Genomic DNA, 57,671 nt, shown 5'->3' on the forward strand with positions numbered 1-57,671 from the left:
ACTGATCGGCATTAGAGCACGGCGCTCCTCTTTTTTATTGTGCTTAAGCTATCTTGCGAATGTCTTTGCCGATGACCACTACCTCGTTAGTAATAGAGCTTAATGGTTTCGAGTTTGTATGGTGGATGAAGGTAAGGTTCGAGTTCGCTACGACGATTGTTGAGTCTCTCTAGCAGCTTGTAGGCAATAAAGTAATGGTTAATGTTGCTGACATAGCGTATCGGTTCTAGTCCGATGTATTGCCGCGTCACCACTTCCACATTGCCGAACCAAACATTGGGATCATACCCTTTTTCTTTGGCGATTCTTCTCATCTTCCTCATGTTACCCGGCCCTGCATTGTAGGCTGCGAGGCAGAAGTAAATGATGTCGTTTTCGCTGATGTTTTCATCGTTGAAGAAGTACTTCCGAAGATAATGCATGTACTTCAAACCAGCGTGAATATTGGGTTCTTTCTCGTAGATGTTGGAAATGTTGATGGCTCTATCTCTCGCCGTAGTCGGCAAGATCTGCATGATGCCCACCGCCCCTTTGTGAGAAATGACGTTTTGGTTCAATCCGGATTCTTGAAAGCCTTGAGCCAGCATCAGTAAATGGTTGAATTGATACTCCTGAGAATACGCGTAGAAGATATCTAACAATTCTTTAGAACGAACTGCATTGTCTCGGTTAAGGAACTTTCTCAACCATTTGTCGTTTTCGAGATACCTTTCATTGACCACATTGCCGAACAAAGTTCCTATCCGAACTTCCTTGATAAATTTGTTCACCGCCTCTTCTAACTGTGGCGAATCTTGTCGTATTCCCCATCCAATTTGTGCATTTTCCCTGACGGTGATTTGATTATGAAACGCCACGCCAGGAAAGATATTCCCCCACATCCCCGTCTTGTGTCGGTCGAGCACGGTGATATCGATAATGCCCGCACTGACCATTTCGAGAACCTCATAGTCTTGCATGATTTCATCAAGAAACAAGATATTAATCAGCGGTTTGTTTTGTATCGTGAAGTAGTTATTTACCTTGGTTAGGCTCTTATGGTAACTCGAGCTTTCTCTCACCCAAACATCCAATCCACTCAAATCATCCACGGTTTTAATGTCCGAGTATCTGGTGTTGGTCACAATGATTTCTGAGACGTTTTCTCTCACCGGATCGCTAAACGCAATCAGCTCTTTACGCTCATTGGTAATGGTTAGATTCGCAACTATGACGTCACCATAACCAGCAATCAATTTGGGGATGAGTTCGTTTCTTGCGACCGGAATAACCTGAATATTGATCGCCTTTTTGTTCTTCCTTAAATAGCGTTCAAATTCGTAAATAAGCTCAGAGATAATGCCTTTCGGCTTACCATTTTGGATGTAGTAAAAACCCAGATCAGCAGACACCAAAATACGAACGGCTTTCTTTTCCTTCAGGGTATCTAAATCCCCCACGTAGGGGTCAGACTTTAAAGGAGAGAGTTCCAATGCGACACTGGTATGAGAGAAAGACCAAAGACACAGGACGATGCAAAGTATTTTACCCACCATGAGCTTATCCGTTCGCCAAATCATTAATGATAATTTTAGCAATAAAAGCTCATGGGCATGTCTTAGGTCTGAGCCTGACCTTGTTCAAGAAATAAAAATAGCCCGCTTCGGGGGCGGGCTATTGGAAAGAATCTTAATTTATTTGTAGCTTGGATTAGAAGCTGTACGTCACACCAACACGGCTACGTAGCTGACGTGATGAGCTGTCATCACAAGAGCTGTTACATTGAACGTTACCGAATTCTACGTATGGACGCCAATCCCAACCTTTCTCTTTGTAGCCTAGTTTAAAGTTGTAGTCCCATTCGTACTTACCATCGCGGTTACCTAGCTTCCACTCATCGCTGAAGAAATCTTCTTTGTAGTTTGCTTCAAAACCAAATTGCCAAGCGTTCCAGTTGTAATCGATGTTACCCGTGATTTTACTCGCGTTCAGTGAATCGTGTTGTTTGCCGTCTAGACCTGTTGATGTTTTACCAGATGCGTAGTTGCGGAACTCGTGACGGTAGCGAAGCTTGGTTGTGATACCAGAATCGAATTTGTATTGAACACGAACCTGAGGTTTGTACGTTACGGCTTCGTCACCAAAGGTAATTGGCATCGATGTGGTTACACGCCAGTTGTTATCAAATTTGAAGTGGTAACCGTATTCGAATTCGCTATCACCACGTTGAAGCTCGCTTAAGTTGCCAGTGTGCTTCATCTCTACGCCGTAGTAGTGGTTACCTGTGCTGCCACCAATTTTGATACGACCTGCCCACTGCTCTGAATCGTGTTTGTATTCTTCACGGAAGTCTAGAGACGCGGCTGAAATGCTACCTGCAAAAAGGGTTGTCGCGATCGCTAAAGCAATTTGTTTTTTAGAAGTCATAGTAATGTTCCACTGTAAATAAATTGTATTTCAAAGTGGCGACGCGCATACACGCCGCCCTTTTTAGGGTTTTATTGTTTTGGGTAAAGCAATTCGATATCGCGCTGAGCCCAAACTTCTGCCAAGTTCTTCTTCACTGTGAAGCGGCTAAAGTCAGTTTCGATTGCCAGTTTCACCCACTCAGGTTTCTCCATCGCCACACCTGCTTTTAGGTAAATCGGTGTCATGCGCTCTACGCGGCGTGGATTGTCTTTCGCGGTGTATGGCCAGTCAGACGCAGGATCTTGATAAGTCGCCATTAGCTGAATACCTTGCGCTAATGAGCCACCTTTCTTGTTTTGGTAGTGCCATAGGTCGATGCCCACTTTGTCACCGATTTGAGCGATGCCGACCAATGGATCTAAGCTGAAGTAGTGGTAGTGGTATGCGCGAGTACGTTCGATTTCATGAGGCTGAGAGCCGTCTTTTTCAAACTGAGTGTCTACGCGCATCTTGCCTTTTTGAACCATCTGTTTTGCGAGAGGCTCATTACCTAAGAAGTAAGCAATACTGGCGACTTGGAAGTCATACCAAGTGCCGTGGTTGTTTGCCGCAGCAGCTTCGCCTTTCGGGCCACCTGATAGGTCGTCAACAATCAACCAATCTAGGTATTCGCCGTACCACTGTGTAATTTGCTGTTCGTCTTTATCCGTCCAAGCAGGAGAAAGCGATAGGATGGCGATTGAGTCCAGCATGCGATCGGCCAGAGTACGTGTATCAATAATGCCGCCACGACGACCTTCTGCACGACCAGGTACGCCCTGACCGTAATTCACGTTCGGGTTCATCTTAGTTTCATCATTCATGAACCAAGTACGAACGTATTCGATACCTTGTTTTGCGTATTTCTCGTCTTGGCTGAAGTAATAAGCTAATGCCAATGCGCGAACAGAACGAGTGAAGTGACCGATACGTTTAGAATCTGTTTCAGCTGTTTTCGATGCTGGGTTAGTTTTGCCATCGTGACGAACCCAAGGAAGGCCATCTTCTTTCGATTCATCCGGCCACCAGTACGGGCTGATGCTCATGTAATCGTTTTTGCTACCGCTTGGTGGCGTCATACCTTTCGCCGTTACCGTAAACGGGCCATCTTTCATCGCCAGTTCTGCTTCTTCAATAAGACGGTCGTACGCGTCTTTCATTGAATCGCTCGCTTTATCTGACTGTAAAACAGCGCGGTTTTGTTCAAGCGTTGCTTCATCAAGGAACACAAAGTCTGCAGCAAGAGTGTTAGCACTGAAAAGAATGGCGCTGAGGCAGGTTGCTAGATGTAGAGGTCGTAGGGGTTTCATTATTATCGGCCTTATATCTTGAGTTAAAATACTACAAATATAGTACCCAGCCGATGTTGAGCGTTCTGTGAATTAGATCTAATTGTATGATTTATCCACGCTATCAAACTTTGTTACAACCACCAAATTTAACATTAACTTATTGATATTAAATATATTACCGATATTTACAGCTCATTAATTGTCTTAATATTTAGGCTAAAAATGTGCTCTACCGCATATTTTTGCACCAAATGAGTTCATTTTTATTTGTCATACAATATAATCATTTCAAGTTTTTGAGACACAGAACATCAAATTGCTATTGACGCACACTTTTTCGCTCTGTCCTTTTCTACATAAAGTCCAATAACAGGTTAAGCATCGCTTGGTTATAGAGATGAAATGAGAAAGGCCGAGGCTATATAAGCAGAGGTCACTTATGTCAGGCTGAGACATAAGTGGGTAGAAGAATTAAGTAAGTAGAAGAAATAGCGAATAGAGGCAAAGTACAGCGAACAAGATGGATGCGACCAGTGAAACTTTCAACATTGAAGAATACTGTTTTGTCATCCCTACTCGCTGTTGCTCAAGTCTTGATGGTTCTAAGCAGCTTATTGTTACTTCCAACGGTTGTGGTTCTCATTGGGCTTAAATGGCTGTAGCGGTTTGTCTTTTGTAACAGACACTTATAGAGACAAATCAACAGCCTGGTTTCGCTATCAATAGGTAGCAAGCCAAGGAAAACGCTTAATTGGTTATGACTAATTGCGCTTTTAGGAGTAGTGACTTAAGTGGGAAATGTTTAATACCAATCGGCATAAGTAAAGCGCCGAGATCGATCAGACGAGGATGATGACTTGTGTCGATTGGTATAGTTGCTCCCATATCATAACAACACTTTACAGAGCCTAGCTTTGTTGAACTTTGCAATGATTGTCGAAGATCTTACAGCGTAACGTGCTTAGCAGCGATGAGAGATATACCCCTCGAGTATCTTTCAGCTACATCCAGAACCTCGTTTCACTGTTCTATTGCAATCCAACAGAGCCCTTGGCTCAGACGGTATCAATACCGTTTTTCGCCCACGCATTACAGGCATGTCGTGGGCGTTTTTTTATCTGCAATAGTCATACAAATCTGACAATACTTCACACCTTCTTACGCCGTTATAACCCTTATTAACTAAGGCTATAAACGCTATTGAACCAATCGAGTGCACGCCAAAGTCATTGATAAGTTTTCGTGATATTGACTTGGTACACCCTTCCCCTTTTGAGTGCAATGTCAATATCCGATCATGATCACTTGTATGATTATTGAAATGACCCATTCCGGATCATTCGTCACGCTTTTGAGTTATTGTACTACAAATAAGCAAACTGATAGTTAGTATTGCCTCAAGACATTAAATAACGATCAAAAGGTCTAAAGATGGAACTCAATACCCTTATTGTAGGCATCTACTTTCTATTCTTAATTGCAATAGGTTGGATGTTCAGAACGTTTACCAATACGACTAGTGACTATTTCCGAGGCGGCGGCAACATGCTTTGGTGGATGGTTGGTGCAACGGCCTTCATGACGCAGTTCTCTGCATGGACGTTTACTGGTGCTGCTGGTAAAGCTTATAACGATGGTTTCGCGGTTGCGGTTATCTTCCTAGCAAACGCATTCGGTTACTTTATGAACTTTGCGTATTTCGCACCAAAGTTCCGCCAGCTACGTGTAGTGACGGTAATTGAAGCGATTCGTATGCGTTTCGGCACCACGAACGAACAAGTCTTTACTTGGTCTTCAATGCCAAACAGTGTGGTATCTGCTGGTGTTTGGTTGAATGCACTGGCGATCATCGCTTCTGGTATTTTCGGCTTTGATATGACAGCAACCATCTGGATTACTGGTTTGGTGGTACTGATGATGTCAGTAACGGGTGGCTCTTGGGCAGTTATCGCGTCTGACTTCATGCAGATGGTGATCATCATGGCGGTAACAGTAACTTGTGCAGTTGTTGCGATTGTTCAAGGCGGCGGCATTACTGAAGTCATCAGTAACTTCCCTGTCGCAGAAGGCGGTTCTTTCGTCTCTGGTAACAACCTGAACTACCTAAGCATCTTTAGCATTTGGGCGTTCTTCATCTTTGTTAAGCAGTTCTCTATTACCAACAACATGTTGAACTCTTACCGCTACCTTGCAGCAAAAGACTCGAAAAACGCGAAGAAAGCAGCATTGCTAGCGTGTGTTCTAATGCTAGGCGGTGTATTCATTTGGTTCATGCCTTCTTGGTACATCGCGGGTCAAGGCGTAGACCTATCAGCCGCTTACCCAGATGCAGGCAGCAAAGCAGGCGACTTCGCTTACCTTTACTTCGTACAAGAGTACATGCCAGCGGGTATGGTTGGCCTTCTCGTAGCAGCAATGTTTGCCGCGACCATGTCTTCAATGGACTCAGGTCTAAACCGCAACTCTGGTATCTTCGTTAAGAACTTCTACGAACCAGTGATTCGCCGTGGCCAAGCATCAGAGAAAGAGTTGGTAACGGTATCAAAAATTACCTCAACGGTATTTGGTATTGCCATCATCCTGGTTGCGCAGTTCATCAACTCACTAAAAGGCCTGAGCCTGTTCGACACCATGATGTACGTTGGTGCCTTGATCGGCTTCCCAATGACCATCCCTGCATTCCTAGGCTTCTTTATTAAGAAAACGCCAGACTGGGCTGGTTGGGGCACGCTGATTGTCGGTGGTCTTGTCTCTTACGTTGTTGGTTTCGTTATCACTGCTGACATGGTTTCTTCAGCATTTGGTCTTGAACAGCTTACTGGCCGTGAATGGTCAGACGTTAAAGTCGCGATTGGTCTAGTTGGCCACATTACGCTAACGGGTGGCTTCTTCGTTCTATCAACGCTGTTCTACAAGCCTCTAAGTGAGAAACGTCAGGCAGACGTAGATAAGTTCTTCGACAACCTATCAACACCACTTGTTGCTGAATCTACAGAGCAGAAAATTCTAGATAACAAGCAACGTCAAATGCTTGGCAAGCTCATCGCAGTCGCTGGTGTAGGCGTAATGCTGATGGCGCTACTGCCAAACCCAATGTGGGGACGCTTAGTCTTCATCTTGTGTGGTGCCATTGTTGGTGGCGTTGGTCTACTACTTGTTAAAGCGGTTGACGACAACGGTACTCAAACCCAACAAGCGGTAACCGAAAGCTAAATCTACCTTATGAAGCGGTTGTACACAGCCGCTTCATTCTTCCCTTATCACTCAGGTCTATTTGTTTACTTTTTTGTTAAGTCCGTTGCGGTTGAGACATTAAATAACCAGCGAATTTAACAAAGAAATAATCATACAAAATAAGCAAAATGTATAACCAAAGTTTCTTGTTGAAACGATAATCGGATGTAATTAACGGGGTTCCATACTGACAAAACTCATCATAAGTTATTGAATAATCGATTTTAAGTTCACAACCATCAGTTCATGTAGATAGAAGTAGAAGAATGTACTGGGTCAAGCAGATTTCCAGTATTAATCACTCCATCACACAATTGAATTATTGTAGTACAAATAAATAATCGAACGGATAATATATCTAGCAGAAATCAATGACTATGAGAAGGTCGAAAAATGGAACTCAATACCCTGATTGTTGGCATCTATTTCCTATTCCTCATTGCAATAGGCTGGATGTTTAGAACATTTACAAGCACCACCAGTGACTACTTCCGCGGGGGCGGCAACATGCTGTGGTGGATGGTAGGCGCAACGGCGTTTATGACCCAGTTCAGTGCTTGGACATTTACTGGTGCGGCCGGTAAAGCGTACACCGATGGCTTCGCTGTAGCGACTATCTTCTTAGCGAATGCGTTCGGTTACTTGATGAACTACCTGTACTTCGCACCGAAATTCCGCCAGCTGCGCGTTATCACGCCGATTGATGCGATTCGCATGCGCTTTGGTCGCTTTAACGAGCAAGTGTTCACTTGGTCTGGCATGCCAAGCAGCGTGATTTCTGCGGGTATCTGGTTGAATGGTTTGGCGATCATCGCATCGGGCATTTTCGGCTTCGATATGACAACCACCATTTGGATCACGGGTTTAGTGGTACTGATGATGTCCGTAACGGGCGGCTCTTGGGCGGTTATCGCATCTGACTTTATGCAGATGGTCATCATCATGGCAGTAACAGTGACGTGTGCTGTGGTTGCGGTAGTAAAAGGCGGCGGTATTACAGAAATCATTGCGAACTTCCCTGTTCAAGAAAACGGGTCCTTCGTAACCGGTAACAACCTGAACTACCTCAGTATTTTTGGTATCTGGGCAGTGTTCATTTTCTTAAAGCAGTTCTCTATCAACAACAACATGTTGAACTGTCACCGTTACCTAGCGGCGAAAGACTCTAAGAACGCGAAGAAAGCTGCACTACTTGCGTGTGTACTAATGACAGTGGGCGTATTGATTTGGTTTACCCCTTCTTGGTTCATTGCAAGCCAAGGTGTTGACCTATCAGCGCATTACCCAGAAGCAGGCTCAAAAGCGGGTGATTTTGCTTACTTGTACTTTGTTGAGCAATACATGCCAGCGGGCATGGTTGGTCTGCTGATTTCAGCGATGTTTGCAGCGACGATGTCATCAATGGACTCAGGTTTGAACCGTAACTCAGGCATCTTCGTGATGAACTTCTACTTGCCGATTCTGCGCCCGAACGCGACAGAAAAAGAGTTGATGATCGTATCGAAAATCACCTCTACCTTCTTCGGCATCGCGATCATCTTGATTGCTCTGTTCATCAACTCGCTAAAAGGTCTGAGCCTGTTCGACACCATGATGTACGTTGGCGCGTTGATTGGTTTCCCAATGACGATTCCTGCGTTCTGTGGCTTCTTCATCAAGAGAACACCGGACTGGGCTGGCTGGGGCACATTGGTGGTAGGTGGCATCGTGTCTTACACGGTTGGTTTTGTCATCACACCGGAAATGATTCAAAACTGGTTTGATCTTCAGCCTCTAACAGGCCGTGAATGGTCAGATCTAAAAGTTGCGGTTGGTTTGATTGGTCACTTGGTGTTTACCGCAGGCTTCTTTGCTCTGTCGACACTGTTCTACAAACCGCTTGAAGAGAAACGCCAACAAGACGTTGACCGCTTCTTCAATAACTTAGCAACACCGTTGGTTTCTGACTCAACGGAACAGAAAAAACTGGATAACAAACAACGCCAAATGTTGGGTTCGTTGATTGCCGTGTCTGGTGTGGGTGTGATGGCGATGCTCTTACTGCCTAACCCATTCTGGGGACGCATGATTTTCGTGTTCTGTGGTGTGATTGTTCTTGGCGTCGGCGTGGCGCTGATGAGAGCAGTCGATGGCAACGCAGAGCGCGCTTCTGAGGGGGCTCCGATAACGGAGAACTCATAACGAGAAACAAGCGGTTGAGTATTCAACCGCTTTTTGTGCTTCTACAAAGAGATACATTATGAAAAAAACAATGCTTGCTGGCGTGGTTGCCGCGTCCATTTCTGCCCTAACCCTAGTAGGTTGTAACACTTCACCTTCTCAAACGACGGAAGCTGCGGCTCCCGCTGTTGTTGAAACCGCAGTGAATGACATCACTCGCGATTACTTGCTTGCTACGGATCGCTTAAACGCAGTGGATGGCAGCGCACTTGAAGCGCAATCAGCAGACGCTGTGCAAGCATTGAAACAACAAATGGAGAATGCCGGAGACGGTACAACAATTACGATTCCTGCGGGTAAATACGCAGATCTTGATATCGTCACGGTAAAAGCCAACGACATTACCATCAAGGCGGAGCAACCTGGCAGCGTTTGGCTAACGGGTTTGGCTCAGCTTCGCCTTGAAGGTAACAACATCACTGTCGACGGTTTGGTGTTTACCGAAGGCGGCCCTGCTGAACGTTTCGGCGGCGTGCGTATGATGGGTAACAACAACACTTTGCAAAACTCTACGTTCTACTACTTCAACCACGCTTACGAATACCAACCGGACGAACGTCGCTCGGAATACCCGAAATACTTGTGGGTTTCGCTTTGGGGTAAAGATGGCAAAGTGATCAATAACCGTTTTGAAGGTAAGCAAAAGCGCGGCACGTTAATTGGCGTACAAAAAGACGACACCCCAGATAACCACCTTATTGCTAACAACATTTTCTTGGACCAGAAACCAAACCAGTTCAATGAATTCGATATCAAAGAAGCGATTCGCTACAACGGCAACAGCTGGGAAGCGATTCGAATTGGTGACTCTAAATCTTCTCAATGGGCATCAAACTCTAAGTTCACCAACAACCTGATGATTGATATGGATGGTGAGCGTGAGCTGATTTCGATTAAGTCAGGCGGCAATGAAATCTCTGGCAATACTATCTTTGAAAGTGCCTCTCTGATTTCTCTTCGTCACGGTAAAGCGAACGTGGTGAAAGACAACGTGATTCTAGGTAACGAAAAACTGCTGACTGGCGGTATGCGTATTTACGATGAAGACCACGTGATTGAGAACAACTACATCACTGGCACGCGCGGCCGTGATGGCAAAATTGAAGGTAATGCGGATCTGCGCGGCGGCATCGTGATCAATACCGGCATCATTGATGTAGCAAACGGCGAGCAACTAGACCAAGCAGTGAAAGGCAAAGAGCTCAACAAACAATGGACACCAAAGAACATCACCATTCGTAACAACACCCTTGTGGATACGGAATGGGGCATTGTCTACGGCAACCAAACGCACCGTGTGAGCCTGTTCAACAACAGTGAAGTGAAGAACATTTTCGCTGGCGTGGACGTTCACTTCGACAGCAACGTGGTTGATAACCACCAGCAAGAGCAATTCGTCAGCGTACGCGCAACAGAAGAGTTGCCGCTGGTGAATCCTACCTACAACAACGAAGTTTACGTCGGCACGGTGACTAACGCAGAACAAATCGCTTCTTACTCGGTAGAACTACCAAAAAGCGAACAAATGAAAGGCTTTACTCAATACCAAGGCGTTGGTGCAGATACGAGCAAGCTGTCTGTCGTAACGGCGGAAACAGCGGGGCCTGATTATCTCCTTTCAAACGCTCAAAAGTAATTCTGCTTTAGAGTTTGCTTCCAGTCTGGTGATACAAGCCAGACTGGTTTTCCTCTCCTTTCACCAGTAACCCCACAATAACAGAAGAAAATTTCACCACCCTACTGTCTCCCAAGATTGAGTTGTGGTTTAATTGTATGACAATTATAAAACTCTTTTCTTTTGCTGCGGATACACTCATGGATGCTGTTTTACATCAGTTGCAATTCTCGTTGTCGATCACTGGCCCCATCTGCTTAATGCTTGTCTTGGGCGTTATCTTCAAACGCATTGGGCTTATCAACGACAACTTTATCGAAGTCGGTTCTAAACTGGTGTTTCAGGTCACGCTACCTGCGATGTTGTTCTTGAGTATCGTCGTCTCCGAGCATGATTTCTCTGCGGCTAGCGGCTTCGTCAATTACGGCATTGTTGCCAGCATCGCGTTTTTCATCTTCACTTTTATCTCCGTCAAACTGTTCTTCAAATCTTCACCCGACCAAGGCGTTTTAATCCAAGGTGGCTTTCGTGCCAATACGGGCATCATCGGCATTGCGTATGTGGCGAATGCTTACGGTTCACAAGGTGTCGCTCTGGCCGCCCTTTATGTTGCGGTGACCACCTTTATCTATAACGTGCAAGCGGTGATTTGTTTGTCTCCAAAAGGGGCAACGTCTGGATCTCAAGCGGCCAAAATGATGGTAAGAACCTTAACGCGCAACCCTCTGATCATCGCAATTGTCTCTGGCATGGTGTTCTACCTTCTGTCGATTCCGGTTCCGGATGTGGCGATTGATGCCGGTAACTATCTATCGAAGATGACGCTTCCCCTCGCCCTTTTGTGTACCGGAGGCTCACTCGATTTAAGTTTGATGAAGAAAGAGAAAGGACCGTCTTGGTTTGCCAGCAGCTACAAACTGATCGTTGCCCCTATCGTGATTACCACAGGTGCGTATTTAGTCGGCTTTAGAGGGATTGAGCTTGGCATTCTGTTCTTTATGAACGCCTCTCCTGTGGCGGCAGCAAGTTATGTGATGGCACGCTCGATGGGAGGAAACTCCGTCTTAGCAGCGAACATCATTGCTTTGACAACTGTGCTTTCAACAGTGACTTGTACCGTGGGGATTGTGATTTTAAAAGCGTATGGCTTGATTTAGAACGGCGATTCTCAATTGGAAAATCGCCGATGAGGGAAAGGATATCAACAAGCGATGCAGGCAAAGCTATGCGATGGCACTGAGCAGTTTGTTACGCATGATGTTTTCTTGGATTTCTGAATCGTGCAAGTTGCAGGTTGAGCACTTCTCTTTGCCTTCAATTTTGTATTTCAGACAGCACGTTTCTCGTCTCACGTAGAGCTTTTGAAAACCATTAAAGGTCACCTTTTTCACCGCGTTTAACTCACCGCCTTTTGGTGTTACCGCGTTAAATAGGTTTTGCTGCCACTTTGATGCTGCTTGCACGTCTAAATCTAACCTGTCATTGGCCAATGGTTGATGCGCAAGTTTAGAGAACGCCAAATCACATGCGTACAAGGCATTCCCCCAAAACACTTTCGGGCTAACTTTCTGTTTTTTGTACAACGACACCAATGGCTCCGAGAGCGTCGTAATGACTTGCGCGAGTTTCTCATCTAAGGCCAGTTCCGATTCCACTTGCATCGCATATTCATTGCCAGCCTCGAGAGCAAAGAAAGGCGTTGCACTCGACACTTCAATGCTTGCTACGCGATGGTCTTCACCAATCGTCAGATACAGATCATCGAGTGTTAACTGCAACACACGATCAAACACTACACGGTGACCTACAAGCGACGTGAGCAAAATAGCGTTGAACACTTTCTGCCAGATAGGCACGGCAAATGGCAGCTTTGCCTCAATAGAATCCGCGTAATCTTGCACAACAACAGGAAAATCACGCTCAAACCATTCACTGGCTTTAATGCCTGTCGGCTGTTCAACAAAACGTAAGCGGAAGAAAGGTTCGTGTCGATTCAAGATGGCTTGCTGCTCGGTGATACTCAGCGCTTTAACATTCTCAGGCAAAGCCACCAAAGTACGAAACTGATTAAACAGGTTTTCCATTAACGCACTTCCTCACGAACATAAGCTTTTGGTAAACAGTAAACGTAGCCATCAATGACTTCCATTTTTCCTTCGACTTTAAAAACCGATTCAAGGGTCGATTCAGTGAGCACATCCAAAGGCGCTCCCTGTTTTAAGATCTGACCTTTTTTCATTAGTACCAGTTCATCGCAGAACTGTGCAGCTTGGCTCAGCTCATGGAGAACATAAATGATGGTTAAGTTGCGTTCCTTGTTCAACTTATCGAGCACTTCAAGCAACTCGAGTTGGTGACCTAAATCGAGATAACTGGTTGGTTCATCCAGCAATAACCACTGCGCTTCTTGCGCCAAACACATCGCCAGCCAAACGCGCTGACGCTCACCCCCCGACAACGTACTCACTACACGCTTTTCGTAACCAGCCAACCCGACAGAAGCAAGCGATTCAGTAATCACTTCTTGGTCACGCTCACTGTTGCCCTGATACCACTTGCGATGAGCAACACGACCAAGCGCAACAAGCTGCTCGACCAATACACCTTCTGGCGCCGTAGGATGTTGAGGCAGAATCGCAATGTGCTTAGCGAGATCTTTAAGCCTCCATTGATTAAGCGCTTTGCCTTTAAAAGTCACGTCGCCTTTTTTCGCTTTTATCGCACCGGTTAAGGTCTTCATCAACGTACTTTTACCGCACCCATTTGGGCCAATGAACGCCGTCACCTTACCTTCTTGAAGACGGATGTTCACATCGTTCAAGATCATCGTATCGTTGTAGCCTGAAGTGAGCGATTGCCCTTCAAGCCCTTTTGAAGATAGGGTCATTATGAGTGTTTCCTTAACAAGAAGAGGAAAAATGGCACACCAAGCAGTGCGGTAATCACGCCCGCTGGAATTTCGGTTGGGAACAGTAAGTGTTTGGCTAAAACATCTGAAAGTGCGAGGAAGCCAGCGCCAAAAATCAAAGTCGTGAACATGGTTCGCAAAGGATCATTCGCACTGAGCAAACGTGCAATGTGCGGAATCACCAATCCCACAAAACCAATCGGCCCAACCGCTGAAACGGCAGGCGCAGTAATAAATACCGTACCTAACAGAATCCCCAAGCGCAGCAAAGCACCGTTGATACCAATCCCACGCAAAATCGCGTCATCGTAGCGTACCCATTTTAGTGGTAAATACACCAAAGCAATGAACGCTAAACAGGCCAAGAACCAAGGCAGAAGATAACTTACTTGCTCCCAACCTCGTCCATACATACCCCCCGCCATCCATTGCAATGCGATATCGGTTTTACCCTGACCAATAGTGAAGATCAGCGCCGAACTCAACGCACCAAGAATCGCCGTGATCGCTACACCTGTGAGTAGAGTGAGACTGGTATTTCCGATTCGGCTAACGATCAAAACAGGAATCGCACTGAGCAAACCACCCGCCATTGAAAACAGCAGCAACGCGCTTTCTGTGGTGATATTCCAATTAAACCAAGCGGGCAACAAAATCGCACAAACAGCACCAAGAGAAGCTCCAGCGTTCACACCTAAAATACCGCTGTCTGCCAACGGGTTTTTAAGGGTGGTTTGCAGCAATAAGCCTGATACTGCCAGCATCATACCCGCCATTATCGCCAGCAAAAATCTTGGTAACGTTAGCGACCAAAATGGGTGGTAAGTACCGCGAGTAATAAACAGCTCGCCTGCTTGTCTAAGCTCTGGGTTAGAAGCGATAAACAGTGCAGGAGCGAACACCAGCAATGCCAAGCAAGGGAATAAGAAACGCGTTTTCATTAATTCCCTCTCAGCTTACGAACAATCAACATAAGAAACCAAGGCGCACCTAAAGTCGCAGTAATGACGCCAATAGGAATTTCCAACGGCATAAGCAGGGTTCGAGAAAGGAGGTCCGCTGCGGTGACAAGTGCCGCACCAATCACAGCTGCACCGCCAAGCCCCAATCCCATCATGCGTGCGAGATGAGGGGCAACAAGGCCAACAAAACCAACAGGACCAAATGCACCAACCGCAACCGCAGTAAGCACGACAGAGATAAAACCAAACGCCAATCTATAACGGTTGATCGCGATACCTAGACCACGAGCAACCGTGTCATCCAGCAGTAAGTAACCACGCTGTCTATGCGTCACCGCAAGCAAGATAAACGCAGGAATGACGGTATAAACAAGCGGCGTAAACACCGACCAATTCGCGCCTGCGTTACTGCCCGTTAACCAGAAAAACAGTGACTCACTGTCTACGCGATCCGACAACAGAATGTAGGTCACCGCTGCTTGGCAAAACGCACTTACAGAAATGCCAGCTAACGCCAAACGCGCTGGTGTGACGCCCTGTTTCCAACTAATGGATAAGGTAATGGCACCGCCAAGCAATCCACCCACAATCCCCCAAAACAAAGTTGGCAATGGCAGCAAAAACATGGTCGCCGTTAACACGCTAAGTGCTGCACCAGACATAACACCGGTCAGATTTGGAGATGCCAATGGGTTACGAACGATGTCTTGCATGAGTGAGCCAGATACCGCCAACGCAGCCCCGCCAAAGAGTGCGATCAAGGTACGAGGTAAACGCAGTTCCCAAAACACCAACGCTGCTTGGCTGCTTGAATCAGAAATCAAAAACGCCATGATTTGCTGTGCATCGAAATGGTAAATACCACTCGACAAAGACGCATAAACCACTGTTAGCAGCAAAGCCGTCGCCAAACTGCGAACCATCACCGCACTTGGTTTGGTTATCCTAAGAGCATGAGCCATTGATCACCTCACAAACTCGTTCAACAGAAGGCGCAGGGAAAAGATCGGGATACACTTTGTGGGCGATATCCATCGCCACCCAAATTCGTGAAAGTGGCCCTTCTGGCTCTCGCCATGTCATATCAACCAAGTAAACTCGATTGTTCTTCACCGCTTTTAGGCTTTGCCAAATTTTCGATTCGGTAAATTGTGGCTCGGCGTTCTGGTACATAAAAATCACATCGGGATCGAGTTTTACCAACCACTCAAGACCCACTTGCCCAGAAAAAGGCGTTTTCGTCGCGTACGGCGAGTCACCATTCGCACTTCGGATATTCAATTTTTCCATAAGAGCAACGGACATAAAGTGTGAGTAGTATGCTCGCGGAGTGACGCCTGCACTTGTCAGAAATAAACCAGAAAACTGCCTATTACCGAGCTTTGATTGCATTTCATCAAGAAAAGTCTGAAAACACATATTTAGTGATTTCCCTTGCTCTTCTCGACCCATTGCCATGCTTGCACGCTCTACCGCAGAAAAACTGTCTTCTAAAGTAATCAAATCAAAACCGAGAGGCGGTGCGATTTCAACAAAGCGCTGATAGTAAGGCTCTAACATTCGCCCCAAACCAACGACCAAATCTGGCTTCACATCGTACAAAGCTTCAAAGCTAGTTCTTGAACGATTACCAAGACTTGGCACGTCATTTAAAGCAGAAAGATAAGGGGGAAATCCACCAGGATAATCGGACACACCAACAGGCTTCTCACCCATTGCTATTACTAGCTCTGCACCAAAAGTAGATACGCTTGCAACACGCGGGAAATGGGTCACATCCGACGTCGAAATAGTATGGTCTAGATCATCGACAACGGATGCGTTTAATCCACTTGCATAAGCAAGCTGAATAGACAGCATTTGGCTAATTATTGAAATGATAACGACTGCAGTAAAATTGCTCATTAAATGACAAATGATAATTATTGATATTTACATTACTTCTTTGCGTGCTAGACTACCACGCAATTACAAAGTGCTCAATAATCGCTAGCTAAATCGATTTATTAACAAGTTTATAAAAGACAACTTTTAGTTGCAGGAAGTTATGAAACTCAAACTATCTAAGCTAAATATTGCAGTGGTAAGTGCAATTACTCTTTCATCTTTCGGCGTTTCAGCAGAAAGTAACGACGAAGTCCAAGCAATGGAAACAATGGTTGTTACCGCAAGCCGTTCTCAACAGCTGCTTAACGACGTTCCTCGCTCTGTGACCGTTATCGATCAAGAACAACTTCAGTCTCAGTTAAACCAAAGCCGCAGCATCAACGATGTGCTTTCAACGTTGGTTCCGGGTATGGGCACTTCTGTTCACGGTAACCTGAGCAGCAAAGGTCAAAACCAAATCCGTGGTCGTCGCGTTCTACTATTGATTGACGGCGTTGCACAAAACAACAGCTTCCTAGACTTCGGCCAAGAGTTGTCGGCCATTGATCCGCAAAACGTTGAGCGTATCGAAGTTATCCGTGGTGGTTCTGCGGTTTACGGCCTTGGCGCACAGGGCGGTATCATCAACGTGATCACCAAAATGCCAGAAGAAGGCGCAGTAGAATATCGCACTAAAGTTGGCACAAGCTTCCAAGAGTTTGGTAGCGATGCGTTCACTTGGAACGTTTACCAAGAAGCGACAGGCGGTGATGAGAAAGATCAATGGCGTTTAGGCCTTGGTTACGAGCAACGTGGCGGCAGCTACGATGCTAACGGTGACCGCCTACCTTCGGTAAACAACGAAGATGACATGGACAACCTAAACGTAAACGGCGTTTGGAACCGTAACATCGACGAAGATCGTTCACTGACTTTGACTGTTGGCGTTCGTAACATTACTGACAACGACGGCTGGTGTGCAGCAAATGGCGATGCAGCTAACGGCAAACGTGCAGAAGCGGTTCACTGTGGCCCAGGTTACAACAACGGCGTTGCAGGCAAAGATGGCGCGAAACCAAATGACGTGACACGTACGTTCGCTAACTACCAAGCACGTTACCAAGATCTGGGCTTTAGCTTAGGTATGCTCGATGTAACGGGTTACTGGATGGCTCAAGATACTGAGACGTTCACGCTTGCGATGAAAGACAAGAACCCAAATTCTCCAACCTTTGGTCAAACGCTATATGGCCACAACGAGACAGATTTTGATCGTTTCGGCGTGAAAGCCAACATCTCTAGCCAAATTGATTGGGCTTTCGTGACTTGGGGTATGGACGTTGAACAACAGTCGTTCAAACAGCCAAACAGCGTCGGTTTCTACAACAACACACCGGATGTAGAGCAGTTTGCTATCGCACCATTCGCACAGTTCATCACTGACGTAAGCGATAACACGGTTCTTTCTTACGGTATCCGTTACGAGTACGTACGTCTAAGCGTGGATGATTTCACGGTAGGTAACACGCACAACAATGCAGGTGATCAAGTTCAAGGCGGTGATCCGTACTTTGACGAGTTCCTATTCAACATTGGTGTGACACACGATCTGACCGACAACCACCAGCTGTTTGCATCTTTCGCGCAAGGTATGTCAACGAACGAAGCACTACGTGACATTCGTTCTGGTAACAGCTCAACAGTTGAAGGTGCTATCAAGCCAATTACTACTGACAACTACGAAGTGGGTGTGCGCGGCTTCCTTGGTGAAGCGGACTACTCTCTTGCAGCGTTCTACAGCGAATCTGACCTAGGTTCGACGCTGAACGTAAACGAAGCAGGCGATGCGCTAGAAAGTACTCGTGCACCAGAGAAAGTTTGGGGTGCGGAAGCAACGCTTGGTTACAGCATTCTTGCTAACCTTCGTACAGACAGCACGATCTCTTGGCAAGAAGGTGAGCGTAAACTTAACGAAGACAGCGGCTGGGAACCACTAGACGGCACGCGTATCGCACCATTGAAAGTAACGTCTGTTATCAGTTACGACGCTTACGAATTCGGTCGCTACAACATGACGCTGGTTTACTCAGGCAACCGTGATAAAGAAGATGAAATCACTTCTGGCGCGAAATACGCAGTAGACAGCTACTTCGTTGCAAACGCTGGTGTGGACTACGATCTTCCGTTCGGTACGTTAAGCTTCGCTGTAGAAAACCTATTCAACGAAGACTACATGACGGCGTACGCGCAATCAGAGCGTAACAACTCACGTTACTACAACGCACCGGGTCGCCGCTTCCACTTGAACTACGAAGTGAAGTACTAATCCCTCACCTCGTTAAGATATGAAAAAGCCGAACAGTGATACGCTGTTCGGCTTTTTTGTTTTTGTCTCTGAACAAATCTCAGAAAAACTATTGATTTATTGATTCGGCAATCCGTTGAGAAACTCTTGGAAGCTCGGCGCTTGTACGCGGCTCAGTACCTTTCTCATGTCTTCAATCAAACTATCGTCAGACCAATCAACGCGAATATCAATCGGCGCTTGCGTGTAGCTTTCAATACGAAGCGAAGCGGAATACGTACCGCGCTTATCGCCACCCGCTTCCAACGCGGCTTCCAGTGCAGTTATGAGCACTTCCGCTAACCTTGCTTCGTAGTTATCACGATATTGAGGTTTGTCCCCTGCTCTCACTTGATCGGCATTCAGCATTGTCTGAGCCATAAATGAATCCGCAAATGCTTCAATAACCGCATCACTTTCTAACATGTTGCCAGCAACGGCGAGATCTTGAAAAGCAAGAGAGCCCACGTGCGCGATGTTCTCTTCACCATTGATAAACGCCGCGTGGCCATGTTTATCCATTACCATGCATTGGCGCTTAGCAAATTCAGCATCGCCCTCTTTCAAACGCTCAACCACATCATGGCAACAAAGCCCTTGCGATAACCATCGCTTGGCGTTGTCGGCATACCAAGGGTTGGTAAACAGCCCCTGAGTGGCACACGCGCCAATCCCACGCCAACTGTGGTTTACGTAGCCACCGACGGCAACGCCGCCAGTCGCTGTAATGGAAGCCGATAACCCTGTTTCTGGGTTAACGTGTATAAGTGAAATCGTCATAGATTCTCAATATAAAAGGCGTTAGTAACCAACCATTTGTCCAACAAACAGAGCTACCCAACATAGAACATAAACGAACGCCATGAATGGCATGATGGCTTTGAGCCACTGCTCGTAAGACACGCGACCAAGTGCCAACATTGCTAGCGTACCACCAGAAGTCGGTACGATAAGGTTGGTCAGACCGTCACCCACTTGGAATGCGGTGATCATCAGCTGACGGCTCATGCCAGTGAGATCTGCCACAGGAATTAGGATTGGCATAGTAACCATTGCCTGACCAGAGCCCGATGGTACGAATAGGTTGATCACACCTTGCACCACACTCGCAACAATCGCAGAGATAGCAATCGGCATATCTTGAATAAGTGAGCTTAGCGCGTTAACGATGGTATCGATGATTTGCGCTTGGTCGAGGATGATTTGAATCGATGCCGCAACACCAATGACCAATGCGCCTGCGGTTACACCCGACGCACCTTCCATCATCTGCTTCACAATGCCATTGGCGCTTAAACCGTTGACTGCGCCGATCACAATCGCCATCAATAAGAACAGGCCTGCGATCTCGTTGATGTACCAACCATTGGCAAATACGCCGTAAAGCATCACACCAAGACCGGCTAGGAATACGCCCAGCGTCAGTTTGTCTTTCTTCTCTAGGTGGTATTCCGATAAATCTTTACTTAAGCCTTCTGCTGAATCTGGCTCTTTAAACTCCATCTTCGCTACACGAGTACAGATGTAGTAAGACAGCAGTGCAAGAGAGGAAATCACCATCGCCGCACGCAGCCAAGCGCCCGAGAAAGTTGGCAGTTCAGCAATACCTTGAGCCACACCGACGGTATAAGGGTTGATTGGTGACAGTGCAAAGCCCACACCGATACCGCCCACCGCCATTACCGTACCGACAAGGCTGGAGTAACCAACCGCTGCAGAAATCAGAACTGCAACCGGAACAAGCGCGATGTTGTTCTCAAAGCCTACCGCCACGCCAAAGAAGCCGTAGATAAAGGTGCCGATGGTGATGATCAGATTACGGTTCTTCACACCCGCTTTGTTTACCGCCACACCAATTGCGTTCTCTAATGCTCCGGTGCGTTGCAAGATGTGGAACAAACCACCTGCAATAAATACGATGAACAAGTAAGGCACCGCACTGATCAAACCTTTCGGAATCGCGACAAAAATATCAAAGAAATGCACCGCTGGAACGTCATTCAGATAGGCAAATGAGTTCGGCACAACCGTGGTTCGGCCATCGACAACAACGCGTGAGAATTCCCCCGCAGGCACAACAAAGGTCAGTAAGTAAGTCGCCACTAAAATCATAAAGATCAGGACCATTGGGTCCGGCATGCTTTTGTACCAAGCCTTTTTCTCTGTCGTCTCCATCTTCTTTGTCATATCCATAACAAAATCTCTCCTTAGTATAGGAATGAAAGCTCACTCGTTTGAACAATCACGTTTGCAAGCAAAAACCAACGCTTGGTTTTAAAAGTAAAAAAGAGGATGAATCCCCACCCTCTCTTGTTTTATTCGCGTGTTATTGATGCTTCATCAGCATGCAGAAATGGTTCAGCACTTCGACTGCGGCCATCAGATCTTTTTGTAGAATCGCTTCATCTGGATGATGGCTAACCCCATCCGTACAGCGCATAAATAGCATCGCAATGTCCGTTAATTCACACACCGCAAGGCCATCATGCCCTGCACCACTGAATAGGTGCTTAGCTTCAATATTGGATAGCGAGATCGCCTGAGTCAGTGCCGAAGAAAGCGAATCAGAACAAGTGACCGCCGCTTGCTCGTAAGTCTGTTCGTGGCGATACGCAAGATTGTACTGCGTCATTAAGGTTTCGATGTTTGCCAACATTTCTTGTCGTGCGGCAATACGGGAAGCATCATTTGGTGAGCGCAGTTCGATAGTGATGTCCGTTTGCTGAGGAATCACATTCACACCGTTCGGGAAGTTAGCTATTTTGCCAACCACACCCACAAGGTCGTCTTCACGCTTACACAGTTGGTCAAACATATGGATGACCTGCGCAGCCCCAACTAACGCATCTTGACGCATGTCCATTGGCACTGTACCCGCGTGGCCTGCTTTCCCTAGAACCGACAAAGTATGGCGCTCAATACCGGTGATGGCCGTAACCACACCCACAGGCAAGTTCGCTTGCTCAAGTTGCGGGCCTTGCTCAATGTGCAGCTCTACAAAGCCCAACACCCTGTCTTTGTCGTAAGCATCTTGCGCAATAAGTTCTGGATGGCAACCGAATGAAGTCAGAGCTTCACGCATCGTAATACCGTAAGCGTCGCGTGCATCCAAAACGCTCGGGTCAAACGTTCCGGCAATGGCTTTTGAACCGAGTAATGTCGATTGGAATCGCGTGCCTTCTTCATCACTGAAGGCAATCACATCGATATGGAAAGGAAATTCGAATTTCTTCTGATGGAAATAATGAACCAAAGCGATAGGTAGGATGACACCTAAAATACCATCGTATTTGCCACCATTTGGCACGGTATCTTGATGAGAACCAAAGATCAGCGTCTGCGCATTTGGGTTCGGGCTGTGGTAACGACCAATAAGGTTAGCCGCGTTATCCATGCGCACTTCCATGCCAGACAACAACATCCACTCACGTAGTTTTTCATTCGCTCTCGCGTGCTCTTCACTGGCACACAAACGCGTCACGCCTTCGCTATCTGGGTCATTGGTTTGGCTGCATTGAGCAATATCTTCCAACCATTCCCACGCTAGACTGGCCGTTTCTACAAATTTTTCCATCTTGAATCGCTCTATTTCTAACCATGTTCATTTTTAATTTATCATGATAAATATCAAATGAAAGACATTTATCATGATAAATAGACTTTTTTGTGAGTGCGATTCGATCGATAATCGGATGGTTTCATAACTAAAACCGTGTTCGTTTTTCAGAAAATGAAAGACAGAAAACAGGTGACATCCTTTGAATTTCCTTCAAAATTCAATAGATACCGCGAAATAACCCAGCGAGGAAAATGTGGCAAGCAGCGCGAAAGGACGTAGAACTCAACAACTGGCCGAATCGATCAAAACTTGGATCGTCGATCAAGCTTTGCAGCCCGGCGATCGTCTGCCGAGTGAAATCGAAGTCATGGAAACCTTTGATGCTTCCAAAAGCACGGTGCGAGAAAGCATGCGAATCCTTGAAGCACAAGGCATTCTCTCGACCAAGACGGGGCCAAAAGGTGGTGTATTTGTTAGCGAAATGAGCGAGAACAAAGCTCAGGCACTGCTAAGCAACTACCTGTTCTTCAAAGATGTTTCGATTTCTGACCTGTACCAAATCCGCTTGTCACTTGAACCAGAAATCGCTGCCTCTTTGGCAGGCACATTAACAGAGGCACAGCTTGTCACGCTCGATAAGCAAATCGATAAGTACCAAACACCACCAGAAGACGTGTATCAAGAGCGCGAACACCACATTGCATCGATTGAGTTTCACAGCCTCTTAGCCAGTTACTCTGGCAATGAGCTGCTGAAGTTTGTGGTTCGCTTTACTGCGCAGATGCTTACCGAGCTAACGATTTACCGTAAACTGTATGAACCGGGGAACCACAAGCTGTGGCAAACGGGCATGCAAAGCCAACGTTCACTGGTGGAAGCATTGCGTAAAGGTGACGCGCCAAAAGCCAAGCAAGTAATGGAACAACACATGCTGACCGCGCATCAATTGATGAAGAAGCAAGAAGCTGAAGTGGCGAACCGTTTCCTCACAGAAAGCTAATTGGCTCGCCATCGTTTGAAATGCAGAATTAAGCGTGATTGGCTAAGGTCATTTTACGCACCAAACGGAAGAATTCGTCGGATTCCTCTTCCGTCAAACAAGAAAAGAAATCTTGCTTGAGGTTGGTCATGATGCGGTGCACTTTGCGTACCGCTTCTACACCCTCTTTGGTGAGTGTCAGAATCTTTAATCTCTGATTGGTTTCGCTCTTGGAAACTTTAACAAAACCTCGTTTCTCTAGGTTATCCACCATGCGTTTTGCTACGCTTCGCTCCGTTAGAACCGCATCCGCCAATTCTTGCTGACTCATAGGTTGAAACTCTTCCAACGCCGCCAACGCACTCGCCATTTCCAACGTCATTAAGTCCTGACGCGATAGCTCTGCTTGGGCACGATTGCGGAAGGTTCGGTTCATCACGCTGCACACAAACATCGGGCTTTGATCCAACACGGATATCGGAGAAATCTTCTGATCTTTCATACTTGCCTATTCTACTTTCGGCTTTGTTTTCATTTGGATAGTACTGCGTTTACAAGAGATTCCCGACTGCGCTCCTTCGTCGCTTTCGGGAATGACGCGTTGTTGAGTGACATGCTCAATTCAATATTCCGAGCATTCTGATGAGCCTCAGAGACCCTACATCCGTCATCCTCAAGAGCGAGGGACGAGCGAGTTGGGGATCTCTTTCAACACTCAAATCTCGGTCATTCCGACGAGCCTAAGCGAGATCAGGAATCTAACTGCCACACGCTCTTACTCAATATTTCACATCAAGTCACAGCACTCGGTGAGCAGATTCTGAATCATGCTCGTCCCTCGCTGTTCAGAATGGCGTAAAAATTAAACATCAAATCCAAACTATCCAATTGAATCCAAAAATAAAGGACGCCGAAGCGCCCTTTTCTTGTACTTATTAGCAATAGTATAACTTAGTCTTTAGCGCTAAGTCTTACTCTTGGCTTGCCGTTGGTTGTGAAGTAGATTCCACTTGCTCTTTTTGTGCTTCTTTTCTTGCGCGGCGGTCGAACAAACGCTCAACCACAACGAAGAACACAGGCACGAAAAAGATACCAAGCAAGGTCGCACTTACCATACCACCAAGTACGCCCGTACCTACCGCGTTCTGACCCGCAGAGCCTACGCCCGCACTGATCGCTAGCGGCACTACACCAAGACCAAACGCAAGCGAAGTCATGATGATAGGACGAAGACGAACACGTACCGCGTGCAGCGTTGCTTCAATCAAGCCCGCGCCTTTCTCGTAGTATTCTTTCGCAAACTCCACGATAAGGATCGCGTTCTTCGTTGCCAGACCAACGGTGGTCAACAAGCTAACTTGGAAGAATACGTCGTTATCCATACCGCGAGTCATAACCGCAAGTACCGCACCTAACACACCTAGAGGCACAACAAGTACAACCGCGAATGGTACTGACCAACTCTCATAAAGTGCTGCTAGTACAAGGAAGACAACCAGAATCGACAGTGCATAAAGCATTGGAGCTTGGTTACCAGACAGACGTTCCTCGTAAGAGATACCGTTCCAGTTCACCGTAAAGCCAGGAGGTAGTTTTTCTACCATGGCTTCGATTTCTGCCATCGCTTCACCAGTACTTACGCCCGGAGCCGCACCACCTTGGATGTTCATAGCAGGTAGACCGTTAAAGCGTTGCAGTAGCGGAGAACCGTAAGTCCACTCACCTGTTGCAAATGCCGAGAATGGTACCATTTCACCTTGTGAGTTACGCACGTACCATGAGTCGAAATCTTTGGGCTGCATGCGGTGTTCTGCGTCACTCTGCACCATTACTTTCTTCACACGTCCGCGATCGATGTAATCGTTGATGTACGCACCACCCCATGCCGAAGCTAGGATTTGGTTTACATCGTTAATGCTCACATCAAGCGCACGCAATTTCACGTGGTCGATATGCACTTGGTACATCGGCGCATCTGCCTGACCATTTGGACGCACACCCACCAGTTTCGGGTTTTGTGCTGCCATACCTAGGATTTGGTATTGAGCCGCCACAAGCGCTTCATGACCGTTACCGGTTGAGTCTTGTAGATAGAAGTCGAAACCAGTCGCGTTACCCAACTCTTGAATCGCCGGTGGCGCAAACGCAAACACCATTGCTTCTTTAATCGTTGAGAAGTAACCCATCGCACGACCTGTCAGCGAAGCCGCATCCGAACCTGGAGCTTCACGTTCTGACCAATCTTTCAGACCGATAAACGCCATACCCATGTTCTGACCTTGACCCGCGAAGCTGAAGCCCGCAACCGAGAACACTGACGCGACGTTGTCCTTCTCTTCTTCTAGGAAGTAGTTACGGACTTTTTCTAATGTCTTTTCGGTCTGCTCTTGAGTCGAGTTCGGTGGCAAGATTGCCATTGAGAACACAGTACCTTGGTCTTCATCCGGTAGGAAAGACGTCGGTAGGTTCATGAACAACCAACCTGCGCCGGCACTCATTGCCGCGAATACCAACAGCATACGACCGGTGCGTTTTAGCATTTTCGCTACGCCCGCTTCGTAACCCGCTGTTGCTGCATCAAACTTACGGTTGAACCAGCCAAAGAAGCCTTTCTTATCCGAAAATTCTGCATCGCCTTTCTTCAGTAAACTCGCACAAAGTGCCGGAGTAAGAATGATCGCCACCAATACCGAGAGCGTCATCGCCGCTACGATGGTGATAGAGAACTGACGATAGATAACACCGGTTGAGCCAGACATGAACGCCATCGGTACGAATACCGCAGACAGCGTCAGACCAACACCCACTAGCGCGCCAGTGATCTGCCCCATTGACTTCTTCGTCGCTTCTTTTGGATCGAGACCGTCTTCGTGCATTACACGTTCCACGTTCTCAACTACTACGATCGCATCGTCCACCAGCAAGCCGATGGCCAGAACCATCGCAAACATGGTTAAGGTGTTAACACTAAAGCCTGTCGCGTAAAGGATCGCAAACGTACCCAGCAATACCACCGGAACTGCAATCGTTGGGATGATCGTCGCACGGAAGTTCTGCAAGAACAGGTACATGATCAAGAATACCAACACGATCGCTTCAAGCAGTGTCTTGATTACTTCTTTAATCGACGCATCAACGAATGGCGTTGTCTCAAACGGGTAAGCGATCTTCAAGCCATCTGGGAAAGTCGCACTTAGCTGACCAAGGCGTTCTTTTACTGCTTCTGCGGTTTCTAGCGCGTTCGCTCCAGTACCGAGAGAGATACCCAGACCTGCCGCTGGGAAGCCGTTGTACTGACCTTTGATGTCGTAGCTTTCTGCACCGCGCTCAACACGCGCGACGTCTTTCAGGTAAACATTCGAACCGTTCGCTTCTGATTTCAGAATGATGTTTCTGAATTCAGCCACACTGGTTAGACGGCTTGCTGAAGAAATCGTCGCGTTAAGCAACTGACCAGACTGAGCAGGCGCTGCGCCTAACTGACCAGAAGAAACCTGTGCGTTCTGCTCACGAATCGCGTTCGCAACGTCGATTGCCGTTAGGTTGAACTGAGTCAGTTTGAATGGGTCTAGCCAAACGCGCATTGCGTATTGAGAACCAAACGCTTGCACTTGACCTACACCCGTTACACGGCTGATCGGGTCTTGAATATTGGTAACAACAAAGTCACCGATGTCGTTTTCTGTGAATTCAGGGTCTTCAGAGTAAACCGCCACAACCATCAAGAATGAAGTGTTGGATTTGTTTACGATGATACCTTGGCTTTGTACTTCCATCGGAAGTGATGTCATCGCCAATTGCAGTTTGTTCTGCACCTGAACTTGCGCGATATCTGGATCCGCTTCGCTATCAAACGTCAGCGTAATGGTCGCGTTACCAAACGCATCGCTGCTTGAGTTTAGGTAGCGTAGGTAGTCCAGACCCGTCATGTTTTGCTCGATAACCTGAGTCACTGAGTCTTCTACGGTTTTCGCAGAAGCACCAGGGTAACGGGCATTGATTGAGATCGTGGTCGGTGAAATCGTCGGGTATTGAGAAACCGGCAAGTTGAACAGGGACATTACGCCCGCCAACATGGTCAGAATCGCAAGTACCCAAGCAAATACCGGACGATCGATAAAGAATCGTGCCATGATTATGCCTGCTCACCTGATTGAATGGTCACTGGGTTACCCGGTTGCACCATCTGCAGACCAGTTGTGATGACTTTATCACCCACTTTCAAGCCTTCTGTGATGCGCCATTGGTTACCAATAGACTCAGCAGTCGTCACTGGAGTGATAGACACTTTGTTGTCCGCACCCACAGTCATGACTGAAGCTTTGCCTGTTGCGTCACGCGTGACTGTGTTTTGTGGGATAAGAATCGCCACAGGGTCCACACCTACCGTTACCGTTGCGCGCACGAACATGCCTGGTAGCAATAAGCCATCTGGGTTCGCGAATTCTGCACGTAGCGTTACGCTGCCCGTGCTTTCGTCTACGTTCACTTCGGTAAACTTCATGGTGCCTTTGTGCGCGTAAGTCGAACCATCTTCAAGCGTTAGCGTCACTTGAGCGGATTCGTCTTTTTGCAAGTGACCTTGTGACATCGCTGCTTTCAAACGGAGTAACTGAGCAGAAGATTGCACGATATCAACATTGATTGGGTCTAGCTGTTGGATAGTCGTTAACGTCGCCGCTTGGTTTGCCGTTACCAGCGCACCCGCCGTTACGTTAGACTTGCTGATCACACCGCTGATTGGCGCTTTCACTTGTGCGTAAGACAGATTGATCTTCGCCGTGTTGATTCTCGCTTTCGCTACCAACACTTGCGCTTTCGCTTCTTTGTAAGCCGCTTCTGCTTCATCGAGATCTTGTTGGCTGATCGATTTCTTGGTGATCAACGCACGGTAACGGCGAACCGTTGAGTACGTTGACTCTTCAGATGCTTGAGCACGGATCAGTTCAGCTTCTGCGCTTAATAGGTCTGCTTGGAACGTAGAATCGTCGATCTGGTAAAGCGATTGACCTTTCTCAACCACACCACCCTCTTCAAAATTACGCTCAGAAATAATACCCGTTACCTGTGGGCGAACTTCTGCTTCTTTAAACGCTCGGCTGCGGCCTGGCAGTTCTACTGTTAGCGCTTGGCGAACAGGTTCTACCGTCAATACCGTCACTTCTGGTGTCGGCGCTGGACCACCTTGCGCTTGTCCTTCTTGGCTCTGTTCACACCCGACCAATAATAGGCTCGACGCAATCAAGAGCGATAGCGTGGTTCTACGTGTCATGAAAATTCTCTCTTCCTAACTAAAAAACGTGACTCAATAAAAAGTCAGCAAATATTAGTCGGGATGATAATTACTCAATGTTGTACATACAACAAAATTTACCGCTCTTTACGATAGACAAAAATGTTTGTTCTAAAGCTGTTATTGATCTCTCAATTTGAGCGCTTTTCTATTGGAAAAATAAATTTTCTGTGAGCAATTGAAATTGGATTTTTCTTAAGAAAAACAGGAGAAAAGAGTAGACAAAACCAGAGAATTCGTGACAAAGAAAGTCAACGAAAAATCATATTGGAGAGAAATTAATATAAGCAGAGCATAAACTGAAATGATAACAAAGTGGCATTAAATTTCATTTACAACTGATTAACATTAAATCATAAGCTGAACATTTACGCTTCGCTTTGTGTAATTATCTTTCAAATATAACCATTGATTTCCTTTTTTATATCCCTATAATTCGCTCCCCCTACACACCCTAACATACGAAACACGTTGGTTATGAGTAACAATAGCTCTTTAGTATTAGGGAATTACCTTTGGGACAGGACGACTCACTATTTACAGCCATCTCCTTTGAATGGCAAAGCAGAAGAACAAGAGACGGTTAAGCTAACTAATAAGCAAAAAGCGTTATTAAATTGCCTTGTTGATGCGTATCCAAACACGATTAGTAATAAAGAGATTATTCAGCAGGTTTGGGGGTATGAGCACATCTCACAAGAGAGTTTGCCTCAACTGATTAATCGCACTCGACGAACACTTGAAGACAACGACAAAACTATTCTGGTTAATACCCCTGGGGTTGGTTATTCCCTCAGTTTTGAATTTGCTCCAGAAGAGCCAGTTTCACAGCCAATTACCAAGCCAGAAGAGTGCGATCTCAAACCCGTCGGCAAGCAAAACGAAAAACTATGGAAAGCGCTTTTTATAGTAATGCTGTTAGTCACCCTCTTTAACCTTTGGGAAACCGGGAATGCTCTTTATTACAAGCACGACTTTGAACAGGTACTAAAAGCCAAAGCTTACCCAGAAATAAAACGTTCCGATGACGGAAAAACGATAGTGACAATTAACAACCATGAATGCATTTATCACAAAGATCAGCTTTTACTTCAATGCCCATAAAATCAAAGTATTGATAGCGTTGGTCGTGTTCAACGGCATTCTCTTGCTCACGGCACACCAGTCAAAAGTACAACTGTTTGGCAAAGTAGAAGCAATGCAATACAGGTGGACGACCTATACTCTACTCTATAAGGACTACCTTGAGAGCCGTCTTCATTACTCTGCTATTGATGCCGCGGAAACAAAGTTTCAGGCAATGGATTATAAGTACGAATATTCAAAGTCTAAGGGAAACGAGTACATCGTATTGGGCTATGAAGAGCCGGTGACCATACGCCACAATCGTGTTTTCTATCTGGATGATCAGTGCAGTCTGGTTTTCTTTGGTAAGGCAAAACGAACCTTAAAAAATATGACATTCCGCTGCTTATACTGAGAAGATTGCAATCGCTGTTAGAGCATAAAAACCGAGCTGAATAATTTCAGCTCGGTTTTCTTTTATTTCGAAATAACGGGAAAGTGTTTATTAAGAAACGCCATCACGTGCGGAACATACTTCTGAGAATCAAATGTCGGCGCACTATGCCCCACTCCTTCTTCAATCCACAACTGGTTCTCAATGTTATTCTCATCCAATTTAGCTTTGAGTAGTTCGCTTTGTGACAAAGGAACACGCTTATCTATCGTTCCATGTAACTGGATAAACGGCGGCGTTTTGTCGTTAACATAGGTCGTTGATGATGCCTGCTTGGCGATTTCAGGAATGGCACTTGGCGTGTCACCTAAAAAGCGAGACACCGATGATTTCTTACTCGCACTCTTTCCCCCCTTACTGCCTAGCGCTAACAAATCAGTGGGACCAAAAAAACTCACAACCGCTTTCACCTGATATTTGGGCTTCACATAAAATGAGATGTCGCCGTGCGCATTCGTAGTTCCAATCAAGCCCGCTAAGTGTCCACCCGCAGAGCGCCCCATCATCACTACGTTATCTGCCGCAATATGGTATTGCTTCGCATGATCATGAAGGAAGTTAATAGCATCATCGATGTCTTGTACTGGCGCCGGAAATATAGCCTCGCCGCTCAAACGGTAATCGACTGAAGCAAGCGCATAACCTTTCTCGATGACTGATTGCAATAACCGTGGGTTCTTAGTAGGTATCGCATCCTTACTCCCGCGCTTCCAAGCACCACCATGAACCCAAACCAAAAGTGGATAAGGTTGCTCACTGTGCACTTTCGGTTTGTAGAGATCGAGCTTAATCTCTCGACCTTTAACGGTTTTAAACACAATATCCTTGTCAACGACAGCACTTTCTAAGGTGTTTGCCTGTACATTTACCGTCAATATGCTGAGTGAAATTGCACTAAGCAAAGTCATGATTTTCTTCATTGATTTTAAGTCCACCATTAGAACGATGCTTCTGCAGCAACCCAGTATCGACGACCATCTTCAACATAGCCATATTCATCGTATGTTGTTTCCGCATCGAATAGGTTGTAGATACCTGCCATCAGTTTAAATTGGCGATTGATTTGCCAGTTACCACCAAAGTCAACATAAGTAATTGACGGAGCAGAGGCATTTCTTGAATCCACAGTAATTGGGTCGGATTCTTCGCTGCGATAAGACACACGAACCCACGAGTTAATATTGTCACGAATCGCCCAATCTGCGTTCAGCGCAACCAAATGCTCTGGAGCTTGTGTTAACGGCTGACCTTTATCTTCACCTGACTTTTTCTCACTATAGGTATAAGTGTAAGTGGCACCGACATTGATCGTTTCAGTCACTCCTTTGTTAATCGAGCCTTCCGCACCATACGTGATAGCATCTTCAATATTTACATACGTTGCATCGCATGCACGTCCAGTACAGCTTGGATCGAGGTTAATCGTGTCGATCTTGTCTTTAAAATCGTTGTAAAACACAGTCAAACTGGAGTTCAAATCATTCACTCCGGAGTAATACATGCCTAACTCAGTGTTGACGGAAGATTCAGGTTTCAAGTCTGCATTGCCATAAACTTCACATTTACCGTTACAGCTTTCTTGCACCCAATCTTCCTCCATTTCCGTCAAACTTGGTGCGCGATACCCCGTTGAAACACCACCTTTCATTGTCCATTCTGGATTAAGAGTCCAAACACCGTACACACGCGGACTAAAGTGTGAGTTAAACTGCTCGTTGTCGTCGTATCGTAGACCCAATGTGAGCGCAAAGTTGTCTGTCAGGTACCATTCATCTTCGGCAAATACCGACCATTGCGAGTTCTTGAAAACAAAATCACCGTTATCCAGTTCTTCACTTTCAAATGCAGCACCGATTGAAATGTAATGCATACCAAATGCCTTGGACCATTGAGTATTGGCATTGATGTTTTGCACTTCTAAACCACGCCCTACATTTTCAACCGTTTCAGTGCTGATGTATGAAGAACCAGCTACAGATTCATAGTTAGCATCATGTGCAATACCAACCGATTGACGGTTATTGTTGGTCGCAGAGGTCTTAGTCCGTGACTTCCCTTGCGTGTTCACTCGCTCTTGATCGTGATGAGTGTAATCAAGGGTGAATGTATCTTCTTCCGTTGGAGTGAAATAAACAGACGCACGATAGTTCTCAAGCGTTTTACCGCCGTTTGCATAAAGTATTTCGTCTTCAATACGCTCTTGATACATCCCTGAAATCGCAGTGCTCACCAAGCCATCAATCAAAGGACCTGCGAGGTACATTTCGCCTTGATAGAAATTGCCTGACTTACTGTTTTCTTGTAGCGTTGCTTCCGCGCGGAGACTACCTGTCCATTCTGGAAAATCTTTGCGTGTAATAATGTTGATCACACCACCGATGGCATCTGAGCCATACAAAGTCGACATTGGACCACGCACTACCTCAATACGCTCAATCGAATTTAGCGGTGGTAACCAATCCTGCTCAAAGCCTCCCCCGCTACTAACCTGCGTTTCACGACCAGATTGCTTACGTCCGTCAACGAGAATTGCGGTGTAATCTGAAGGCATGCCACGCAAGGAGATCTCTTGGCGAGAACCGCCACCAGTGATAACAACACCCGGTATGTCTTTCAGAGCATCGGTTAGATCTTTATAAGAACGGTTTTCGATTTGCGCGCGGTCAATCACACTAATCGACGCAGGAGCTTCCAACGTAGATTGCTCATACCCAGAAGCCGTCACCACCATGGTTTCCATAATGGTGTGATCTTCAGTTATTTGAGAATCAGCAAAAGAAACAAGAGGGAGTGCCGCTGAAATACCTGCGGTAACGTTTACCGCAGTGCGACAATTAAATGGGATATTCTTGAGCATGTTTGATAACTAATTTTATTTACAACTGATAATTGTTATCAATTAAACTCTCATTACCCTATGCTTTCAATCAATACAGTATGCACGACATCGAATCTTACTATGCAGGATCTGCAACGTTGATTCACAATACCCAATCAAGCATTTATGCATGCATTTCGTTATCTTCGAACAACTCGTTGAATAACTCACGGATCCAAATACACATTGGGTCATCATGAAAACGCTTATGCCAATACAAATACACTTGTGAGAAATCCAAACGTAGTGGTTCTGGCACTTCACGTGTTATTAGGCGTTCATCCTGACAAGCCGCTTCGGCGAATGGCGTCGGTAAATGAAAGATAATGTCCGTCTCCGCCGCAATACTCGGCGCTGATGTGAAGTTAGTAAGTTGTACTGGCGCCGACAAACGCTGCTTTTTATCTGCTAAGCCTAACTCAATGAACTTGTGCTCAAATGACAACGTTTTCTCTCCTTGTAGAGAGATTTGACCAAAATGGTAATCACGCAACTTCTCTGCCGTTAAGGCTTCATTGGCAAGTGGATGGTTTCTACTCATTAATAAACGAAAGTCTCGTTTAGCCACGACCTTACGATAAATATTTTGTTCTGATGTCGGCGGCTCGTGGGAAGAAAGCGAGAAATGCACATCGCCAGACACCAGTTCCTCAAAATGGCGTTTCGGCGTTGTGTCGATACTGACCACAAGATTTGGTGCTCGCTCACGAATGGCAGCAACAAGCTTGGGCATCATAGTGTTGATCTGCGGCTGCAAACCATAGAATCGAACGGTGCCTTCCACCTTCTCTGGTTCGAATGAATTCTTATGCGATAACTTTTCAAGACTAATAATCAACGCAGATATGTCTAACTTTATCGCTTCTGCTTTTGGGGTAAGTTCATAGCCAAAGCTCGTACGTACCAATAACTCATCATCAAAAAACACTCGCATCTTTTGCAGTGCTCGACTTACTGAAGACTGACTCGTATTGAGCAGCAAAGCAGTATTCGATACGTGCTTTTCTTCGAGAAGGTATTTAAGAATGTAGAGAGACGTTACGTCAATTTGAGGAATTTGCATAAGCGAAATCTGGCAACGAAAAGTGAAATTGTAGAGCCAGATTATATGATCGATGTTGTCATGAGTAACAACTTTTCACCAGTTTCAATGATGAATAGAGACTTCCCGCCCCCCGCATAATGGTGCGGGTTCAAACACCTATAGACAAAAAAGCCCCAAACTAAAGGGGCTTTGAGTTACCTAATCTTCCACTTGATTAAACGCGGAACTGACTGACTTGCTTGTCTAACTGTTGCGTCTGTTTTGACAGCATAGACAGTGACTGTTGCGCTTGGCTCACCACATCAACAATCGACGTGCTGCTGTCTGCGATACCTTGAACGTTGCTGTTCACTTCATCACTCACTGAGCTTTGTTGACCTGCTGCTGTCGCAATGTGCGTGTTCATCTCGTTCATACGTGCGATCGCGTTAAGGATTTCAGCCAAAGATTCTGTCGCCAAACCTGCCGATTGAATGGTGTCTTCGCTGCTGGTTTTACTGCCCTGCATCACTTCCACCGCCTGAGCAGCGCCTGCTTGCAGCTTCTCAATCATCGATTGAATCTCGCCCGTGCTCTTTTGAGTACGGCTGGCTAAGGAACGAACTTCATCTGCCACAACAGCAAAACCACGACCTTGCTCACCAGCACGTGCCGCTTCAATCGCCGCGTTCAATGCTAACAAGTTGGTCTGTTCTGCAATGCCACGGATAACATCCAATACTGAAGCAATGTTGCTTACGTCATTATCTAGTGTGTTGATGACTTGGCTTGCACTTTCAATCTCACCCGCAAGATCACGAATCGCTGCGACTGTTTGCTCCAAAATCACATTGGTATTCGACAACTCTTCGTTCGCTGTTTGGCTTGCCAAAGCGGCTTCTGTTGCGCTGTCGCTTACGTTGCGACTGGTCACTTGCATTTCATGAACTGCTGCGGCAACAGCTTCGCTATCACGTTGTTGGTGAACTGTTGAATCTGCAATGGTTGAGGTCAACGAATTCAGGTTGTTCATTTCCTGACGCAATGTGTTTGCGCTTTCGACGACTTGTGACACTGTCGCTTGAATTTTAGTCACGAACTGGTTGAAGCCACCGGCAAGTTGACCAATTTCATCTTGCGAGTTGATGCTAATACGTTGGCTCAAATCCCCTTCTCCAGACGCAATTTGCACCATTGCTTCTTTGATGTCGTTGATTGGCTTCACAACAGTTTTTAGCAGTAATACCACCATACCAAGCGCTGCAATAATTACGATTGCGATGCCTGCTTCAAGAATAAGTTCTGCACGGAGTGCCGCTGCTGCGATATCCGTTTTTAGCGTCTTTTGTTTTGCTTCAATCGCATCTTTCACCACATTTAGTTGTTCACGTACCGCACCAAATTGGTGTTCAAATTCCGCTTTGTTTGACTCGTAATAACTTACCCACTGCGATTGTGGCTTGCTGATCATGGTTTCATAGCTTTGCAGCCATTTCTCACCTGTTGATACTAGCTTCTGCACCTCGCTACCATGACTGTGAGGCATTACCCCCGCATCGGACAGTGACATGACTTTCTTCATACGTGGCAGAGCTTTGTATGCGTTGTCTTTGTATTCAAATAGATGGTGGTCAATTTCCGATTGAGACTGCGCCAGAGCTAAACCTTGAATCGCTGAAGTTGCTTGATAGAGGTCGCGATACGCATCTTCAATGGTAAAAAGGCTTGGGGTAACCTGCTCGTTAAGCGTGTCGCTAAGCTCGGTTTGTTTCCACATCGTGAGAACATTCAATACTGAGCTTAAAGTCAGTAATACAATCATCAAAGATAGAGGGAGAACTATCTTTTGCTTGATAGAGAGGTTGCTGAACATGAATAGATACCTTTTGTTATATTGTTCAAATCGCGCCCAATTATAACAAAGAGACAGCACAAGTAATTTCATATACAGTGCAACGTATTATAATAATTTTTATCTTTACGACTAATATTTTAGATTCAACAAATAATTGAATTTATTGGCTTATCTATAACGGACCAAGGTCACAAAGACACATCAAGAACTTCAGTCAATACAAGTTGTTTCCCCTTGTTTTGGTTGGAAGATCTCCATCATGGGTTCAATTTGACCATTACCCCACACGACAAAGCCAAAGCACAATAAGGGGAGCAAGAGATGAATAAGGGATTTGAACGTACCGAGCTTGCCGCGTTGAATCGCTGTGGGTCTGAATACTTTGACGCCTTTTGGTGGGAACTGACCTTCGATTAAGCCACGTACACCGAGAGGCAACATAAATACCGCCGTAAGTAAAAACACGGAAAGTGGCACCCAAAAGAACAGTATGTGAACCAGAAGTTCTAAACCTGACATACCGAACACTTCATAACATTCCGGCGCTTTGGCAACTGCTTGCAGTAGAGGCTCTCCCTCAAGCTTAAACAGCACGCCTACTAGAACACAAAATGCACCAGTGGTAGCGACTCTGATGATCTTTTCTTGTTTGCTGTACTGCGGTGCGTATTCCTTCATGCCCTTGCCTATCAAGATAAAAACCGAGAGAGGTAGCTTAAGAATGGCACGCCAGAGCGCAAATGTGTGGGTGGCTTTTGGGACGCACAATAGCGAATAATGAAACAGAAAGAAAACAGCCTCAATATCGCTATTGAGGCTGCAGGAAAGTTCATGAGTCCGGTTTAATCGTCGAACAACAAGTTGATTGCAATTGCCATCAAAACTAAGCCTGAGATTGGCAGTAAGACACCTAATGGTGAGCGCTCGATGTAAGGCAGATTCTCTGCAATCAATAAGCCCCATTCAGGTTCTGGTGGCTTAACGCCAAGTCCGATAAAACTCAGAGACGTCAGGCTGAGCGTAATGTACGGCAAACGCAGAAACGCATGACGAATCAATGGCGGCAGCACATAAGGTAACAAGTAGTAACGGAGTACTCGCCACTGACTGGTTCCCCAAATGGGCGCAAGATGCGTGTAAGGCTGCGCTTTGGCTTCCATCAACAAGCTCGCACAGTGCGCTGCTAATGGTGCCCATGACACCATAACAATCGCAATCAAGGCACTATTTGGGTTCATCCCCGTTAGACCAGCAATCAGCAGACCCGCCACAATGTATGGCACACCTTTGGTGATCTCAATTAAACCTTGGCTATAACGAGTCACAAAGCCGAGCAGCAAACCAATCACCAAACTTAGGAAGGTGGCGATGATGCCCATTTTGATTGTCGACATCATACCGCCGCCAACACGAGCAAGCAGATCTCGTCCAACCGCATCGGCACCAAACGGTGCTGCTAAGCTTGGCGATTCAAGGCGAGTAAATTGGATAGTGTAAGGATCGCGCATTAACGCCCATCCAGCACAACCAATCAGCAAGGCAAAGATTGTGGCACTGACGATGCGTTTGGTGGTGCTTTGGGTAAAACGGAACGTGCTGTGACTGCTGATCAGCTTGCCACTTGTGACACTGTGCCCGAGTAACCAGCGTTGCAATAAGATGCTCGCACTGCTGATCAACATCGAGAACACCAGCAACACTAACAAACCACCTTGCAGCATCGGCAGATCTTGTGACTTCGCAGCGCCTAAGATTAGTCGTCCGATACCCGGAATGGAAAACACTTGTTCCACAGCAACCGCGCCGCCGGTTAAACCAATCACCGTCATTGCGATTTGAGGAATCAAGTTACTAACGGCACGCCATAAGGCAAAGCGTAAGATTTGAAACTTACTGACGTTCGCCGATAGCCAAGTGATCACCCAAGGCTCATCTAGTACACGCTTGAGGCTGTCATTGAGCAAGCGCCCGAACAAGCCAGCAGCAGGCAATGCCATTGCCAAGCTGGGTAGCCAGAGGTTTTGCACACCTTGCCAACCATAAGGCGGGAACCAACCCAACCAGATGGAAAACACCATGATCAGCAACGAAGCAATCACGTATTCAGGCAATGAAACCAACACCGAACTGAGCGTGTCATGATGCTTGTCTAAACGATTCTGTTGCCAACGACGCACAGTGTAAAGTACGCTCGCCATGCACATTACAAATGCCATGCCTAGCGCTGTAAGCATCAGTAATAGCGACGTTTTTGCGGTTTGTTGAACGCTCTCCATCACGGATGCGCCACTCACCCAAGAGACACCTAAGTCACCTTGCATGGCAAGCGTCAACCAATCCCACAGTCGCTCAGCAGCGCTGCGGTCAAGTTGAAGATCTTCTCGAATTGCTTGCAGAGCTTCCGCCGTCAGCAATTGTTGAGCACCCGCACGGGCACGCAGGATTGATTGGCTTGGATCGATACCTGCAATATCCGGCATCAAACCCACCAGCACAACCACTACCCCGAGAGACAGGAAGCGCGACAAAAAACGCGTAAACCATTCAGGCATACAAGCGCTCCAACGAGAGCGCATGTTGGCAGCAGACGACATCGAGTTAGTTCACCTCAGTAAACTGGTCGATCAGGCGACGCTCACGTGGGTCACGTTGTGCATTCTTCACGCGGTCACTCTCACCTTGGATTACACGCTCGTGAAGCAGTGGAATCACAGCGTATTGCTCAAGGATTTTGCTTTCTGCTTCGATGATCGCTTGTTGGCGTTTCTCACCCAAAGGCTGACGATCAGCGTGTTTCAGTGCTGCGTCCACTTCTTCAGAGCAGAACTGACCTAGGTTGTAAGAACCTTTACAGCTAAAGTCACTTTGCATGTACGCCACTGGGTCACCAGAATCCAACACTGTTGCACGTGACAACAAGAACGCATCGAACTTACCTGCTAGTGCATCGTTTTCGATTTGTGCGTATTCACGAACGTCTAGCTCAACCACAAAGCCAGCCGCTTCAAGTTGTTGCTTTAGTAGCACCGCTACTTCTGGCAACTCAGCACGGTCGGTAAATGTACCGATGGTGATCTTCTCACCGTTGGCGTGGCGCATTTCCATGGTTTCCATACGAGGGTTCGCGTCACGAATTGGTTGAGCCCATGCCAATGCAGGACCTAACAAACCTTTCGCTGAGTCGGCGTGGTTCTCGTAAACCGTTTTGATGATTTGCTCACGGTTAACCGCTTGAGCTGCTGCTTTACGCAAACCGAACTGGCTAAACACATCTGATTTGTTGTTTAGGTAAAGCGTGTTGGTACGTGGCATTGCGACTTCGTGCAGCTGTGAAGATTCCATCATCGCGATTTGCGATACAGGAACCGCTTCAACTACATCCGCCTCACCGGTACGCAGCGCTGCAGCACGAGCAAAACCGTTTGGTACGTATTCAGCAAAGATACTGTCTACTTTTGCTTTTTCACCCCAGTAACCGTCAAAACGCTTCAGTTTTGCGCTGGTTGTCCCGTTGATTTCTGTCAGAACAAATGGACCCGTACCCGCATTGATTGGCACAACACGACCGTTTTCTTGGTATGCAGCACCAGAAAGGATCGCTAGCTGTGGGCTAGATAGACGGCTTGGCAACAATGGATCGTTAAAGGTCGTTTTGATTTCAACAGTGAAGTCGTCCAATGCGCGAACTTGCCATTCGATACCATCCAAAATGCGTGGCTTTGGTGCGGCATCTAATGCTTTTTGTAGAGAGTTCACAACCGCGTTGGCATCAAGGTCAGAACCATCATGGAATTTCACGCCCTTACGTACCGTAAATTGCCACGTCATCGGTTCAACTTGTTCCCATTCCGTTGCCAGCATAGGCTCTGCTACCGACTGATCGTTTAGGTTCACTAGCGTTTCTGCAGTGCTCCAACGTGACAGTTTGAACGCGTCATCTGAAAGTGGTGACAAACCTGTGCGTGGTGGCTGCATCATGGCAACGCGAATTTCCGTTGCTTGCGGTGCAGCTGCTTTTTCCGCTTCTGGCTTGCTTTCGCCAGAGTCAAAACAACCCGTCAGCAATGCGCTTAAAGCCAGCGACAAAGCTAACTTGGGAGTACTAAGGTGCATAAGAAACCTCTCCAATGGTTTTTGTGAATTCATTACTTTTGTGTTGAGCGCTCATCAAGGCTCTCGTGATCAAGTGTGATGGGTTATTTGTCACGTTCTGTGCTGTACCGTGCTCGACAACGCGTCCTTTGTCTAACACTAGGATTTCATCGCATAGGGTTTGTGCCGCATCGAGGTCGTGTGTCACCAAAATCAGGCGCATCTGACGACTCTTTTGAATGCCTGCCAACAAGTCGAGAATCTGTTTACGACTGACGGGATCTAGGCTGCTGGTTGGCTCATCGGCAACCAACACGCAAGGCTCAACAATTAAAGCTCTGGCGATAGCCACACGTTGCGCTTGCCCAACCGATAACTGCTGCGGGTTACGATCCTGCAATGTGAAATCCAAACCGACATCCGCCAAGACCTTTTCCACCTTCTCATTGAGCTCTTGCGTCAAGCCAATATTGCTTAGCGGCTCCAGTAAGATCTGGCGAACGGTGTAGTACGGATTCAAGCTCGATTGCGGCTCTTGCGGAATCAGTTGAATGTGCTGACACAACTCTTGTCGCTGCTTAGCCGAGCTACGCGATAACGGATAACCACACACATACACTTCACCAGATGTGGGCTTACGAAGACCGAACAGAAGCTCAATCAAGGTCGATTTACCCGCACCAGAAGGACCAACAATCGCAATGTTCTTTGTGTCGATAGCAAGATCCAATTGTTCGAGCGCTTTAAACGGTTTGCCCCCCAACCAACTTGGTTTGGAGTAATAGTGAACACTGGCTTGCTCAAAGCGAACTTCCGCCGATTTAGGCTGCGTGTGCCCGCTCAAGTTGTGCTTAGTCAAAATAGGCTCCAGAGATGAGGTTAAGGCAGCAGTTGCGCAAGTTGTTGGCAGAAAGGATGCGAACTTTGCTGAATGGCTTGCCATGGTGCGCCATAAGCCACCATGGTGTTGTCCGCAATCACCAAGACTTTGTCACACGCCAAAGCCGCAGAGAGATCGTGCGTGATCAACAAACCACTGATGTTGCGTTGTTGAACACTGCTGCGAAACAACTCGAGGATCTCCGCTTCGGTGATTGGATCGAGCGCACTGGTGGGCTCATCAGCGATGATCAAGTTGGCACTACCAAGCAACGCAATCGCAATACAAATACGCTGGCGCTGACCACCAGATAACTGGCTTGGATGCTGCGCTAATGCTGCTTTTGGATCCGCAAATCCGAGTTGAGACAACAAGGTCGTCACCGTTTCTCGGTGCGCTGAAGACAAGCGTGTTTTGTTGCCCGTCAATGCCAAACACAGTTGTTGCTCGACAGAGGCCAATGGATTCAGCGCTTTAAGTGCATCTTGGAAAATGACCGCGGGACGCTGCGGTTGACTACGTTGCAGCATGGCAGTTTGTGCGACTTCACTGCTGTTAAGCTGGATACTTCCGTCGACCCAAATATCAGACGGCAAAAAACCTGCGACGGCTTTCGACAACATGGATTTACCAATGCCGGAAGGTCCCATAATGGCAAGAACTTCACCTTGAAACAGCTCAAAAGAAATGTCTTTGAAGAGTGTGCGTTCTGAGTCTGTAAGGCTGAGATTATTAACGGAGAGTATTGGTTGAGAAATCACGACATCAAACTAAATGTAACAATATAACATAACAATAGTATCACGCAGGCCTGAGCAAGAAAACAACTCAGAGGGGTTATTTCATCACCTTTTTCACGCTTTTATCAGCAAGGGCAGATGACTCAGCCCTTGTGGTAGCGCATCTAAATAACCGAGTTTGTAAAAGCGTGAATTACTGACACTTTTGTTTGACTTGATCGAGGTACGGGAACAAGAAGACAAAGCGCCCAACGTAGAACAAAGTGAATGCCAGCCATAAACCGTGATTGCCCCAATATTGCACCGCAATAAATTGAGTCACTAAGAACAACACCATGGTTAGGAAGGTAGAGTTACGTACTGGTCGCGTCGTCCCTGTGCCAGTAAAGATGCCGTAAAACGTCAGACCAAAACCAGCAACCAACGGGAATGCCAATAACCAAGGGCTCATGTCTAGATACAGCTCAACAAGGTTTGGCAAAGTGGTAAACAACGTCACTAATTGGTGTTTGAACAGCACCAACAACAAGGTCAATACAACGACAAACGCCGCGGTCCATTGCGTGTTTAGCTTAATCACGTTATCAAGCAATGTCGGATTCTTCTGCCCTACTGCTTTACCTGCGAAGACGCTCGACGCATTCGCCACACCATCGAACATATAGCTGACGATGAAGGTCACTTGCATCAAGATTGCGTTCGCCGCGAGCACATCAGAACCTAGTTGAGAGCCTACACGCGCCATCATGTTGAAGAACACCAGTAGACACACAGTACGAAGCAGCAGATCCATATTGGAAGACGCGATAACTTTGAGATCTTTACGCGTCATTTTTGCGGTCTGAATGTAATCAAACAGCGGGAAGCGACAGGTTTTCAACACCAGCACTGCACCGATAACAAACGTCGAGATTTGCGCGATAAGTGTCGCCACCGCAACACCAGCAATCCCCATATCGAAGTACAACACAAATACGATATCCAGCACGATGTTCAGCACGTTACCAAACACTTGCGTGAACAAGGTTTCTTTGGCTTTCGCCTGCCCCATCAACCAACCAATCACGGTGTAGTTCAGCAGTACAAACGGCGCACCAAAGATCATGATATCGAAGTAAATCTTAGCGTTTTCGGCCACGATAGCATCAGGGGAGATAATCAGCTCTGCCCCCATCCAAATCACGGACTGCAACGCAATAAAAATCAAGCCAAGGCAGAGCGAAAGCACGAAAGGACGGAATAAGCTACTCGCTTGATCTTCTGGGCTATTTTTACCTAATGCGATTGCACTTTGCCCGGTAGTGCTGACGCGGAAAAAGCCAAACAGCCAATACAAAGTATTCATGATGACGGTGCCGATCGCCACACCACCAATCATCTCAGCCACACCAAGTTTACCGATCACCGCGGTGTCCACCGCCCCCAATAATGGCTGGGTAACAGTAGAAACGATGAAAGGAAATGCGATTTTAAAATAGTCTTTATGAGTCAGATTCATGATTTGAAAAAGTTGGTTAGAAAAGTGCAGAACGCGTGAAGAGTCGGTTTAAGTCATCTTGCCACCGAACTGCATTCTATTTGTTTAATGGGCTCAAGTTAACCACAAAATGGGAAAAAGAATGAGAACGAAAATCAATAAATAGTTAACCCATCGGCTTTATTGCCACCCTATGCATCTCAACAGGTAAACGGATAAATCGTCGATAAATAACCACACTAACAGTAATGAACAATGTTCAAATGCCACCAATGTTATGTTATAACAATTTCCACTTTTCATATTGCTTCACACATAGGTAATCGGATGTCCATTTTTGGATCGTTTTCTCTTTCTAGATTACGCCTAACTCTTACTGCTCTCTCGCTGCTGTTTTCTTGTTTTGTCCACGCCCACCCTCATTCTTGGGTGAGAATGGAAACCAAAATCAATATCAAAGAAGATAAGATTCAATCGCTCTCAATGAACTGGGAGTTTGACGCCATGACCACGGCTTACATGCTCGCGGGAGAGAAACTCACCGACGAAAATCGAGATGAAGTACTTTCGACACTCTCTAGTCAGGTGATTTACAACCTTCTATCAAGCCATTACTTCACCTACTTTTATGCCGACGATGAACCGATTCGCTACAAGATGGTAGAAGAAGGGTCTATCGAGATGAATGGCGCAAAAGCAACATTGAAGTTCAATCTTGAACTCGCTAAACCCACCAGTATCTACACGCCTGATCTGCGTCTGCTTATCTTTGATCCGAGCTACTTCGTAGATATGAGTTGGGAGCACAAGCATGCCATCACCATCAATGAGCCTTACGCTGATCGTTGTCATATCGACGTGGTTGAACCAAACCCAACACCAGAGCAAGTGACTTACGCGATGTCACTCTCTGTTGATGCAGATCCAGATAACGAACTCGGTCAGCTATTTACCCAAAAAGCCCTCTTCACCTGTGAGCCGAAGGAGAACTAATGGGAAGCTCGCCAGTCTTCAAACGCGCTCTGTTCGCTGTGTTTAGCGTAATGCTATTAGCCATTACTCTGCATATTTGGAATCACTTCCCTGCTTACTGGATGCAGTTGATTCGGCTTCAACGTGACACGGTAAACTCGCTCAGTGAATACCTGATGCTCATCAGCCAAGGGCAACTGTTGTACGGTTGGTACTTGTTGGGCTTCAGTTTTCTGTATGGTTTGCTGCATTCGGTTGCGCCTGGACACGGCAAAACAGCAGTGACGTCAATGAGCCTGATTCATGGCTACCGTCGTCGACAAGCGCTTGTATTGGTCGCGATTATTGCCGCATTACAAGCCGCGAGCGCGTGCATTCTTTTCGTGATTACCGCCAAGATTGCCGAGCAGTTTGCTTTCAGCCTTTCCGATAATGTTCGTCTGCTAACGCAAGGTTGTGCGGTGTTTATTATCTTATTGGCGTTGAAAGAGTTTGCGTCTGTGGTTAAACGCCGTATCAAGCAAACACCCTCTCAAGAAGATGATGATTCCGAAAACTCTAACGGCAATATTTCATGGAAAGCACTGCTGCTTATTGGCTTTCGCCCTTGTACTGGCGCGGTGCTGGTTCTATTTCTCTCTAACATGTTAGGCAGCTTAATGTGGGGCATGATCGCGACATTCGTGATGGCTTTAGGGACAGCAATGACCAACTCGATATTGGTGTTCAACGCTTTAACGATTCAACGCCAAATGAAAAACCACAGCGCCAAACCTAATGCCAACTTGAGTGATACGCTTAACCTTGTTTTGGCAGTTACTATGGTGGCATCGGGTTTTATTCTCTATAACTTTGCCAGCGTGGCAGGATTGCAGAACTTCGTCAGATAAGTACCGACAACAATAAACGCAAAAGCCCCAACACTTGGTTGGGGCTAAATTTACATTGGTTTGTATCTCGATACTGCGTGTTACTTAGGCTCGCGCAACAGATACAGCATCAGCTTCAATGGCGTTTTCGCGATAATGCTGTGAGGCAAATGCGCGTCCATTAGTAGCCAAGCGCCAGCTTTTAGTTCCTTCGCCTCTTCTTCTAATGTGAACGTACATTCTCCTTCGAGTATTTGTGCAATCGCTGGTACTGCTGCAGTATGTTCACTCATTTCTTCACCTTCGGCGAACCCGAAGATAACACCTCGCAAACGCTCACTTTTGTACACAGGACAACTTGTGATACCTGCTTTGGGGATATCCACTTCGCTGGCGAGATCTTCATATAAAGTGTATTCAAACATGATTTAGCTTTCCTTCTTTCTTGCGACAAGCGTTATCGCAGATAGTTTTTTTTCGTGTTTGCGGAAAATCTTACGCATGCCTAACACACGCTTTCTTGCTTGCGGTTTAGTCAGTACGTTTTTCACGATTTTTAAGAACCCACTCAAGCCTTCATCGGCGATAACACGTTTTGGTTCGAGTAAATGCATTGGAGCAACGGCTTCAAATTCAACGACAAAACCATTCTCTTCCATCAGAGCTTTCCACTCTGCGGGTGTGATGGGTTTGGCGGGGTGTTGAATAGTCTCGGAAACTTCTCTTTGAATCGCGCGCTTTTTATCTTCATCGATAGTATCTGGCGTAATGCATAATTCATGGATACCGTAACGCCCATGAGTCGCGAGGATTCGAGCAGCCTCAGCAATAATTTCGTTTTTACGCGCATCGGATTGCATCGTCAGCATAGCTTCGCCATAAACCACTGAAGCGCATTCTGGCTCTAACCCTGTCTCTTGTGCATTCCCGACATGACAACGTTGGTTTGCACCCTGTAAGTAAGAGCGAACAATCTCCGCTGCCTGCTCATTTTGTTCGATAGCGGTGTAGCTTGCAGGGGATTTTTCCAAGCACAAACGTGCCGTGTAACCCATACCGGGCGCGAATTCGACAACGCGGTCATCACGCGTAATCGCCAACCCTTGTAGCATTTTTTGTGTTAGTTCTTTGCCACCAGGACGCAGCACTTTCTTACCCAGTTGAGCGAGTACCCAGTGTCCCGGTGTTTTTGTCACTTCTCGCCCTTCATTGGGCATCGCTAATCGTTTAGACATAATGACTCCTAAGCAAAGATGGCGACGGGAACAAAAAGAACGACCAGACCGCACAAGGCAACCCATCGAAATACGTGACTAATACCGTCCATAACTGTTCTCCTTTCTCAGGTTGGATAAGTTGGCACATTAATCAATAATGATTATTATTTGTATCTTATCCCCCAAGTCCGAATTTGCTGCTTGATAATTATCAAGCTAAGGAAAACAGCGTGCCCGGTTCTATTGTTTCGCTACTTAACGAAGAAGAAAAAACGCAACTCTTTTCAAAACGCTCGCCTTTGCATTGCGATGCAGGACATCAACTGTTTGAACGTGGGGAACCTGCGGAAAATATGTATTTGGTAGAGAGAGGAAAAGTCTCGCTGTTTCGTTTGATGCCAAACGGAGACGAAAAGCTGTTTCGGGTGTTTATGGCGGGAGAAATGATTGCGGAAATGGCGATGTTTATGTCTCCAAGAATCTATCCGATGAGTGCCCGTGTCGATCAGGATACGGAGTTGTCTGTGTTCCACTACCAAGATGTGTTAACGGTGTTTACTCAGTCTCCGCAGACTTCATTAAAAGTCATGAACTACATGACCAACCGCATCCACCAGCTGATGGATACCGTGAACATTTTGACGCAAGTAAACGCGAACCAAAGACTGGTGATGAAGCTGGCTGACTTCTATCGAGCTCAATCGAGAAGTGAAGGGAAAATCACGTTACCCGTGACAAAAAAGCTGCTTGCAACACAGCTAGGGATGACGCCAGAAACGCTTTCTAGAACGTTCAAAAAACTGAAAAACGATGGTTTTATTACTGAGTGCGACAGTCATATCACGCTGCTAGATATTCCCGCCATGTGCGAAGCCGTGGAGTTAGCTCCAGAAATATTCCAGCAAGATTTAGCTTAAACGCCCTAAAACAAAAAAACAGCTCCTAGTGAGCTGTTTTTTATTGTTTCTGAAAGCGATATTCCAGAGCTGATCTTACGCTTTCTTCACAAACTGCGCCGTAACCATCATCTCGCCAGCGCCATCAACTTTGCAATCTAGCTGATGATCTTTGCCGTCTTTAATGCGACGAATCACCGCTTTGGTGCCGATCTTAAGTACCAGCGAACTGCCTTTTACTTTTAGGTCTTTCGCTAACGTGACCTTATCACCTTCTTGCAGCAAAGTGCCGTTGGCATCTTTCACGTTTACGGCATCTTCATCTGCCGCCTGAGTTGGGTTCCACTCATAAGCACATTCTGGGCAAACAAGCTGGTCTTGGTCTGGGTAAACGTATTCTGAGTTACAGTTTGGGCAAGGAGGTAGAGACATAAGTAATTACGAGCTATTGAATTTGCGGTTATGGTAAAGGGTATTGCTCACCTTATCGAGTAGATTTGTCAAAAAACGCCCTCACAACTTAGCCATCCCTCTTTGGAAAGGCATTCAAGATAAGGGCGTGTTTCTGTTTGATTAAAGCTCTGTACCGTTGGATGCGATGACACGCTTATACCAGAGGAAAGACTTCTTTGGTGTTCGGTTTAGCGTACCGTTGCCTAGGTTGTCTCTATCTACATAGATAAAGCCATAGCGCTTACTCATCTCACCCGTTGATGCCGCTACCAAGTCGATACAACCCCACGGTGTAAAGCCCATCAGCGGAACACCATCGGTAACCGCATCGGCCATGGCTTCTACGTGTTGGCGCAGATAATCAATACGGTAATCGTCTTGTACTTCGCCATTTTCATCCGGTATATCTTTCGCGCCCAGACCGTTTTCTACTAAGAACAATGGCTTTTGGTAGCGATCATAAAGGGTGTTCATAGTAATACGCAGGCCAAGCGGGTCAATCACCCACCCCCAATCGCTGGCAGGCAAATGTGGGTTCCTAATCGACTTCACGACATTGGCTTCACTGGTGTTATTGGCATTCATTTCTGCCGATGCACAACGTGAGGCGTAGTAACTGAATGAGATGAAATCGACCGTATTTTTCAGCGTCTCGTAATCTTCTTCATGAATCTCCAGCGTCACGCCTTTTTCATCAAACACTTTCTGCGCGTAAGACGGGTAGTAGCCACGAGACTGAACATCAATAAAGAATAAGTTCTCACGATCTTTTTGCATCGCTGTGAACACATCTTCTGGCTTGCAGCTGTATGGGTAGAAGTTCCCACCCGCCAGCATACAGCCAACTTGGTTCTCTGGATTGATCTCATGAGCAATCTTAGTCACCAAGGCGCTGGCAACAAGCTCATGGTGCGCGGCTTGATATTTCACTTGATCGCGGTTTTCACCCTCTTGGAACAACAAACCCGCACCTGAGAATGGGCTATGCAGAAGGATGTTGATTTCATTGAACGTCAGCCAGTATTTCACTAACCCATCAAAAGCTTCGAAACAGGTTCTTGCGTAGCGTTCAAAAAAGCCAATCATCTTACGGTTTCGCCAAGAACCATATTCGTTCACTAGATGCATTGGCACATCGAAATGGCACAGCGTGACAAGCGGCTCAATGCCGTACTTGTGGCACTCTTCAAATACGCTGCGGTAGAAATCAATGCCTGCTTGGTTTGGCTCTAATTCATCGCCTTTCGGGAAGATTCGGCTCCATGCGATCGACATGCGAAAGGTCTTGAACCCCATCTCGGCTAGAAGTGCGATGTCTTCTTTATAACGGTGATAAAAATCGATGGCTTGGTGGCTTGGGTAGAATTCTTCTTCACTCAATTCCACCGAATCGACAAGGCCGAGTTTGATTGGCATTCGGTTCTCACCATAAGGGATCATATCCACGGTCGTGAGCCCTTTGCCACCTTCTCGGTATCCACCCTCAGATTGGTTTGCTGCGATTGCCCCACCCCATAGGAAGTTTTCTGGGAACACAGATTTAGACATCTTATTTACCTCTTAACATAGAGCCACCAGCAAAGGCGGCTCTATCAATTATTCAAATCTTGGTTATGCGGAAGCTGGCTTTGCAGGCTCTAACACCGTTACTTGTTCTTCGGCTTTTTCTTTATTTGCGACGTCTTTGTTTGCGATAGCTTCGCCTTCCTCGTCTTCATCGTTCGGGATGTCCTCAAAACCAAGGATTAAAGTCAGAGCGAAAGAAAGCACAATCGACAGAGCAATCAGACCAAATACCCATGCGATGCTCATCGGGTCGTTCACATCAAAGAACTGCACACTAGTGAACAAGCTCGGCGCTGCCATTGAGTGGCTCGCCAGCCCTGCCATGCCAGCAAGTGCACCCACGATGAAACCAGTGATCATGGTCGCGATGAGTGGTCGTTTCAGACGAACAAGCACGCCGTAAAGTCCAGGCTCTGAGATACCCGCAAAAATTGCAGACGCCCCCGCCGCACTCGCGGTTTGTTTTAGTTCGCGGTTTTTAGTTTTCCATGCAACCGCAAGACAAGCGCCACCCATGCCGATGTTGGCACCAATTTCCGATGGCATAACCATGCCTTCACGGCCAGTTTCAGCAATAGTTTGAATGATGGTCGGTGTAAATACGCGGTGCATACCTGTCAGAACCAATAGTGGCCAAAGTGCGCCCATGATCGCAACTGACAACCAACCTAGAGTGCTGTGAATGGTGTAAACCAATGCGGAAAGCGCAGTACCAATCCAAATACCTAGTGGACCAATCAAAACGATCGCCAGTGGTGCCGCAATCAATACGATCAGCATCGGTTTTAGGAAGTTCTTCGTCACAGCAGGTGTGATGCAATCAACCCAGCGTTCGATGTAGGACAGCGCCCAAGTCATCACCAACACAGGAATAACGGTGTAAGTGTATTTCACCGAAGTAATTGGAATGCTGAAGAAGTCGACATGCTTGCCATCAGCCGCTTGCGCCATCAACTCCATGAAGTTCGGATGAATCAACACGCCCGCAATCGCAATGGAGAGTGACATGTTGGTTTTGAATTTGATTGAAGCAGACGCGGCAACCATAACGGGTAGGAAGAAGAAAGCACCGTCGCCAATCGCATTGAGGATGATCAGTGTTGAAGAATCATCATCAAGCAAGCCTGTCATCTTAAGAACCATAGCCAGCAGCTTCACCATTGAGCCGCCGATGATCGCCGGAATCAGTGGCGACATGGTGCCGACTAATGCATCAAGGATCTTAGCGCCAATCACTTTTGGAGTAAGCTTGACCTTTTTCTCTTGCTCACTCGATTCTGATGAAGAAAGGTTACACAACGCCATCACTTCTTTGTACGCATAAGATACGTTATTGCCAATGATGACCTGACATTTATCACCATTGTGAACCACGCCCATCACACCTTTGATGCCCTTCAGTGCTTCTGCATCTATCTTACTTTCATCGCTTAATACAAAACGCAATCGCGTCATGCAGTGCGTTAGTGCCACTACGTTTTCTGCACCGCCCAGCTTCTCTAGTACTGAACGAGCAATGATGCCGTAATCTTTCGCCATCTTTCTCACTCCAATTATTATTCATCAACCTGTAGGAGGTTGTTTTCTTGCTGCGAACCTTCAAATGAGAATCAACGAAATCGAACACAACAACCAAGTTACCGGTAACATGTTACTGGTAACTATCGGTAAATAAACCGCGTATTCGTAGAACAAGTTCAAAGTGGGATAATGGCTGGAATCCACTGCAAGGTGAATGAAACAGCGAAATCTAAACATGATTCACGTTCTCAAAGACGTAAATCTGATCCGCTATTTCATTGATGAAGCTAATGATGTTGCATATAAGCAAGAAACCATCATTTGAGAGGATTAAGCAGGTAAATGTGAGGTGGATTCAAACGAGCACTAATGAAATGTCATACGACTAACGCGTAGCATCAACGCGAGTAGCGCAAATGTAGCCAGGCACAGATGAAGCCAACTAAAACGGCTATCCAAGCCCTCTTCCAGAGAAAGGATTACCTGTCGATTTTGCTCTAGATAAACCAACTTATAGGGCGCAGCAACATGTCTGCCTGTTGCGAAGATCACACCAAACTTCACCTCTTGATTGAGCAATCCGTTTGCAGTGCCAGGTTCAGTAAGAGCTTCCACAATCAATCCATTCGGGTGGATTTCCAGATCGTAATAGCTGCCAGACGAGACAATAAACCCTTCAGGCGGGACATCAAAAACCACCACACCACCTGATGCGTGTGTGACCGTTCCTTTATAGTACTTAACTTCTTCCTCGGCTGGCTCTGAGTTAACTTGATAGACGATCAGACCAACAATGGAGAGTAAGATTAACGTCACCAATTAGAGGTGTGTTTTGGTGTAATTAGGGTTAAGGAAACGCATGAATGATAAGAGATAGCTCATTTCACCTCCCAACCTTCATCGTGAATCGGTTTGAGTGGTGCAACAAGCAAATAAATAACCCAGCAGAACCACAACAAAAACAACAACGCACAAACCCATAAGACTTTTTCAGGTCTTCCCGTTTGTCGAGAGGTGGTAATTAACATAAAGGGTAAGGCCCAACCGACTACGATAATTGCAGTCATGATCATTCCTACAACGATGTCCATCTCATCTCCCTATCTTGAACTTCTCACACCTTTAATCAAAAGGTTGCTTATCAATGAAGCTCGTAACATGTCATTTTTCAATAAATAGAGCAAGTAACATTTATAAAACGTTAAGTTTGAAACAAAAAAGCCAGAGTCATGCTCTGGCTTTGCTTTAATAGAGGTGATTGCTAGCTTTTCGCTTCTTCCACCTTACGAAGGTTGGTCATTTGCTCCATGACTTTGTCGACTGAGAAGCTTGGGATCTCTTGTCGTGGAGGGAACTCTTTAAATGACTTCAACATCTCTGCGACTTTCTGTTGAGCAGGAACCAACAAGAACACATGCTCAAACTGCCATTTCTTGTAGCCAAAGCCTTGATCGCCTTTCTCAAGTGGATCGACTTGAAGATCGAAAATCATAGGCAAACGCAAGTTAGTCAGCTCTTTAGTCCAAACATCCCAGCCTTCATGTTCTTGGATCTTGAAGTGCATCTTGAATCGTTTATCACGCATAGCAAGCAGCTCGCCATCATCAGACCAATAGAAGAACTCATCACGTGCTGACTTGTCTGTTTTACCCGTAATAAAATCAACTTGGTTGTAGCCATCAAGGTGGTTTTTGTAAGTCTGATCTGCCGAAGAAGACTTATATCCTTTCAGCAAATCTTGCTTGATGGTGTCATTACCTGCAATGGATAGTAACGTTGGGAACCAGTCTTCACTCGCGAACATGTCGTTCAGCTTGGTGTTTGGCTGTATATGACCAGGCCAACGAATCATTGCCGGTACTCTGAAGCCCCCTTCCCAGCCGGTGTTCTTCTCACCACGGAATGGGCTAAATGCCGCATCTGGCCACGTCGCATTCATCGGGCCATTATCCGTGGTGTAAATCACAATGGTGTTGTCCGCAATCTTCAAGTCATCGAGCTTATCAAGCAAATCGCCAACCATGTTGTCGTGCTCGACCATACCGTCTGCGTATTCGCCAAGCCCTGTTGTACGGTGCTCTGCTTTCACGTGAGTGCTGATATGCATGCGCGTTGCGTTGTACCATAAGAAGAACGGCTTATCGGCTTTGACCTGACGCTCCATGAAGTTCATCGCGGCATCAAGGGTCTCTTCATCGACCGTTTCCATACGTTTGCGCGTGAGCGGCCCTGTATCTTCGATCTTGCCATCCGCATAAGAGTGAATCACACCACGCGGGCCAAAGTTCTTACGAAACTCGGGATCTTTCGGGTAGTCTGGGTTCTCTGGCTCTTCCTCTGCATTTAGGTGGTACAGGTTCCCCATAAACTCATCAAAGCCATGATTGGTTGGCAACATGTCGTCTTTGTCACCTAAGTGGTTTTTACCAAATTGCCCCGTGGCATAGCCCATGTCTTTTAGCGCTGTTGCCATGGTGATATCTTGCATTTGCATGCCTTGCGCCGCACCAGGTAGACCTACTTTCGTCAAACCAGTACGAGCTGGCATCTGACCTGTGATAAATGTACTGCGTCCTGCGGTACAAGATTGTTGTGCATAGTAAGTGGTAAATAAAGCGCCCTCTTGAGCAATACGGTCAATATTAGGCGTCTCATAACCCAACATGCCTTGGTTGTATGCAGAAATATTGCCGTAACCGACATCGTCCCCAAAAATAACCAGCATGTTAGGTTTAGAGGCCGCATGGGCTGCAACCGATGATGTGGCGGCCACCATCGCAAGCGTTAGTGTAGATTTATTTATCTTCATAATATTATTTCTATAATGGTTCTTGGTTGAGTGAATTAATGAGTATTTAAATAAAAAGAAGCGTATTCACTTTCTATAGAACTCAAGAACATTATTTAATTAGGAAGAGTAAAGGTGGTTATATTTAAACAACCACCTTTATTGAATATACGACGAAAGGTTAACTACGGCCTCTCAATTCAATTGGCTGAGATTCATCGACTTCACTTCGGGTCACTGAGCCACCAGCGCGTGAGTCATTTCGACCTTTGAGCGTCATTTCTGGTTGAACACGCTCATACTGTACCTGATTGCCTTCTGGCATCGTCATATCAATCGTACCCGTGTATGTGCCTTCACCCGCGACAGCTGCGTTGCCAAAACAAATTGCGAGACTCAGGATTATCAGTCTTTTCATAAATACCCTCTCTCTTAGTCTTTTTCTAAAATATTTTACTTCTAATAATTTGAGAACGTTTATACTCAAACTTCATTTTCATAGTAGTAGAGATAATAAAAAACAGACAAGGAAAGATGACCTTTCCAATTTGGATAGATATAAGAAAACATATTATTTAAAAACTAAAAGTTATATTGAATATAACTCTATTAATAATCCGTAACTGGTATAAAGAATGGTAATAAGAAAAATACTATTCACTATGGGCTTGCTGATCGTATATTTAGAAGACGTCTTGAACATTAAATACCACAGCATAAACAAATACATAAGAAACTCGCTGCTTAACTTTAAAAGCAATGCGTTGTGATACATCCCATTTGTCCAAAACTCTTGAGGGGCGTTGGCAAAGTATCGACTCCATAAGACTTGGTAGCCGATAACAATAGGCAGAAAGGCGAATCCTACAACTTGCCAAAAACTCAAAGCTGCTTTACGCCGATTACTGCCCAGTTGCTTTTTACCATCTTGGTTCATGGCTTACTCACCCAAATCCTTAGCCGCAAAGTTCGTTTTAAAGGTAAACGCGTATGGTGTGTCTCCGTTTTCACGCAGATGTTGTAACCTTTCTAAAGCTTCCTCTGGCGTGGGCTGATGATCGTCTTCAACCCACCACAATACGTAGGTATCCTCTGCCAAGCGATGAAACCACTCCCCCTTACGACGCATGAAATCACGATGATGGGTTCTGAACATAAAGTTCTTCAGCGCATCCACGTTATCCCACACCGACATATTGACGATCATATTTGGGTCATCGAATAGCTTAATGTTGGTGGCATCACCAGATTCGTCTTTGAGCCGCCAAACAAAGCCTTCACTCTGTTCCGCTATGCCATTTACCAAGTCGAGATTATCGATGAAATCCTTTATCTCCGGTGCATCCAGCGGATACTTTGACAACGCAATATTCAATTGAGCAAGCTTCATTTGATCCTCCCTGATCGTTGTTAATTGAGTAGGAAACTAATAACAATATACCCATTTAAAAAGGCATTAGCTTTATCCTTCTAAATCCCCCCTAAAACCTATCGTTTTACTTACACTTCTAATTGCTCAATTAAGTTCGCAAAACAACATTTCTTGTACTTTAATCAAAAAGATATAGAAACGTTGGGTTGGGTTTATGAAAAAGATAAAAGATGGCAAAAAGGCTAACGACAAAAAACAAACAGTCAAAGATCAAGCGAAGAGTAAGTCGGATACGAATAAAAGAAGAAAAGTAAAATTATTTTCTAATCTAAAGATCCGAGTTCCGCTACCTAGTAGTCTCATGCTAATTCTTCCATCTTTAAATGTAAGGGCGTCGGAGGCTCTAGTAAGCCACGCACAAAATGAGAATGTTCAGCCCAATGAAACTTCAAGCCATGAACCTCACTTGGAGAATTCAGATAAACTCGTAGAAAGCTCATCTACCAAAAAAAATGCTTCGTTATTACACGAAGACAAGAACTTAAATGAAGGCGGGACTGAAGAGGTGAAGGCTCTTGCTCCTACTCCATCGCATCACCTCGCTTCTCATAGTCACCCGATCATTCATCGACTTACTAATGTCACTACGCAGCCCTCAATTTCAAACACCATCGACAGCAATACACAAACAATAAAGGCCCCCCCTACGCACACTAACCCTACAACTCCGCAAAGCCAGACTTATGTAGAAGAAACAATTCAAGGTACCTATGGTCAGTTGCATGTTGATAAAAATGGTAATTATCAATTTACTTTGGCCGCAAAGTCTCCGGCATATTTATTGCTTCAAAAGCAAGAACCAGGCACGGACACATTTACAGTCCATCTAACAGACGGAACAAAAGTCATCATTCAAGTTCCGGTGATGGGTAAACAAGATTCACCAACCATTTCTGGCCAACTTTCAGGTCATCTCGAAGAAGACCATAATGTCGATAGCCATGGTTTTTTAACAACAAGTGGGAAAGTGGACGTCCTAGACCCAGACCATGGGGAAAGTGAGTTAATTCCAGACACGATACATGGCCAGTTTGGCTCTTTATCTATAAATTCTCAGGGCTACTGGCAGTACACTGTCGATAATTCTCAATCAACGATTCAAGCGTTAACGAATAACACTTCACTGACTGAAACATTTACCATCCATACTAAAGATGGCACTCCACAAGTGCTACAAATGTCAATTGGTGGAGAAAATGACAATGCGCTTGTCTCCGGTAATGACAAAGGGCAAGTATACGAAGACCTTTCTACTCACATCACAGGAAAGCTATCTATTCGTGACGCCGACACCGGTGAAGATCATTTTTCCAACACTGATATCGTAGGTAGTCTCGGTACACTTCATTTGACTAATTCGGGGCAATGGACCTATGACTTGGATAACACGCACCCAACAGTCCAAGCACTAGGTAAAGGCTCGACAGTTACCGACACCATAACCGTACATTCGGTCGATGGAACTCCTCATCAAGTAATTATCACTATTAACGGAACCAACGATACAGCCACCGTCAGCAGTGCTACTGTGGTCGTCGATGAAACAGACTCAGCAATAACAACATCTGGCACCCTAACCAGCACCGACGTTGATAACCCTGACAACACCTTCACACCAGATTCGATCACAGGCACTCATGGTGACCTAACCATAGACGCTAATGGCCATTGGGTGTTCACCGCTAACGGTACCTTTAATCAGCTTAATGTCGGCGACAAAGTTGAAGAGACATTTACGGTTGCTTCTATTGATGGCACACCTTCGACAATTAAAGTGACCATTAACGGTACAAACGACTCCGCTACAGTAAGTAGTGCAACTGTCGCCGTCGATGAAACTGACTCAGCAATCACAACCTCTGGCATCCTAACCAGCACCGATGTCGATAATCCGGATAACACCTTTACACCAGATTCGATCACAGGTACACACGGCGATCTAACCATTGATGCCCATGGTCATTGGGTGTTCACTGCCAACAGTGCATTCAACCAACTTAATGTCGGTGACAAAGTTGAAGAGACATTTACGGTTGCTTCTGTCGATGGCACACCATCCACAATTAAAGTGACCATCAACGGCACTAACGATTCAGCTACAGTGAGTAGTACGACCGTGGCTGTTGATGAAACAGATACTACAATAACCACATCTGGCAACCTAACCAGTACCGATGTCGATAACCCGGATAACACCTTCACTCCAGCTTCAATTGCAGGTAACCACGGCGACCTAACCATTGATTCCAATGGCCACTGGGTATTTACCGCTAACAGCGCGTTCAACCAACTGAATGTCGGTGATAAAGTTGAAGAGAGCTTTACGGTTACTTCTGTCGATGGTACACCTTCGACAATTAAAGTGACGATCAATGGTACCAATGACGCAGCTACGGTGAGCAGCGCAACTGTGGCTGTCGATGAAACGGACTCAGCAATCACAACTTCAGGCACTCTAACCAGCACCGACGTTGATAACCCAGACAACACCTTCACCCCTGACTCCATCAAGGGCACACACGGCGACCTAATCATCGATGCCAATGGTCACTGGATCTTTACAGCTAACAGCGCATTCAATCAACTCAACGTCGGCGATAACGTTGAAGAGACCTTTACGGTTACTTCTGTTGATGGCACTCAGTCAACCATCAAAGTAACAATCAATGGAACTAACGATGCCGCTACAGTCACCAGTGCCACTGTGGCTGTTGATGAAACGAACACGGCAATAACAACATCTGGCACCCTAACCAGCACCGATGTCGATAATCCAGATAACGCCTTTACGCC

At 46.2% G+C, this 57,671-nt stretch carries 46 protein-coding genes (1 of these 46 running past the window's edge); 11 read left to right on the forward strand and 35 right to left on the reverse strand.

All coding sequences use genetic code 11. The annotated features are described in order from the left end of the window. Positions 1-86: 86 nt before the first annotated feature. From H735_RS25425 to H735_RS25435, 3 genes are all read right to left on the reverse strand, one after another. Positions 87-1,535, reverse strand: a complete 1,449-nt coding sequence (locus H735_RS25425; protein WP_020195685.1) for an MltF family protein — start codon at positions 1,533-1,535, stop codon at positions 87-89. 154 nt (positions 1,536-1,689) lie between these two features. Beyond that, positions 1,690-2,406 carry an oligogalacturonate-specific porin KdgM family protein gene (locus H735_RS25430; RefSeq protein ID WP_020195684.1) on the reverse strand — a complete coding sequence of 239 codons (717 nt, stop codon included), beginning with the start codon at positions 2,404-2,406 and terminating at the stop codon, positions 1,690-1,692. A gap of 71 nt (positions 2,407-2,477) precedes the next feature. Then, positions 2,478-3,737, reverse strand: coding sequence for an alginate lyase family protein (locus tag H735_RS25435; protein WP_020195683.1), 1,260 nt, complete (start codon positions 3,735-3,737; stop codon positions 2,478-2,480). A gap of 1,413 nt (positions 3,738-5,150) precedes the next feature. Between H735_RS25435 and H735_RS25440 the strand changes: the two genes are divergently transcribed. The 4 genes from H735_RS25440 to H735_RS25455 all read left to right on the forward strand — a co-directional run bounded on the left by H735_RS25440 (position 5,151) and on the right by H735_RS25455 (position 11,945). Beyond that, positions 5,151-6,932, forward strand: coding sequence for a sodium:solute symporter family transporter (locus tag H735_RS25440; protein ID WP_020195681.1), 1,782 nt, complete (start codon positions 5,151-5,153; stop codon positions 6,930-6,932). 414 nt (positions 6,933-7,346) lie between these two features. Further along, complete coding sequence (locus H735_RS25445; RefSeq protein WP_020195680.1) at positions 7,347-9,134, forward strand: sodium:solute symporter family transporter; 1,788 nt, start codon at positions 7,347-7,349, stop codon at positions 9,132-9,134. Between the two features lie 58 nt (positions 9,135-9,192). After that, positions 9,193-10,809, forward strand: a complete 1,617-nt coding sequence (locus tag H735_RS25450) for a polysaccharide lyase 6 family protein (protein WP_020195679.1) — start codon at positions 9,193-9,195, stop codon at positions 10,807-10,809. A 179-nt stretch (positions 10,810-10,988) separates the two neighbouring features. Next, entirely contained in the window at positions 10,989-11,945 is a 957-nt protein-coding gene (locus tag H735_RS25455) for an AEC family transporter (protein ID WP_020195677.1), read from the forward strand. 66 nt (positions 11,946-12,011) lie between these two features. On the opposite strand, the gene H735_RS25460 is transcribed toward H735_RS25455, so the two are convergent. From H735_RS25460 to H735_RS25480, 5 genes are read right to left on the reverse strand one after another with little or no spacing between them, the layout of a single operon-like run. Beyond that, positions 12,012-12,872 carry a (2Fe-2S)-binding protein gene (locus H735_RS25460; RefSeq protein ID WP_020195676.1) on the reverse strand — a complete coding sequence of 287 codons (861 nt, stop codon included), beginning with the start codon at positions 12,870-12,872 and terminating at the stop codon, positions 12,012-12,014. Beyond that, complete coding sequence (locus H735_RS25465) at positions 12,872-13,675, reverse strand: ABC transporter ATP-binding protein (protein ID WP_020195675.1); 804 nt, start codon at positions 13,673-13,675, stop codon at positions 12,872-12,874. Before H735_RS25465 ends, H735_RS25460 begins: the two co-directional genes overlap by 1 nt. Beyond that, positions 13,675-14,637 (reverse strand): FecCD family ABC transporter permease, encoded by a 963-nt coding sequence (locus H735_RS25470; protein ID WP_020195674.1) that lies wholly within the window; start codon positions 14,635-14,637, stop codon positions 13,675-13,677. Before H735_RS25470 ends, H735_RS25465 begins: the two co-directional genes overlap by 1 nt. Next, positions 14,637-15,620, reverse strand: a complete 984-nt coding sequence (locus H735_RS25475; RefSeq protein ID WP_020195673.1) for a FecCD family ABC transporter permease — start codon at positions 15,618-15,620, stop codon at positions 14,637-14,639. Before H735_RS25475 ends, H735_RS25470 begins: the two co-directional genes overlap by 1 nt. After that, entirely contained in the window at positions 15,604-16,563 is a 960-nt protein-coding gene (locus H735_RS25480; RefSeq protein WP_020195672.1) for an ABC transporter substrate-binding protein, read from the reverse strand. Before H735_RS25480 ends, H735_RS25475 begins: the two co-directional genes overlap by 17 nt. A gap of 142 nt (positions 16,564-16,705) precedes the next feature. On the opposite strand from H735_RS25480, the gene H735_RS25485 reads away from it, so the two are divergent. Next, entirely contained in the window at positions 16,706-18,850 is a 2,145-nt protein-coding gene (locus H735_RS25485) for a TonB-dependent receptor (protein ID WP_020195671.1), read from the forward strand. A 96-nt stretch (positions 18,851-18,946) separates the two neighbouring features. Here H735_RS25485 and H735_RS25490 read toward each other — a convergent pair whose 3' ends face one another. The 3 genes from H735_RS25490 to H735_RS25500 form a co-directional block, all read right to left on the reverse strand. Then, entirely contained in the window at positions 18,947-19,648 is a 702-nt protein-coding gene (locus tag H735_RS25490) for a DUF1028 domain-containing protein (protein ID WP_020195670.1), read from the reverse strand. 21 nt (positions 19,649-19,669) lie between these two features. Beyond that, a complete protein-coding gene (locus H735_RS25495) occupies positions 19,670-21,061 on the reverse strand; it encodes a YfcC family protein (RefSeq protein WP_020195669.1) in 1,392 nt (463 codons plus the stop codon). Positions 21,062-21,194: 133 nt separating this feature from the next. Beyond that, positions 21,195-22,442: a M20 family metallo-hydrolase gene (locus tag H735_RS25500; RefSeq protein WP_020195668.1), complete on the reverse strand. Its 1,248-nt coding sequence runs from the start codon at positions 22,440-22,442 to the stop codon at positions 21,195-21,197. Between the two features lie 238 nt (positions 22,443-22,680). Between H735_RS25500 and H735_RS25505 the strand changes: the two genes are divergently transcribed. Next, positions 22,681-23,427: a FadR/GntR family transcriptional regulator gene (locus tag H735_RS25505; protein WP_020195667.1), complete on the forward strand. Its 747-nt coding sequence runs from the start codon at positions 22,681-22,683 to the stop codon at positions 23,425-23,427. Positions 23,428-23,455: 28 nt separating this feature from the next. Here the strand turns inward: H735_RS25505 and H735_RS25510 are convergent, their stop codons facing one another. From H735_RS25510 to H735_RS25520, 3 genes are all read right to left on the reverse strand, one after another. Further along, a complete protein-coding gene (locus tag H735_RS25510) occupies positions 23,456-23,908 on the reverse strand; it encodes a MarR family winged helix-turn-helix transcriptional regulator (RefSeq protein WP_005437051.1) in 453 nt (150 codons plus the stop codon). 469 nt (positions 23,909-24,377) lie between these two features. After that, a complete protein-coding gene (locus H735_RS25515; protein ID WP_009707045.1) occupies positions 24,378-27,539 on the reverse strand; it encodes an efflux RND transporter permease subunit in 3,162 nt (1,053 codons plus the stop codon). A gap of 2 nt (positions 27,540-27,541) precedes the next feature. After that, positions 27,542-28,678 carry an efflux RND transporter periplasmic adaptor subunit gene (locus tag H735_RS25520; RefSeq protein WP_020195666.1) on the reverse strand — a complete coding sequence of 379 codons (1,137 nt, stop codon included), beginning with the start codon at positions 28,676-28,678 and terminating at the stop codon, positions 27,542-27,544. A gap of 498 nt (positions 28,679-29,176) precedes the next feature. Between H735_RS25520 and H735_RS25525 the strand changes: the two genes are divergently transcribed. After that, complete coding sequence (locus H735_RS25525; protein WP_020195665.1) at positions 29,177-29,803, forward strand: winged helix-turn-helix domain-containing protein; 627 nt, start codon at positions 29,177-29,179, stop codon at positions 29,801-29,803. Positions 29,804-30,241: 438 nt separating this feature from the next. Here H735_RS25525 and H735_RS25535 read toward each other — a convergent pair whose 3' ends face one another. From H735_RS25535 to H735_RS25580, 10 genes are all read right to left on the reverse strand, one after another. Further along, positions 30,242-31,138 (reverse strand): alpha/beta hydrolase, encoded by an 897-nt coding sequence (locus tag H735_RS25535; protein ID WP_027726650.1) that lies wholly within the window; start codon positions 31,136-31,138, stop codon positions 30,242-30,244. Positions 31,139-31,155: 17 nt separating this feature from the next. Beyond that, positions 31,156-33,075 carry a TonB-dependent receptor domain-containing protein gene (locus tag H735_RS25540; protein ID WP_020195662.1) on the reverse strand — a complete coding sequence of 640 codons (1,920 nt, stop codon included), beginning with the start codon at positions 33,073-33,075 and terminating at the stop codon, positions 31,156-31,158. 145 nt (positions 33,076-33,220) lie between these two features. After that, positions 33,221-34,159 carry a LysR family transcriptional regulator gene (locus H735_RS25545; protein WP_020195661.1) on the reverse strand — a complete coding sequence of 313 codons (939 nt, stop codon included), beginning with the start codon at positions 34,157-34,159 and terminating at the stop codon, positions 33,221-33,223. A 196-nt stretch (positions 34,160-34,355) separates the two neighbouring features. Beyond that, positions 34,356-35,993 carry a methyl-accepting chemotaxis protein gene (locus tag H735_RS25550; protein WP_020195660.1) on the reverse strand — a complete coding sequence of 546 codons (1,638 nt, stop codon included), beginning with the start codon at positions 35,991-35,993 and terminating at the stop codon, positions 34,356-34,358. A gap of 192 nt (positions 35,994-36,185) precedes the next feature. Continuing rightward, positions 36,186-36,653 carry a hypothetical protein gene (locus H735_RS25555; RefSeq protein ID WP_020195659.1) on the reverse strand — a complete coding sequence of 156 codons (468 nt, stop codon included), beginning with the start codon at positions 36,651-36,653 and terminating at the stop codon, positions 36,186-36,188. 164 nt (positions 36,654-36,817) lie between these two features. After that, positions 36,818-38,569: an ABC transporter permease subunit gene (locus H735_RS25560; RefSeq protein ID WP_042980595.1), complete on the reverse strand. Its 1,752-nt coding sequence runs from the start codon at positions 38,567-38,569 to the stop codon at positions 36,818-36,820. Positions 38,570-38,573: 4 nt separating this feature from the next. After that, complete coding sequence (locus H735_RS25565; protein WP_020195657.1) at positions 38,574-40,088, reverse strand: ABC transporter substrate-binding protein; 1,515 nt, start codon at positions 40,086-40,088, stop codon at positions 38,574-38,576. Beyond that, positions 40,078-40,926, reverse strand: coding sequence for an ABC transporter ATP-binding protein (locus tag H735_RS25570; RefSeq protein WP_020195656.1), 849 nt, complete (start codon positions 40,924-40,926; stop codon positions 40,078-40,080). The genes H735_RS25565 and H735_RS25570 overlap by 11 nt, the downstream gene beginning before the upstream one ends. A gap of 20 nt (positions 40,927-40,946) precedes the next feature. Next, entirely contained in the window at positions 40,947-41,708 is a 762-nt protein-coding gene (locus H735_RS25575) for an ATP-binding cassette domain-containing protein (RefSeq protein WP_020195655.1), read from the reverse strand. A 172-nt stretch (positions 41,709-41,880) separates the two neighbouring features. Then, positions 41,881-43,185, reverse strand: coding sequence for an MATE family efflux transporter (locus H735_RS25580; RefSeq protein ID WP_020195654.1), 1,305 nt, complete (start codon positions 43,183-43,185; stop codon positions 41,881-41,883). A gap of 306 nt (positions 43,186-43,491) precedes the next feature. On the opposite strand from H735_RS25580, the gene H735_RS25585 reads away from it, so the two are divergent. Together H735_RS25585 and H735_RS25590 are read left to right on the forward strand one after the other, a co-directional pair. Next, positions 43,492-44,157 (forward strand): DUF1007 family protein, encoded by a 666-nt coding sequence (locus tag H735_RS25585; protein WP_080641577.1) that lies wholly within the window; start codon positions 43,492-43,494, stop codon positions 44,155-44,157. Continuing rightward, the gene (locus H735_RS25590) at positions 44,157-45,026 is read left to right on the forward strand and encodes a nickel/cobalt transporter (RefSeq protein WP_020195652.1); all 870 of its coding nucleotides are present in this window, start codon (positions 44,157-44,159) and stop codon (positions 45,024-45,026) included. Before H735_RS25585 ends, H735_RS25590 begins: the two co-directional genes overlap by 1 nt. An 80-nt stretch (positions 45,027-45,106) precedes the next feature. On the opposite strand, the gene H735_RS25595 is transcribed toward H735_RS25590, so the two are convergent. Together H735_RS25595 and H735_RS25600 are read right to left on the reverse strand one after the other, a co-directional pair. Beyond that, positions 45,107-45,430, reverse strand: a complete 324-nt coding sequence (locus H735_RS25595; RefSeq protein WP_009698239.1) for a cupin domain-containing protein — start codon at positions 45,428-45,430, stop codon at positions 45,107-45,109. A gap of 3 nt (positions 45,431-45,433) precedes the next feature. Next, positions 45,434-46,240 (reverse strand): class I SAM-dependent methyltransferase, encoded by an 807-nt coding sequence (locus H735_RS25600; RefSeq protein WP_020195651.1) that lies wholly within the window; start codon positions 46,238-46,240, stop codon positions 45,434-45,436. A gap of 212 nt (positions 46,241-46,452) precedes the next feature. Between H735_RS25600 and H735_RS25605 the strand changes: the two genes are divergently transcribed. Beyond that, positions 46,453-47,139, forward strand: coding sequence for a Crp/Fnr family transcriptional regulator (locus tag H735_RS25605; protein ID WP_020195650.1), 687 nt, complete (start codon positions 46,453-46,455; stop codon positions 47,137-47,139). 75 nt (positions 47,140-47,214) lie between these two features. On the opposite strand, the gene H735_RS25610 is transcribed toward H735_RS25605, so the two are convergent. The 9 genes from H735_RS25610 to H735_RS25650 form a co-directional block, all read right to left on the reverse strand. Continuing rightward, complete coding sequence (locus H735_RS25610; protein WP_020195649.1) at positions 47,215-47,550, reverse strand: zinc ribbon domain-containing protein YjdM; 336 nt, start codon at positions 47,548-47,550, stop codon at positions 47,215-47,217. 141 nt (positions 47,551-47,691) lie between these two features. Continuing rightward, positions 47,692-49,119, reverse strand: coding sequence for a 6-phospho-beta-glucosidase (locus H735_RS25615; protein WP_020195648.1), 1,428 nt, complete (start codon positions 49,117-49,119; stop codon positions 47,692-47,694). A gap of 63 nt (positions 49,120-49,182) precedes the next feature. Beyond that, entirely contained in the window at positions 49,183-50,676 is a 1,494-nt protein-coding gene (gene ascF / locus H735_RS25620; RefSeq protein WP_020195647.1) for a PTS cellobiose/arbutin/salicin transporter subunit IIBC, read from the reverse strand. A gap of 348 nt (positions 50,677-51,024) precedes the next feature. Then, positions 51,025-51,474, reverse strand: a complete 450-nt coding sequence (locus H735_RS25625) for a hypothetical protein (RefSeq protein ID WP_152447609.1) — start codon at positions 51,472-51,474, stop codon at positions 51,025-51,027. 62 nt (positions 51,475-51,536) lie between these two features. After that, positions 51,537-51,749: a hypothetical protein gene (locus H735_RS25630; protein WP_020195644.1), complete on the reverse strand. Its 213-nt coding sequence runs from the start codon at positions 51,747-51,749 to the stop codon at positions 51,537-51,539. 170 nt (positions 51,750-51,919) lie between these two features. Then, positions 51,920-53,467: an arylsulfatase gene (locus H735_RS25635; RefSeq protein ID WP_020195643.1), complete on the reverse strand. Its 1,548-nt coding sequence runs from the start codon at positions 53,465-53,467 to the stop codon at positions 51,920-51,922. A gap of 160 nt (positions 53,468-53,627) precedes the next feature. Beyond that, positions 53,628-53,864, reverse strand: a complete 237-nt coding sequence (locus H735_RS25640) for a VPA0252 family protein (RefSeq protein ID WP_020195642.1) — start codon at positions 53,862-53,864, stop codon at positions 53,628-53,630. A 171-nt stretch (positions 53,865-54,035) separates the two neighbouring features. Then, positions 54,036-54,383: a hypothetical protein gene (locus H735_RS25645; protein WP_020195641.1), complete on the reverse strand. Its 348-nt coding sequence runs from the start codon at positions 54,381-54,383 to the stop codon at positions 54,036-54,038. A 3-nt stretch (positions 54,384-54,386) separates the two neighbouring features. Next, positions 54,387-54,836, reverse strand: a complete 450-nt coding sequence (locus H735_RS25650; RefSeq protein ID WP_020195640.1) for a DUF3291 domain-containing protein — start codon at positions 54,834-54,836, stop codon at positions 54,387-54,389. A gap of 196 nt (positions 54,837-55,032) precedes the next feature. Between H735_RS25650 and H735_RS25655 the strand changes: the two genes are divergently transcribed. Next, positions 55,033-57,671: the 5' end (the start) of a VCBS domain-containing protein gene (locus H735_RS25655; RefSeq protein ID WP_080766559.1), read on the forward strand. Its footprint extends 11,350 nt past the window's final position; only the first 2,639 of its 13,989 coding nucleotides appear in the window; it begins with the start codon at positions 55,033-55,035; its stop codon lies beyond the right edge, outside the window.

The sequence above is a fragment of the Vibrio owensii CAIM 1854 = LMG 25443 genome, from assembly GCF_000817815.1.
GTDB lineage: Bacteria > Pseudomonadota > Gammaproteobacteria > Enterobacterales > Vibrionaceae > Vibrio > Vibrio owensii.

Bases quoted from the DNA above. Each gene is read 5' to 3' on its own strand.
- H735_RS25425 (WP_020195685.1), bottom strand. From the start codon at position 1,535: ATGGTGGGTAAAATACTTTGCATCGTCCTGTGTCTTTGGTCTTTCTCT.
- H735_RS25430 (WP_020195684.1), bottom strand. From the start codon at position 2,406: ATGACTTCTAAAAAACAAATTGCTTTAGCGATCGCGACAACCCTTTTT.
- H735_RS25435 (WP_020195683.1), bottom strand. From the start codon at position 3,737: ATGAAACCCCTACGACCTCTACATCTAGCAACCTGCCTCAGCGCCATT.
- H735_RS25440 (WP_020195681.1), top strand. From the start codon at position 5,151: ATGGAACTCAATACCCTTATTGTAGGCATCTACTTTCTATTCTTAATT.
- H735_RS25445 (WP_020195680.1), top strand. From the start codon at position 7,347: ATGGAACTCAATACCCTGATTGTTGGCATCTATTTCCTATTCCTCATT.
- H735_RS25450 (WP_020195679.1), top strand. From the start codon at position 9,193: ATGAAAAAAACAATGCTTGCTGGCGTGGTTGCCGCGTCCATTTCTGCC.
- H735_RS25455 (WP_020195677.1), top strand. From the start codon at position 10,989: ATGGATGCTGTTTTACATCAGTTGCAATTCTCGTTGTCGATCACTGGC.
- H735_RS25460 (WP_020195676.1), bottom strand. From the start codon at position 12,872: ATGGAAAACCTGTTTAATCAGTTTCGTACTTTGGTGGCTTTGCCTGAG.
- H735_RS25465 (WP_020195675.1), bottom strand. From the start codon at position 13,675: ATGACCCTATCTTCAAAAGGGCTTGAAGGGCAATCGCTCACTTCAGGC.
- H735_RS25470 (WP_020195674.1), bottom strand. From the start codon at position 14,637: ATGAAAACGCGTTTCTTATTCCCTTGCTTGGCATTGCTGGTGTTCGCT.
- H735_RS25475 (WP_020195673.1), bottom strand. From the start codon at position 15,620: ATGGCTCATGCTCTTAGGATAACCAAACCAAGTGCGGTGATGGTTCGC.
- H735_RS25480 (WP_020195672.1), bottom strand. From the start codon at position 16,563: ATGAGCAATTTTACTGCAGTCGTTATCATTTCAATAATTAGCCAAATG.
- H735_RS25485 (WP_020195671.1), top strand. From the start codon at position 16,706: ATGAAACTCAAACTATCTAAGCTAAATATTGCAGTGGTAAGTGCAATT.
- H735_RS25490 (WP_020195670.1), bottom strand. From the start codon at position 19,648: ATGACGATTTCACTTATACACGTTAACCCAGAAACAGGGTTATCGGCT.
- H735_RS25495 (WP_020195669.1), bottom strand. From the start codon at position 21,061: ATGGATATGACAAAGAAGATGGAGACGACAGAGAAAAAGGCTTGGTAC.
- H735_RS25500 (WP_020195668.1), bottom strand. From the start codon at position 22,442: ATGGAAAAATTTGTAGAAACGGCCAGTCTAGCGTGGGAATGGTTGGAA.
- H735_RS25510 (WP_005437051.1), bottom strand. From the start codon at position 23,908: ATGAAAGATCAGAAGATTTCTCCGATATCCGTGTTGGATCAAAGCCCG.
- H735_RS25515 (WP_009707045.1), bottom strand. From the start codon at position 27,539: ATGGCACGATTCTTTATCGATCGTCCGGTATTTGCTTGGGTACTTGCG.
- H735_RS25520 (WP_020195666.1), bottom strand. From the start codon at position 28,678: ATGACACGTAGAACCACGCTATCGCTCTTGATTGCGTCGAGCCTATTA.
- H735_RS25525 (WP_020195665.1), top strand. From the start codon at position 29,177: ATGAGTAACAATAGCTCTTTAGTATTAGGGAATTACCTTTGGGACAGG.
- H735_RS25535 (WP_027726650.1), bottom strand. From the start codon at position 31,138: ATGAAGAAAATCATGACTTTGCTTAGTGCAATTTCACTCAGCATATTG.
- H735_RS25540 (WP_020195662.1), bottom strand. From the start codon at position 33,075: ATGCTCAAGAATATCCCATTTAATTGTCGCACTGCGGTAAACGTTACC.
- H735_RS25545 (WP_020195661.1), bottom strand. From the start codon at position 34,159: ATGCAAATTCCTCAAATTGACGTAACGTCTCTCTACATTCTTAAATAC.
- H735_RS25550 (WP_020195660.1), bottom strand. From the start codon at position 35,993: ATGTTCAGCAACCTCTCTATCAAGCAAAAGATAGTTCTCCCTCTATCT.
- H735_RS25555 (WP_020195659.1), bottom strand. From the start codon at position 36,653: ATGAAGGAATACGCACCGCAGTACAGCAAACAAGAAAAGATCATCAGA.
- H735_RS25560 (WP_042980595.1), bottom strand. From the start codon at position 38,569: ATGTCGTCTGCTGCCAACATGCGCTCTCGTTGGAGCGCTTGTATGCCT.
- H735_RS25565 (WP_020195657.1), bottom strand. From the start codon at position 40,088: ATGCACCTTAGTACTCCCAAGTTAGCTTTGTCGCTGGCTTTAAGCGCA.
- H735_RS25580 (WP_020195654.1), bottom strand. From the start codon at position 43,185: ATGAATCTGACTCATAAAGACTATTTTAAAATCGCATTTCCTTTCATC.
- H735_RS25585 (WP_080641577.1), top strand. From the start codon at position 43,492: ATGTCCATTTTTGGATCGTTTTCTCTTTCTAGATTACGCCTAACTCTT.
- H735_RS25590 (WP_020195652.1), top strand. From the start codon at position 44,157: ATGGGAAGCTCGCCAGTCTTCAAACGCGCTCTGTTCGCTGTGTTTAGC.
- H735_RS25595 (WP_009698239.1), bottom strand. From the start codon at position 45,430: ATGTTTGAATACACTTTATATGAAGATCTCGCCAGCGAAGTGGATATC.
- H735_RS25600 (WP_020195651.1), bottom strand. From the start codon at position 46,240: ATGTCTAAACGATTAGCGATGCCCAATGAAGGGCGAGAAGTGACAAAA.
- H735_RS25610 (WP_020195649.1), bottom strand. From the start codon at position 47,550: ATGTCTCTACCTCCTTGCCCAAACTGTAACTCAGAATACGTTTACCCA.
- H735_RS25615 (WP_020195648.1), bottom strand. From the start codon at position 49,119: ATGTCTAAATCTGTGTTCCCAGAAAACTTCCTATGGGGTGGGGCAATC.
- ascF (WP_020195647.1), bottom strand. From the start codon at position 50,676: ATGGCGAAAGATTACGGCATCATTGCTCGTTCAGTACTAGAGAAGCTG.
- H735_RS25630 (WP_020195644.1), bottom strand. From the start codon at position 51,749: ATGGACATCGTTGTAGGAATGATCATGACTGCAATTATCGTAGTCGGT.
- H735_RS25635 (WP_020195643.1), bottom strand. From the start codon at position 53,467: ATGAAGATAAATAAATCTACACTAACGCTTGCGATGGTGGCCGCCACA.
- H735_RS25640 (WP_020195642.1), bottom strand. From the start codon at position 53,864: ATGAAAAGACTGATAATCCTGAGTCTCGCAATTTGTTTTGGCAACGCA.
- H735_RS25645 (WP_020195641.1), bottom strand. From the start codon at position 54,383: ATGAACCAAGATGGTAAAAAGCAACTGGGCAGTAATCGGCGTAAAGCA.
- H735_RS25650 (WP_020195640.1), bottom strand. From the start codon at position 54,836: ATGAAGCTTGCTCAATTGAATATTGCGTTGTCAAAGTATCCGCTGGAT.